Source organism: Streptomyces sp. Act143, from assembly GCF_003143935.1.
Taxonomy (GTDB): Bacteria; Actinomycetota; Actinomycetes; order Streptomycetales; family Streptomycetaceae; genus Streptomyces.
Genome location: NZ_QFRX01000001.1, coordinates 162,210 through 219,880 on the forward strand (window position 1 = coordinate 162,210; position 57,671 = coordinate 219,880).

45 protein-coding genes and 3 pseudogenes (1 of these 48 only partly in view) are annotated in these 57,671 nt (G+C 69.1%); 18 read left to right on the plus strand and 30 right to left on the minus strand.

The features are described from left to right. From DI272_RS00745 to DI272_RS00760, 4 genes are all read left to right on the plus strand, one after another. A partial coding sequence (locus DI272_RS00745; protein WP_309221646.1) for a glycoside hydrolase family 48 protein occupies nucleotides 1–958 on the plus strand: 958 nt, incomplete at its 5' end. A gap of 283 nt (nucleotides 959–1,241) precedes the next feature. Continuing rightward, nucleotides 1,242–2,378: a cellulose binding domain-containing protein gene (locus tag DI272_RS00750; protein ID WP_109493203.1), complete on the plus strand. Its 1,137-nt coding sequence runs from the start codon at nucleotides 1,242–1,244 to the stop codon at nucleotides 2,376–2,378. 230 nt (nucleotides 2,379–2,608) lie between these two features. Further along, nucleotides 2,609–3,631 carry a LacI family DNA-binding transcriptional regulator gene (locus DI272_RS00755; protein ID WP_109493204.1) on the plus strand — a complete coding sequence of 341 codons (1,023 nt, stop codon included), beginning with the start codon at nucleotides 2,609–2,611 and terminating at the stop codon, nucleotides 3,629–3,631. Nucleotides 3,632–3,811: 180 nt separating this feature from the next. Beyond that, entirely contained in the window at nucleotides 3,812–4,774 is a 963-nt protein-coding gene (locus DI272_RS00760) for an expansin EXLX1 family cellulose-binding protein (protein ID WP_109493205.1), read from the plus strand. A 186-nt stretch (nucleotides 4,775–4,960) separates the two neighbouring features. On the opposite strand, the gene DI272_RS00765 is transcribed toward DI272_RS00760, so the two are convergent. From DI272_RS00765 to DI272_RS00780, 4 genes are all read right to left on the minus strand, one after another. After that, nucleotides 4,961–5,116, minus strand: coding sequence for an RICIN domain-containing protein (locus tag DI272_RS00765; RefSeq protein ID WP_109500602.1), 156 nt, complete (start codon nucleotides 5,114–5,116; stop codon nucleotides 4,961–4,963). Continuing rightward, a complete protein-coding gene (locus DI272_RS00770) occupies nucleotides 5,113–5,481 on the minus strand; it encodes a DUF4267 domain-containing protein (RefSeq protein WP_109493206.1) in 369 nt (122 codons plus the stop codon). Before DI272_RS00770 ends, DI272_RS00765 begins: the two co-directional genes overlap by 4 nt. Before the next feature lie 6 nt (nucleotides 5,482–5,487). Further along, nucleotides 5,488–5,949, minus strand: a complete 462-nt coding sequence (locus tag DI272_RS00775) for a DUF2871 domain-containing protein (protein ID WP_109493207.1) — start codon at nucleotides 5,947–5,949, stop codon at nucleotides 5,488–5,490. A 517-nt stretch (nucleotides 5,950–6,466) separates the two neighbouring features. Further along, complete coding sequence (locus DI272_RS00780) at nucleotides 6,467–7,471, minus strand: helix-turn-helix domain-containing protein (RefSeq protein ID WP_109493208.1); 1,005 nt, start codon at nucleotides 7,469–7,471, stop codon at nucleotides 6,467–6,469. Nucleotides 7,472–7,958: 487 nt separating this feature from the next. Here DI272_RS00780 and DI272_RS00785 point away from each other — a divergent pair, with 487 nt between their 5' ends. Next, complete coding sequence (locus DI272_RS00785) at nucleotides 7,959–8,699, plus strand: helix-turn-helix domain-containing protein (RefSeq protein ID WP_258314405.1); 741 nt, start codon at nucleotides 7,959–7,961, stop codon at nucleotides 8,697–8,699. Nucleotides 8,700–8,749: 50 nt separating this feature from the next. Beyond that, on the plus strand, nucleotides 8,750–9,304 hold the full coding sequence (locus DI272_RS00790) for a dihydrofolate reductase family protein (RefSeq protein WP_109493209.1): 555 nt from the start codon (nucleotides 8,750–8,752) through the stop codon (nucleotides 9,302–9,304). A gap of 454 nt (nucleotides 9,305–9,758) precedes the next feature. Here the strand turns inward: DI272_RS00790 and DI272_RS00795 are convergent, their stop codons facing one another. From DI272_RS00795 to DI272_RS00845, 11 genes and pseudogenes are all read right to left on the minus strand, one after another. Further along, nucleotides 9,759–11,078 (minus strand): ricin-type beta-trefoil lectin domain protein, encoded by a 1,320-nt coding sequence (locus tag DI272_RS00795; RefSeq protein WP_109500604.1) that lies wholly within the window; start codon nucleotides 11,076–11,078, stop codon nucleotides 9,759–9,761. Between the two features lie 71 nt (nucleotides 11,079–11,149). Further along, nucleotides 11,150–13,132 (minus strand): alpha-L-fucosidase, encoded by a 1,983-nt coding sequence (locus DI272_RS00800; RefSeq protein ID WP_109493210.1) that lies wholly within the window; start codon nucleotides 13,130–13,132, stop codon nucleotides 11,150–11,152. 57 nt (nucleotides 13,133–13,189) lie between these two features. Beyond that, complete coding sequence (locus DI272_RS00805; RefSeq protein ID WP_109493211.1) at nucleotides 13,190–15,598, minus strand: ricin-type beta-trefoil lectin domain protein; 2,409 nt, start codon at nucleotides 15,596–15,598, stop codon at nucleotides 13,190–13,192. Between the two features lie 56 nt (nucleotides 15,599–15,654). Next, the gene (locus DI272_RS00810) at nucleotides 15,655–17,487 is read right to left on the minus strand and encodes an RICIN domain-containing protein (protein WP_109493212.1); all 1,833 of its coding nucleotides are present in this window, start codon (nucleotides 17,485–17,487) and stop codon (nucleotides 15,655–15,657) included. A gap of 29 nt (nucleotides 17,488–17,516) precedes the next feature. Next, entirely contained in the window at nucleotides 17,517–19,046 is a 1,530-nt protein-coding gene (locus DI272_RS00815) for an arabinofuranosidase catalytic domain-containing protein (protein ID WP_109493213.1), read from the minus strand. A gap of 29 nt (nucleotides 19,047–19,075) precedes the next feature. Next, a complete protein-coding gene (locus tag DI272_RS00820; protein WP_219933880.1) occupies nucleotides 19,076–20,719 on the minus strand; it encodes a glycoside hydrolase family 27 protein in 1,644 nt (547 codons plus the stop codon). 59 nt (nucleotides 20,720–20,778) lie between these two features. Continuing rightward, nucleotides 20,779–22,221, minus strand: a complete 1,443-nt coding sequence (locus DI272_RS00825) for an arabinofuranosidase catalytic domain-containing protein (protein ID WP_109493214.1) — start codon at nucleotides 22,219–22,221, stop codon at nucleotides 20,779–20,781. 456 nt (nucleotides 22,222–22,677) lie between these two features. After that, nucleotides 22,678–24,147, minus strand: a pseudogene (locus DI272_RS00830) (endo-1,4-beta-xylanase); the annotation flags it as partial. Nucleotides 24,148–24,233: 86 nt separating this feature from the next. Further along, nucleotides 24,234–25,367 (minus strand): SGNH/GDSL hydrolase family protein, encoded by a 1,134-nt coding sequence (locus DI272_RS00835; protein ID WP_109493216.1) that lies wholly within the window; start codon nucleotides 25,365–25,367, stop codon nucleotides 24,234–24,236. A gap of 82 nt (nucleotides 25,368–25,449) precedes the next feature. Further along, nucleotides 25,450–25,713 (minus strand): RICIN domain-containing protein, encoded by a 264-nt coding sequence (locus tag DI272_RS00840; RefSeq protein WP_181387039.1) that lies wholly within the window; start codon nucleotides 25,711–25,713, stop codon nucleotides 25,450–25,452. Between the two features lie 57 nt (nucleotides 25,714–25,770). Continuing rightward, nucleotides 25,771–27,361: pseudogene (locus DI272_RS00845) on the minus strand (arabinofuranosidase catalytic domain-containing protein). 624 nt (nucleotides 27,362–27,985) lie between these two features. Between DI272_RS00845 and DI272_RS44340 the strand changes: the two are divergent. Both DI272_RS44340 and DI272_RS00855 read left to right on the plus strand, forming a co-directional pair. Further along, nucleotides 27,986–28,501, plus strand: a complete 516-nt coding sequence (locus DI272_RS44340) for a hypothetical protein (protein ID WP_181387040.1) — start codon at nucleotides 27,986–27,988, stop codon at nucleotides 28,499–28,501. A 519-nt stretch (nucleotides 28,502–29,020) separates the two neighbouring features. After that, on the plus strand, nucleotides 29,021–29,959 hold the full coding sequence (locus DI272_RS00855; protein WP_109493218.1) for an Ig-like domain-containing protein: 939 nt from the start codon (nucleotides 29,021–29,023) through the stop codon (nucleotides 29,957–29,959). A gap of 242 nt (nucleotides 29,960–30,201) precedes the next feature. Here the strand turns inward: DI272_RS00855 and DI272_RS00860 are convergent, their stop codons facing one another. From DI272_RS00860 to DI272_RS00875, 5 genes are all read right to left on the minus strand, one after another. Next, the gene (locus tag DI272_RS00860) at nucleotides 30,202–30,711 is read right to left on the minus strand and encodes a hypothetical protein (RefSeq protein ID WP_146238295.1); all 510 of its coding nucleotides are present in this window, start codon (nucleotides 30,709–30,711) and stop codon (nucleotides 30,202–30,204) included. Between the two features lie 340 nt (nucleotides 30,712–31,051). Further along, nucleotides 31,052–31,240, minus strand: a complete 189-nt coding sequence (locus tag DI272_RS44090) for a hypothetical protein (RefSeq protein WP_146238296.1) — start codon at nucleotides 31,238–31,240, stop codon at nucleotides 31,052–31,054. Nucleotides 31,241–31,264: 24 nt separating this feature from the next. Then, nucleotides 31,265–33,025: a S8 family serine peptidase gene (locus DI272_RS00865; RefSeq protein ID WP_109493220.1), complete on the minus strand. Its 1,761-nt coding sequence runs from the start codon at nucleotides 33,023–33,025 to the stop codon at nucleotides 31,265–31,267. A gap of 433 nt (nucleotides 33,026–33,458) precedes the next feature. Further along, the gene (locus DI272_RS00870) at nucleotides 33,459–33,977 is read right to left on the minus strand and encodes a hypothetical protein (RefSeq protein WP_109493221.1); all 519 of its coding nucleotides are present in this window, start codon (nucleotides 33,975–33,977) and stop codon (nucleotides 33,459–33,461) included. A 205-nt stretch (nucleotides 33,978–34,182) separates the two neighbouring features. Next, complete coding sequence (locus DI272_RS00875) at nucleotides 34,183–35,199, minus strand: LacI family DNA-binding transcriptional regulator (RefSeq protein ID WP_109493222.1); 1,017 nt, start codon at nucleotides 35,197–35,199, stop codon at nucleotides 34,183–34,185. A gap of 284 nt (nucleotides 35,200–35,483) precedes the next feature. Here DI272_RS00875 and DI272_RS00880 point away from each other — a divergent pair, with 284 nt between their 5' ends. The 7 genes and pseudogenes from DI272_RS00880 to DI272_RS00910 all read left to right on the plus strand — a co-directional run bounded on the left by DI272_RS00880 (nucleotide 35,484) and on the right by DI272_RS00910 (nucleotide 44,542). Continuing rightward, nucleotides 35,484–36,794, plus strand: coding sequence for an extracellular solute-binding protein (locus DI272_RS00880; protein ID WP_109493223.1), 1,311 nt, complete (start codon nucleotides 35,484–35,486; stop codon nucleotides 36,792–36,794). Nucleotides 36,795–36,902: 108 nt separating this feature from the next. Then, nucleotides 36,903–37,874, plus strand: coding sequence for a carbohydrate ABC transporter permease (locus DI272_RS00885; RefSeq protein ID WP_109493224.1), 972 nt, complete (start codon nucleotides 36,903–36,905; stop codon nucleotides 37,872–37,874). A 13-nt stretch (nucleotides 37,875–37,887) separates the two neighbouring features. Then, the gene (locus tag DI272_RS00890; RefSeq protein WP_109493225.1) at nucleotides 37,888–38,829 is read left to right on the plus strand and encodes a carbohydrate ABC transporter permease; all 942 of its coding nucleotides are present in this window, start codon (nucleotides 37,888–37,890) and stop codon (nucleotides 38,827–38,829) included. Between the two features lie 90 nt (nucleotides 38,830–38,919). Continuing rightward, complete coding sequence (locus DI272_RS00895) at nucleotides 38,920–40,371, plus strand: GH1 family beta-glucosidase (RefSeq protein ID WP_181387041.1); 1,452 nt, start codon at nucleotides 38,920–38,922, stop codon at nucleotides 40,369–40,371. A gap of 329 nt (nucleotides 40,372–40,700) precedes the next feature. Continuing rightward, nucleotides 40,701–40,799: pseudogene (locus DI272_RS45025) on the plus strand (non-reducing end alpha-L-arabinofuranosidase family hydrolase); the annotation flags it as partial. 153 nt (nucleotides 40,800–40,952) lie between these two features. Next, entirely contained in the window at nucleotides 40,953–43,607 is a 2,655-nt protein-coding gene (locus DI272_RS00905) for an RICIN domain-containing protein (protein ID WP_109493226.1), read from the plus strand. Nucleotides 43,608–43,888: 281 nt separating this feature from the next. Then, complete coding sequence (locus DI272_RS00910; RefSeq protein WP_109500607.1) at nucleotides 43,889–44,542, plus strand: DUF4232 domain-containing protein; 654 nt, start codon at nucleotides 43,889–43,891, stop codon at nucleotides 44,540–44,542. 230 nt (nucleotides 44,543–44,772) lie between these two features. Here the strand turns inward: DI272_RS00910 and DI272_RS00915 are convergent, their stop codons facing one another. From DI272_RS00915 to DI272_RS00930, 4 genes are all read right to left on the minus strand, one after another. Beyond that, the gene (locus DI272_RS00915; RefSeq protein ID WP_109493227.1) at nucleotides 44,773–47,043 is read right to left on the minus strand and encodes an excinuclease ABC subunit UvrA; all 2,271 of its coding nucleotides are present in this window, start codon (nucleotides 47,041–47,043) and stop codon (nucleotides 44,773–44,775) included. Between the two features lie 87 nt (nucleotides 47,044–47,130). After that, a complete protein-coding gene (locus tag DI272_RS00920; protein ID WP_109493228.1) occupies nucleotides 47,131–47,898 on the minus strand; it encodes an ABC transporter permease in 768 nt (255 codons plus the stop codon). Then, a complete protein-coding gene (locus DI272_RS00925) occupies nucleotides 47,888–48,871 on the minus strand; it encodes an ATP-binding cassette domain-containing protein (RefSeq protein WP_109500608.1) in 984 nt (327 codons plus the stop codon). The genes DI272_RS00920 and DI272_RS00925 overlap by 11 nt, the downstream gene beginning before the upstream one ends. A 79-nt stretch (nucleotides 48,872–48,950) precedes the next feature. Next, the gene (locus DI272_RS00930; protein WP_109493229.1) at nucleotides 48,951–49,835 is read right to left on the minus strand and encodes a siderophore-interacting protein; all 885 of its coding nucleotides are present in this window, start codon (nucleotides 49,833–49,835) and stop codon (nucleotides 48,951–48,953) included. A gap of 115 nt (nucleotides 49,836–49,950) precedes the next feature. Between DI272_RS00930 and DI272_RS00935 the strand changes: the two genes are divergently transcribed. The 3 genes from DI272_RS00935 (at nucleotide 49,951) to DI272_RS00945 (ending at nucleotide 51,916) form a co-directional block, all read left to right on the plus strand. Beyond that, nucleotides 49,951–50,805 (plus strand): TetR/AcrR family transcriptional regulator, encoded by an 855-nt coding sequence (locus DI272_RS00935; RefSeq protein WP_109493230.1) that lies wholly within the window; start codon nucleotides 49,951–49,953, stop codon nucleotides 50,803–50,805. A 224-nt stretch (nucleotides 50,806–51,029) separates the two neighbouring features. Then, complete coding sequence (locus tag DI272_RS00940; protein WP_109493231.1) at nucleotides 51,030–51,677, plus strand: LmbU family transcriptional regulator; 648 nt, start codon at nucleotides 51,030–51,032, stop codon at nucleotides 51,675–51,677. Nucleotides 51,678–51,709: 32 nt separating this feature from the next. Beyond that, nucleotides 51,710–51,916 carry a ferredoxin gene (locus DI272_RS00945; protein WP_109493232.1) on the plus strand — a complete coding sequence of 69 codons (207 nt, stop codon included), beginning with the start codon at nucleotides 51,710–51,712 and terminating at the stop codon, nucleotides 51,914–51,916. 76 nt (nucleotides 51,917–51,992) lie between these two features. On the opposite strand, the gene DI272_RS00950 is transcribed toward DI272_RS00945, so the two are convergent. The 6 genes from DI272_RS00950 to DI272_RS00975 form a co-directional block, all read right to left on the minus strand. Continuing rightward, nucleotides 51,993–53,390: a cytochrome P450 gene (locus tag DI272_RS00950; protein WP_258314407.1), complete on the minus strand. Its 1,398-nt coding sequence runs from the start codon at nucleotides 53,388–53,390 to the stop codon at nucleotides 51,993–51,995. Between the two features lie 26 nt (nucleotides 53,391–53,416). Then, nucleotides 53,417–54,457 (minus strand): 3-hydroxy-D-kynurenine methyltransferase AcmL, encoded by a 1,041-nt coding sequence (acmL, locus tag DI272_RS00955; protein ID WP_109493233.1) that lies wholly within the window; start codon nucleotides 54,455–54,457, stop codon nucleotides 53,417–53,419. A 50-nt stretch (nucleotides 54,458–54,507) separates the two neighbouring features. Beyond that, entirely contained in the window at nucleotides 54,508–55,788 is a 1,281-nt protein-coding gene (locus DI272_RS00960; protein WP_109493234.1) for a kynureninase, read from the minus strand. A gap of 72 nt (nucleotides 55,789–55,860) precedes the next feature. Beyond that, on the minus strand, nucleotides 55,861–56,703 hold the full coding sequence (locus DI272_RS00965) for a tryptophan 2,3-dioxygenase (protein ID WP_109493235.1): 843 nt from the start codon (nucleotides 56,701–56,703) through the stop codon (nucleotides 55,861–55,863). Beyond that, a complete protein-coding gene (locus DI272_RS00970) occupies nucleotides 56,700–57,593 on the minus strand; it encodes an alpha/beta hydrolase (RefSeq protein WP_258314408.1) in 894 nt (297 codons plus the stop codon). The genes DI272_RS00965 and DI272_RS00970 overlap by 4 nt, the downstream gene beginning before the upstream one ends. Nucleotides 57,594–57,597: 4 nt before the next feature. Then, nucleotides 57,598–57,671: the 3' portion of a DUF6875 domain-containing protein gene (locus DI272_RS00975; RefSeq protein ID WP_109493236.1), read on the minus strand. 559 nt of this gene lie beyond the right edge of the window; the window shows 74 of its 633 coding nt (coding positions 560–633); the start codon falls outside the window, past its right edge; it ends in the stop codon at nucleotides 57,598–57,600.

Genomic DNA, 57,671 nt, shown 5'->3' on the forward strand with positions numbered 1-57,671 from the left:
GGGCTGGGCCTGGCGCATCGGCTCCAGCCACGCGCACGGCGGCTACCAGAACCCCCTGGCGGCCTATGCACTGAGCTCGTATGCCGACCTGAAGCCGAAATCGGCGACAGGACAGGCGGATTGGGCCAAGTCCCTCGACCGACAGCTGGAGTTCTACCGCTGGCTGCAGTCCGACGAGGGTGCCATCGCGGGTGGTGCGACCAACAGCTGGGCGGGCCGTTACGCGACCCCGCCGGCCGGCAAGTCGACCTTCTACGGCATGTACTACGACGAGCAGCCCGTCTACCACGACCCGCCGTCCAACCAGTGGTTCGGCTTCCAGGCGTGGTCGATGGAGCGAGTGGCGGAGTACTACCAGCAGACGGGGAACGCGCAGGCCAAGGCGGTCCTCGACAAATGGGTCAAGTGGGCGCTGTCCAAGACCACGATCAACCCGGACGGCACCTACCAGATCCCCTCCACCCTGCAGTGGTCGGGCCAGCCCGACACCTGGAACGCCTCCAGCCCCGGCTCCAACAGCGGGCTGCACGTCACCGTCGCCGATTACACCAACGACGTCGGGGTGGCCGCCGCGTACGCCAAGACCCTGAGCTACTACGCCGCCAAGTCTGGCGACACCGCGGCGAAGACGACAGCCAAGGCGCTTCTGGACGGCATGTGGACCAACTACCAGGACAGCCTGGGCATCGCGGCGCCGGAGAACCGGGCGGACTACAACCGCTTCGATGACACGGTGTACATCCCCAGCGGCTGGACCGGGACCATGCCCAACGGTGATGCCATCAACTCCTCGTCCACCTTCGAGTCCATCAGGTCCTTCTACAAGAACGACCCGGCCTGGTCGAAGATCGAGGCCTATCTGAAGGGCGGCGCGGTGCCGTCATTCACATACCACCGGTTCTGGGCCCAGGCGGACATCGCCCTGGCCATGGGCTCGTACGCGGAACTCCTCGAGTAGCCCCCCGCTGAGACCGCGTGCGCGACCCCGTCACCCGGCGACGGGGTCACCAGCCGGGCGGCCCCCGCCCCCTTGGGGGCCGCCCGGTACCAGGATTCACAAGCTGTCAAGACCCGTTCCACCCTCATCACCAGCCGCTTCGGGATTCACCCCAAGACTCCCTGACCGCCCTTCTTGTCAGGAACATGATCCTCTTCTACAGTCCCAGCGAGATCGCTTTTTGGGAGCGCTCCCAATCCCTTGCAGAAGCCCTCGCCCCCCACATCCCTCGCGGAGGAGCCGCATGCAACCCTCACGTCACCAAGTCCGCAGGACGCGCGCCGTCTGCGGTGCGCTGCTGACCACGCTCGCCGCCCTGACCGCGCTGCTCACCGGCGCTTCGGCTTCCCAGGCCGACACCACGATCTGTGAGGCGTTCGGCACCACCACGATCCAGGGCCGCTACGTCGTGCAGAACAACCGCTGGGGCACCAGCGCCACCCAGTGCATCTCCGTCACAGACTCGGGCTTCAGGGTCACCCAGGCCGACGGCTCGGTGCCGACGAACGGCGCTCCGAAGTCGTACCCGTCCATCTACAACGGTTGCCACTACACCAACTGCTCGCCCGGCACCAACCTTCCGGCACGGGTCAGCTCCATCTCGAGCGCGCCCACGGGAATCTCCTACAGCTACGTGACCGGTGCGGCCTACGATGCCGCCTACGACATCTGGCTGGACCCGACGCCGCGCACCGACGGCGTAAACCGCACCGAGATCATGATCTGGTTCAACCGTGTGGGGTCCGTGCAGCCGGTGGGCTCGGCCGTTGGTTCCGCCACAGTGGCAGGACGTCAGTGGCAGGTGTGGTCCGGTAACAACGGCTCCAACGACGTGCTCTCCTTCGTCGCGCCGTCGGCGATCGACAGCTGGAACTTCGACGTGATGGACTTCGTCCGGCAGGCCGTCTCGCGCGGACTCGCGCAGGACAGCTGGTACCTGACGAGCATTCAGGCAGGCTTCGAACCGTGGCAGCACGGCGCGGGCCTGGCCGTGAACTCGTTCTCCTCCACGGTGAACCTCGGTGGCAGCACCCCTGGCGACCCCGGCACCCCCAGCGGTCCCGCCGCGTGCAAGGTGACCTATGGCACGAGTGTCTGGCAGGACGGCTTCACAGCCGACGTCGCCGTGACCAACACGGGTTCCTCCCCGGTCGATGGCTGGAAGGTCGCCTTCACGCTGCCCTCCGGACAGCGGATCACCAACGCCTGGAATGCCACCGTCTCCCCGTCGACAGGGTCCGTGACGGCCACCAACGTCGCACACAACGCATCCATCGCACCGGGCGGACAGGTCTCCTTCGGGTTCCAGGGCACCTACAGCGGCAACTTCGCCAAGCCGGCCACCTTTAGCCTCAACGGAACGTCCTGCACCACCGCGTAAGCCGCGGAAGGCTTCTTCCGCCCGGGGCCCGCCCGACCGGCACATGCCGATCCGGCGGGCCCCTTTCCGCCCCTCCCAGATCTCCGCGCCGAATCCGGCGCAGAACGCAGAGCAGACCCTCCGCAACGACCAGCCCCCAAACCCTCTGACCACGGCGCGAGTTGCACGCAGATGGCGTGTGCCCGGTTCCTTCGGCCCGTAAGATCGGCTATCTCTTGTTGGAGGTGGTCATGGGCACGCGACGCCCCGGCACGCCGACGCTGGAAGAGGTGGCCGCGCACGCCGGGGTGGGGCGGGGCACGGTCTCCCGCGTCATCAACAACGCGGCGGGCGTGAAGGACTCGACGCGCCAAGCCGTGCAGCGGGCCATCGAGGAACTGGGGTACGTCCCCAATCTCGCGGCCCGATCCCTGGCCGGCCAGCGAAGCAACGCCGTCGCCCTCGTGTTGACCGAGCCAGACTGGAGGGTGTTCTCGGAACCCTTCTTCTCCGAGATCGTCCGCTCCCTCGGAGACGCGCTCGCGGACATCGGGATGCAGTTGATGCTGACTCTGGTCCGCTCGGATGCCGACCGGAAGCGCTTCCTCGAGTACGCACGCGGCAGCCGGGTCGACGGAGTCCTGCTGCTGTCCGTGCATGCCGGAGACCGGCTGCCGGACATGCTCGCCGAGGCGCGGTTGCCGACCGTGATGCTGGGGCGCCGCTCAAGTGACGAGTACGTCAGTTATGTGGACGCGGACAACGTGGGGGGCGCTCGCAGTGCCGTCTCCCACCTCGTGTCACGAGGCTGCAGGGTGATCGCCACCATCACCGGGCCACTGGACATGGACGCCGCCCAGGGCCGACTGCGCGGCTATCAGGACGCCCTGGCACTGGCCGGCCTGGACAACGAGAAGTCCCTCGTCGCCGAGGGCGATTTCACGCAGGACAGCGGGCGCCGCGCCATGACCGAACTACTCGAACGGCACCCGGAGATCGACGGCGTCCTCGCCGCGTCGGACACCACGGCCGCGGGGGCTCTACAGGCGTTGCGCGCGGCAGGACGACGCGTGCCGCAGGACGTCGCCGTGATCGGCTTCGACGACTTCCCGCTGGCTCAGCGCACGAGGCCACGGCTCACGACAGTGCGTCAACCGCTGGAGGAGATGGGCCGGGCCATGATCCGACTGCTCCTGGAGGACATGGAGGAGCCGTCCGTGGCCTACCGCCATGTCATTCTCCGTACGGCCCTGGTCGTCCGCGAGTCGGCCTGAGGAGCACTCGCTGCTCAGCACCGGACTTGACCGTGCGGGTTGCGACAGAGCTCCCGGCCTTCAACTCTGCCCGTACGCCTGACGGGTGCTCACACAGGCTACGGAAAGTCGTCGGCAACCTTTTCGCCGTGGGCGGGCACTGACCAGTGCACCATCGGCTCACCCCTGAACGGACAGGTAATGACGACAACGAGGCAGGTCGCGCGGCAACGCAGGCGCAGACGCAGACTCATGCTGGGCGCCACGGTGGCGCTGGCCGCCACAGGCGTTCTCGCCTACGTGATCATGGCGTTGCTCCCCCGCCACCAGGACGACGCAGGGCCCGCCTCGGCAAAAACCCTCGTCACCAACCAGCCAGAAGCCGACGGCACTGCCGGGACAGCGTCACCGATCGCGACGCCCAGCCCGTCGGCGAGCCCGAGTGCGAGCAGCTCCGCCACACCGAAGACCACGGCGCACCCCAAGGCGGCGAAGCCATCGCCCAAAAGCACCCAGCAGTCCACCCGCGGGTCCACCACGCCGCCGTCGGCAGGACGGATCCGGCCCGACACCTCCTATCAGGGCGTCGCCACCGCCTACAAGGCCGGTGTCGGTGACGGCGCCTGTCTGCTCGGTCCCAGCCCGGACCTCATGATCGCGGCGATGAACACCGCCGACTACGAAACCTCCAGGGCCTGCGGCGCGTACGTGCTCGTCCGCGCGGCCAACGGCAAGTCGATCACGGTGCGGATCACCAACGAATGCCCTCTGCCCTGCGCACCCGGGCAGATCGACCTCAGCGAACAGGCCTTCGCCAAGCTCGCCGACCTCAAGGTCGGCCGGCTTCCCATCACCTGGAGCCTGGTGAGCCCCGGATCGGTCGGCACGATGTCCATCAGATACAAGACCGGGTCCAGCGCCTACTGGTGCGGCATCCAGGTCATCGGTCACCGCAACCCGGTCGCGCGGTTGGAGGTCAGCACCGGGGGCGGCTGGCGACAGCTGCCCCGCACCAGCTTCAACTACTTCATCTCCGCCGACGGCACCGGCTGCGGCAAGGCGATCAGAGTCACCGACATCTACGGGGAACAGCTGACCGTCAGCGGACTCGCGGTGCTGCCGAACGTCGTACAGCCGACGCGCGTCCAGTTCTCCCGGCACTGACCTGAGCAGTTCGGAGCCGCAGCGGCGGTCGAAGACCTGCCATTCGTCGCGGAGTTCGGCCAGACGCAGTCGTTGGGGCGGTAGCGGCACTTGCCGGTATCGCCCCAACGAACGGGTGGACTCTGCAGGCGGCGTGTACGTCGCCTTGTTCTGCCCCTGATGTGGAGACCTCAGCTCGCCGAGATCTCAGACGACCATCCACTGCTGGTTGGTGTCACTGGCGACGCAGGTCGACTGGTCCAGGGCAGCGCCGTTGGTGGTCGACGCTCCGGCGACCTCAAGGCACTGGCCACTGTTGACGTTGGAAATGGTGACGTAGCCGCCGACCGCATGCCGGGTCAGAGGGCGAACAGCAGGGCGGCCGCCACCAGCACCAGAACAGCGGTGGCAAGGTGGATGCCGAAGGCGGTCGCCCGGGAGCCGCCGTTGCGCAGCACGATCAAGGTGTCGCCCAGAGGCAGCAGCGCGACGACGAGCATGTACCAGGCTTCGGCGCGGGGTCCGACGAACGCGAGCAGGGCGAGGCCGAGCAGGCCGTAACTGCCATCACGCAGGCCCTTGATCCGCAGGTAGGCGGTTGGGGTGCCTGGTGCGGACACGACTCCGTATCCGCTCGCTGCGGCATGTGGGGAGTAGAGGAACCGTGCACCGACAAACAGGACGAGCAGATCGAGAAGGACCGCGAGGGTGTATGGGGTGATCGTCATGGGGTGTCACCGGTCCTGGAGCGATCCGTGGGGCACGGGGGTCGCGCCCGCAGCGGGTGTCTGCAGCTGGGCCGGCAGGCGCTTGCCGATCGTGATGAACAGCAGGACCAGACCCGCGGTCAGCAGGATGTGGCCGAGGCCGGCGATGCCTGAGATGGCGGCGCCGCTGTCGTGCCCGAGGACGGTCAGGGTGCCGTGCAGTGTCATCATGCCGACGGTGATGACCAGGCCTGCGTTGTAGATCCAGAAGAACCAGCCGAACAGCGCATTGGAGGTCAGGGAGAACAGCTTCTCCAGGGCAAGCACGACCAGGAAGAACAGCATGCCCAGGGCGAGGACATGGGTGTGCACGACACCCAGCTGGGTCTGCCCGGTGAAATGCTCGGCCTTGGTGAGTTCCCGGTAGTACAGGCCGCTGACCACACCGAGGATCATGTAGAGATGGGCGGCGTTGAGTAGTTTCTTCATGCGCGGTTGCTCTCTTCGGATTCTGTGTTCCACGGCTGACGGAGCGGAGCCGAGGGCGAGAGCGCCGACAGCCCAGGGGCCAACGACCCTGCTGCGCACGAACGATCGGCCCGGCTCCGCTCTGCTCTGCTCTGCTACGGCAAATAGAGGCGTCCGAGGCGATCACGACACCATCGAGATGGGGAGCACGGGTGTCGTGGGTGTCCATGATCACAGCAGCGAAGACATACAGGAGACATACATATGCCTCCCCGCCTAAGGGCCAAGGGGCTTGCTCTCAGGTGACTCTGTTGATGTGACGGGAACTGCGGGCTGCCTCTGTCGATCTTGCCGTTCAGATGCTAGGTCGGCACCGCGTGTGGCGATATGCATCGCGTGCAAACCTCACTGGCAACGCGTGCAAGGACTGTTCGAAGTTGCGTCCTGGGAGGTGCTGTACGGGTCCCGCCTGACCTGGGCCCCGTCGAGTGCCGTCCGGCTCACGCGCCCCGGGGAGATGTGCGGCTTGTCCAGCAGGTCATTCCCTTCGACCAGACTCCATTGCCTCGGTGCGGTAGGCATGCGGAGTGGTCCCGTAGCTGGCACGGAATGTCCGATTGAACGTCGCCGCACTGGTGAAACCCCACCGAGCGGCGATGACGTGAACGGCAAGATGGCGCAGCTGCGGGCGGGCCAGGTCGGCCCGGCAGCGCTCCAGCCGACGTCTGCGGATCGCCGCCGCCACGCCCTCGCCCCCGCCCTCCCCATGAAGGGCGTCGTGGCGCTGGAACAGCGTGTACAGGGTGCGCAGCGAGATGTGGTGGTGGTCGGCGATCGCACGGGGCGACAGGCCCGGGTCGCCCAGCCTCTGCTCGATGAAGGTGTCGATCCGGCGCCACATGGCCTGCGCCCGGGCGTCGGCCGGCGCGTGCACTTCCGCGCCCAGGTGCTGGCCCAGGCACGAAACGGCCAGCTCCACTGCCATGTTGGCGAGCACACCCAGATCCAGGGGTCTGCAGTCCGGGCCGTTTTCGGCCAGGGAGACCAGGAACTGGGCCAGGATCGCCCCCATGCCCGTGCCACTGGTCATGCGTCGGGCGAGCAGCCGGTCGATCTGCTGCGACGGGAGCGGCATCCGCGCTTTGGGTATCTGCAGGACGAGGGCGTTCACTGTGCTGCCGTCGAGGCCCGAACCGGACTTGTACGGGCGGGAGGTGTCCCACAGCACCATGTCCCCGGCGTGCAGCTGCGCCTCACCCTCGCCCTGCGTGTACCAGGCGGTTCCCGCGGTCACCAGCCCCAGCTGGTACTGCTCCGGATCCCCACGGCGGATCAGCGCCGGCGTGCGCCATGAACGCAGCGGTGAGAACGAGAACCTCGACATCTGGGCCGCACCGAGGTCCAGGAAGGCGCCCTCCGCTTGGAATCCGGCAGCGTCCTGCGGTGTGAACGCCGACGGCATCAACGCGCTGGACACCGTCTGCGCAAACCAGTCGAACCGGTCCGTCACCGGCACGTGTGCCGAATCCGCCCCATGCCACATCGTCAAGCCTCCAGCTTGCTTCTTCCACCCGGCTCGGCCTTCTCGCTCGACCAACGCAACGATCACTCGCGGCGCAATATGCCGAGCGGCTCGACCCGGCCGGAGAAGTAGCGCGCCTCACCTGTACGGGCTGGTCCGTAGCCGCATGCTTGGCCGACGCTCTGACGTCGCCGATCAGGTCACGTTTCTTGCAGCCCGCCCTGGCCGGCGGGTCACCGGCTTCCCGGGGATGCGGTCGGCCACACCAGGCCGGTGCGCGTTGCCGTAGGTGTGGCGAGGTCTGCTGGCGCATCGGCACTGTCCGTCGGCGCACTGGAACACCAGCGGGAAACGCCGCTAAACAGTCCCGCCGACTCGTCTCCCAGTCGGCTCAGGGCGCCAGACAGGGCAAAACACCCCGTCCGACCGATCCGCGCCGGTTCTCCCCGTGCATCTCGCACGCGGCCTGGCCGCCAGGCGGCGTGGCACACTGGCGGCTCAGGGAGCGGTGAACGGGGGGGGGATCCGGTTGGGTCTGGAGATCGAGAGCAGACCGTCGGAGCTGCCGTACATCGAGCGGGTCTGGCGCAGCCGCAGCGACGAAGTGGGCCGGATGACGTCGATCGCGGCATCGCACTGGGAGCTCGTCTTCTGGGAGCACGACGGTCAGACCCAGGCGGCCGTCATGGGCCCGGAACCCACGGCATGTCCGGCCCCGGTCCCCAAGGACGCCACGTTCTTCGGTATCAGCTTTGCGCTGGGTACCTCGATGCCGCACATGCCGATCAGCCGACTCGTGGGCGGGAGCGCGGAGATACCCGATGTGACGCGGCGCTCCGTCTGGCTGAAGGGCTCTGCCTGGCACCCGCCCGATTACGACAACGCGGAGGCGTTCGTACGGCGGATGGTGCGTGAGGGCATCGTGGACTGCGACCCGATCGTGCCCGCCGTCCTCGACGGTGCTACTCCCGAAGTCTCCGAGCGCACCCTCCAGCGCCGCTTTGTCGCGGCGACGGGCCTCACCCGGGGTGCCATCCGGCAGATACAACGCGCCCGGGAGGCGGCGGTACTGATCCAGGAGGGTACGTCGGCTCAGGACGTCGTGCACCGGCTGGGCTACTTCGACCAGCCGCATCTGGCGCGGTCCTTGACCCGGTACATCGGCCGGACCGCCACTGGCCTGAGCCGTCCGGACGGGACCGAGCCTCTGTCGCTTCTGTACAAGCCCTCGACCTCGATGCCCGCATAGGTTTCCTGACGTAACCGGGCAGCCGGCCCGGAACTCATCACGGAGGAATCATGCGCAAGGTCGTTTCGAGCCCGTTCATCTCGCTCGACGGTGTCGTCCAGTCGCCGAACGAGTGGCAGTTCGCCTTCGACGAGGAAATGGGCGCGGCGCTGGGGAAGGCGCTGGAGACGGCGGACACGATCCTGATGGGCCGGGTCACCTTCACCGAGTGGGCCGGGTACTGGCCGACGGTGACCAGCGGCGAGGACGCCGGGTTCGCCCAGTGGATCAACGATTCACCCAAGTACGTCGTCTCCTCCACGCTGGACAGCGTCGAGGACTGGGCCAACAGCACCCTCATCGACGGCGATCTGACGGCCGCGATCGAGAAGCTCAAGGCGGGCAAGGGCAAGGACATCACCGTCGCGGGCAGCCCGACGCTGGTGCGTTCGCTGCTGGAACTGGATCTGCTGGACGAACTGGTGCTGCTGATCCACCCGGTGGTGGCCGGAGAGGGCCGAAAGAAGCTGTTCGTCGACGACACCGCTCTGAAGAAGCTGGAGCTGGTGAGCGCCGAGCCCACCAGCAGCGGCGTGATCATCGCGACCTACCGCCCGCTGCGCTGAGCGCTGGTCCGCCGCGGCAGGCAGACAGGCTGCTACGTCCACGGGCGGCGTCGCAGGACGATAGGACGAGTGGGCGAGCTGCCCGTACTCTTCGGCGCACATCTGTCGCGCGGGTCTGCCCTTGCGAGGTGGCAGGACCTTCCAGGAGTCGGCGGTCATGACGAAGACGCCGGCCTCGGTACCACTGCAGCGGGCCGGGCGGGAGCGCGTGAGGGGGGGCGAGGGCACCTTCTCAGCCGATGAAGCGGCTGTGCACCATGCTGGGCATCGCCCGCTTCAGTTGATCGTGGCGGAGTACCGGATCACCGGGCTGTCGCCCGTCGTGATCGCTGAACTCAGTGCCTCGATAAGGCCGTTGCGGCATGAAGGGCGTCAGGAACCTCCGCGCTTGACCTGTCTGGATGCCGGGTCGTGGGTGCCAGGCCCGTACCATGTCGGACCTGGCCACGATCCGTCAGTTCTGCAGGCGCCAATGCTGGTTGGCGCCGCCCGAGCAAGTCCACAGCTGGATTTTTGTCCCGTTCGCGGTCCCCTGGCCGTTGGCGTCCAGGCAGAGCCCCGACTGCGCTGCTGTGATGGTGCCGTCGGCGTTGATGTTCCATTGCTGGTCCGGCTGTCCGGTGCAGTCCCAGATCGCCGCCGGGGTGCCGTTGCCCGCGCCCTGGCCCACGCCCAGGCACTTGTTGCCGTAGACGACCAGTTGCTTTCCGGTGGTGTGGGTCCACCGCTGGTTGGAGCCGCCGTTGCAGTCCCACAGCTGTGCCTGCGTGCCGTTGGCCGTGGTCGAGTTGTTGATGTCGAGGCAGCGTCCCGACTGCTGGCCGACGATCTCCTGGTTGACGGTGGGCTGCGGTGTCGGCGGTGTGCTCGAGTCGAACTGGGTGAAGAACTGCCACACGGCCGCCGACGTCCAGGTGCGCCAGCCGTCACCGGTGGAACCGTCGATGGGACCGGGGTCGTGGCCCGCTCCGTCGAACGCGGCCCAGACGACGGGGTATCCGGACCTGCATCCGGAGTAGGCGGTGATGATGTGCGTCAGGCTTCCGTAAGCCGGCTCGGGCGGGTTCTGGCGGGTGCAGCCGTTGTTGCGGACGAAGGTGTCGCGCAGTTCCCGTCCCGATGAGATGGGCAGCACGTTGTCCCTGATGCCGTGCAGACCCATGTAGGCGATGGGCTGAGTGCCGCCGTTGCAGCCGCTGAGGTTCGCGCCGGAGTAGACCGCGACCGCACGGAAGACCGTCGCCCGGGAGCAGGCGAGGGCGTACGACATCGCGCCCCCGTAGCTGAAGCCGGCAGCGAACAACTGGGTGGTGTCCACGCACAGGCCTGATTCGATCTGGTTGACCATGGCGTCCACGAAGGCCACGTCCTGGCCGCCGGGGTTGGCCCAGCCGTTGCCGTTGCCCTGGGGGGCGACGAAGATCGTGCTGTTGTTGGCGTTGTCCGCCAGGCGCCGCAGGCCGTAGTAGGACCAGTTGTATCCGTCCGTGCCGCCCGAGTCGACGTCGTTCGCCGTGCCGCCCCGCCAGTGGAAGCCGAAGACGAGCCGGTAGGGGTGGTTGCTGTCGTAGCCGGCCGGGACCCGCAGGATGTAAGTGCGGTTCTGACCGCCGCTCTGAATCGTGTGGTTGCCGCTGGTGAGCGTCGGGGCCTTGCCGCAGCCGGCGCTCGCCGCGGCGGCGGACCTCGTGGCCGGCGCGGGTGCGCCGAGGGCGCTGCTGAACGAGGTGCCCGCGGTGGTCAGGATGAGAAGCAGTGCGGCCACGATGGACATCAAGAGCGGTTTGCGTCCCATGCTCGCCTTCTTCCGTCGTCGAGTTCTTCTGTCCTACGGGGAGCGCCCGTTCACACGGCGGTGATGGTCCACGCGTTGTTGGTGCTGGAGTTCGGCGTCCACAGCACCGTGGTGGAGCCCGCCGTGGTGCTGCCGCTGCCGTCGAGGGCGGTGCCGGTGCCCCGGTTGACGATCTGGAAGCGGTTGTCACCGAGGCTGTTGAGTGACCACTGCTGGTTGTTGCCGCCGTTCCAGGCTTCCTGGCGGGCGGGAGCGCCGTTGGCGGCGTTGCCCCAGCTGTCGGCGGCCATGCCGTTGGTTCGGTTCATGATCCGGTAGTAGCCGTTGCCGAGGTCGATCAGCTGCCACTGCAGGTTGGTGCTGCCGTCGTAGTTCCACTGCTTGAGGTTGGAGCCGGCGGCCACGTTGCCCCCGCTGTCGAGCACCAGTCCGCTGGTCACGTTGGCGATCCTGACCCAGGTCGTGGAGCCGCCCGGCGCGCCCAGGACGGGGATCTCACCGGAGAAGGTGAGCTTGACCGTGTACGCCAGCGCGCTGAAGGGCGCGTTGGAGGAGGGCATCGTCAGGTGCAGCCCGCCCGCGTCCTGGATCGGTGCGGGCAGGTCGATGTAGGTGCCCGCGGTGTTGCCGAGCAGTTGGGCCCCGGTCAGGCTGCTGAGGTTGATCCGGTTCGAGTTCAGCGTCGTGACGGTCATGGTGCCGCCCTGCCAGCCCAGGGCCGTGGCGTAGAGCACCTTGTTGTCCCGGCTGCGGGTGAAACGGACGTCCTGCGGTTTGCCGGCCACCGGTCCGCTGAAGGAGCCTCCGCCCATCTTGGTGGGGCCCTCGCCGTAACTGGTCCAGGAGCGGGTGGCGTAGACGGCCTCTCCGAAGCGGCCCAGCCAGTCGCCCATGGCGAGCAGGATGGACTGCTGTGCTGAGGGGATGGTGCCGTCGGCCATCGGGGCGATGTTGAGCAGCATGTTGCCGCCCTTGCTGACCCGGTCGATCAGCGAGTGGAGCATGGCCTGGGTCGAGTAGTAGCCGATGCCCACCGTGTAGCACCAGCTGGAGGAGGAGATGCTGTCGTCGGTGAGCCAGTAGGGGGTGAGCAGATCCGCCGGGCCGCCGCGCTCGAAGTCGAAGACCTCGCCCTTGTTGTTGAGGCCGTCCTTGTAGGTGGCGACCACGTCCTTGTTCCACGCGACGGCCTGGTTGTAGTAGTGCGCGAGGAACTGGAGCCGGTAGGACTCCTGCACCAGGTGGAGGTCGAAGTCCTGCCAGACCAGATCCGGTTGGTAGCCGTCGATGACCTCGACCAGCTTGTCGTACCAGAGTTTGTTCTCCGCGGCCGAGCCCTGCTGGCCGTAGAGGATGCGCAGCGTCGGGTCCGACTGGTTCGGCACGTGGTCGTAGAAGCCGTTGAAGTGGTAGGCGTGGTGCAGCGAGGCCATGAACTTCAGCCCCTGCCCGCGGATGGCCTGCGCGTGCAGTCCCACCAGGTCGAGCTTGGGGCCGTGCTGGACCGAGTTCCACGGGTTGGAGCGGCTGTTCCACATGGAGAAGCCGTCGTGATGCTCGGCGACCGGGCCGGCGAACCGGGCGCCCGCGGCCTTGAACAGCCGGGCCCAGGCGTCCGGGTCCCACTTGCCCCCCTGGGAGACCGGTTTGGGGGCGAACTGGACGAAGTTGCCCGCCTTGTCGCGGGCGCCGTCGATGAAGTTGTGGTACGGCCATACCGAGGGGTCGCCGTAGGTGGCTTTGTGGTGGTTGTTCTCGGCCGAGCCGCCGACGTACATGTTGCGCGGATACCACTCGTTGCCGAAGGCGGGGACGCTGAAGGCGCCCCAGTGGTAGTAGATGCCGAACTTGGCGTCCTGGAACCAGGCCGGGGCCGGGGGGTGCTGGTCCACGGAGGCCCAGCTCGCGGTGTAGCTGCCGGGGCCGTCGGTCGCGGCGGCCTCGGGGGCGAACCGCAGCAGGCCGACGGCTGCCGAAGCGCCGACCGCCGCCAGCAGTCGGCGCCGGCTGAGCGGCAGGGAGGAGGAGGTCATGTGGTGCCTTTCAGAGGGATCGGGGAGGCTCAGGAAGTCCGCCCACCGGTCACGGGATCAGTCGTGCGTCCACTTCTGGTTGCCGCCGCCGTTGCAGGTCCACAGCTGCAGCAGGGTGCCGTTGGCCGTTCCGGCCCCGGTGGCGTCCAGGCACAGGCCGGACTGGTCGCCGGTGATCGTGCCGTCGGCGTGGAGCGTCCACTTCTGGTTGCCGCCGCCGCTGCAGTCCCAGATGTCCACCTTGGTGCCGGGGCTGGTGCCCTGGCCCGCGGCGTCGAGGCAGTCGCTGCCGTAGACCCGCAGCTCACCGGCGGAGGTGGTCGTCCACTGCTGGTTGCTGCCGCCGTTGCAGTCCCACAGCGCCACCTGGGTGCCGGCCGTGTGCGACTGGTTCGGCACGTCCACGCACCGGCCGGAGCCGACCCCGACGATCGCGCCGGTCGTACCGCCGTCGTTCCCGCCGCTGCCGGGCGTGATGGACAGGTTGTCGAACTGCGCCGTCTCGCCCTGGCTGGTGCCGTAGCCGATCTGTCCCGCGGCCCAGGTACGGTCGTCCACCGAGCCGACCGTGGCACTGTCGATGACGGCGCTGATCGTGGTGCCGGAGAAGGTGAGCGCGAGGCTGTGCCACCGGTTGGTGCCGAGCGCCGCGGTCGTGCCGCGGGCCAGGGTGGAGACGGTGCCGTCGGTGTTGGAGTTCAGGATCGACCAGGCCCCGGTGTCGCTCACCCGCAGGCGGTAGGCGTTCTGCCCTCCGGTGCGGTCGTAGTCGTGCGCGCCCGCACGGCCGATCAGTTCGACGTATCCGGGCTGTTCGAGCAGCACGTCCGACGAGACCGTGTAGTTGCCCCAGCTCACGTCACCGAGCAGGGCGTGCGGATCGGTCAGCGTGTCCCAGGTGATCGGCTTCTGCGGGCTCATCTGGCGCACGCACTTTCCGCTGCGGCCGCCGCCGCAGGCCACCGCCTCGAAGGCGCCCTGCCAGTCCATGAGGTACTTCGCCTCGTTGCCGGTGGCGTAGCCGTCGAAGGAGTCGCTGTACGGCAGCTTCAACGTGCTCCGGGCGGGGCCGGTGGCGGTGCCCTTGCCCTGTCCGGTGGTGGTGGTCAGGGTGTACAGGTGGCCGGGCTGGACGGTGAGGCTGAAACCGCCGCCGGACGGGGTGATGTCCGCGGCGTGCACGAAGTGGTCGGCCGGGTCGGCGGACCTGACGTCCGTGGACCAGACGTGGATGGTGCCGGTGGACAGTCCCCCGGTGACGTTGAAGTTCAGCGTCTGCGCGCCGGCGGCGTCCATGGTCTCGATGACCGTGGAGTAGTCGGAGGTGTTCGGGGACTTCAGGGAGACGTAGCTTCCGTTGGCCCGGTTGCCGCCGATGTAGCCGCTGGAGGCGTCGAGGTAGCGCCATCCCGGGCTGGTGAACTGGCTGGTGTGCGCCATCACCCAGGTGTTCTTGCCGATCGAGTAGGAGCCGGACCACGGCTGCGCGGCCAGGGCCATGCCCATGGTGGGGTACGGCAGGTTGGGGGTGAGCGCGGCGACCACGGGCCAGTTGAGGTACGCGGTCATGCGTCCGTCGATGTACCCGCGGTTGATGCCGCGGGCCATGGCCTGCGCTCCCCCGTTGTAGTCGTCCGAGCCGTTCTCGCTCGCCCACAGCGGCTTGCCGGAGGACAGGGCGGCCGACGGCACCGTGCAGGTGGACTGGGAGGACCGGTAGCCGCAGGGATAGTGCGTGCCGATGGCGTTCACTGCGGAGGCGAACGCCGGGTTGGAGTTGACGTCGTTGGCCACGGACCAGTCCGAGTCGGCCGCGACGATCTTGACGTTGCCGTAGCCGTTGCTGGTGAGCGCGCTGCGCAGCTGCTGGTACCAGGAGACGTTGTAGCCTCGCTCGTTCCATCCGCCGAGGTAGTCGATGCTCAGCCCGTGCTGCTTGGCGCAACCCAGCCAGGAGACCAGGTAGTTGACCATGTCGGTGGACCAGAAGTTCCCGTTGCCGATCCAGCCCGGGGCGCCCCAGGCGAGCCCGTACAGCTTGGTGTTCGGGTTGCGGGCCTTGGCCTGCTCCATCAGCCACCATTCGTAGCCCCGGTCGCAGTTGAGGTCGGATCGGGTGTGCTGGTGGCTGGGTTCGGCTCCCGAGGTGGAGTTGGTGTCCCCGCCGATCTCGGCCTTGAGCATCTGCAGGGAGGCGCCGTAGCCGGGCCGGAAGAGGTAGTCGAGGACCTGGCCGCGCTGGGGTTCGGGGTAGTCGATCAGGAGTCTGCTGTTGCCGCCTCCCCCGCTGATCGCGCCGACGCCGTCGAAGGTCCGTCCGCCGGAGGTGCCGTTGAGGGTGATGGAGGTGGCGGCCCGGGCCGGGGCGGCGGCTGTGCCCACGACGCCGGCGGCGGCCAGGACGAGGCCCGCGAGTACGGCCGTCGGGACGCGCAGGCGCCGTAACAGCCGTCCGAGTGCTGACACGGTGGGTTCCTTTCGCAGGTGTGAGGGGTCTACGGCCGGTGCGGTGGGCGGACGGGTCAGCGGACGAAGAAGTCCTGGTTGGTGCCCGGTGCGTTCTTGCACGGCCACTGGTCCAACTGCTGGCCCTGGGTGCTGCCGGCGCCGTAGACGTCCAGGCACAGACCGCTGTTGCGGTTCTGGAAGGCGTAGGAGCCGTCGGACTGGCGCACGGGCAGCCAGAGGCCGTTGGCCGCTGTGCCAGGGGGTTGCTGCACGATGTCCGGGGTGCCTGCCGTCGTAGAGCTGCCCGCGACCGCCACGTCCTGGCCGGAGTTCTGGGCGCGCAGTTCGCCGTAGCCGCCCGAGGCCGGCGCGAACTGGAACTGCTGGTTGCTCTGCCCGTTGCAGGTCCACTGGTCGATCGCGGCGCCCGCGCTGCCCGAGTTGCCGTAGACGTCCAGGCACAAGTTGTCGTGGGCGACGACGAGTTGGTGGTAGCCGGCCGGGAAGCCCTCGCCGCCGGCGGAGGCGGGGGTGAGATAGACGGCGAACGCGTCGTGCGCGGCCTGGAACGTCAACGGCACGGTGATCGAGCCGCCCGAGGCGCTCACGTTCTGGTCGTAGACGGTCAGGGGCGCGGCGAGCGGTGCCTGGTCCGGGATGCGGTGCACGGTGACGTGCACACTGCCGGCGTTCGTCAGCCAGGGCACGGACGACAGCCCGTTGAAGGTCACGGACGCGGTACCGGAGTTGCCGTTGGCGTCGCCGATGATCGCCACCGCGCGCTTGTCGGTGGCGTCCTCGGAGGCCGCGATGGCGGTCGAGCCGACCTGGCCGGAGGTGTCGACGAGGGTGCCGGTCAGGTCGGCGTAGTCGCGCAGCGCCCACCAGTTGCCCGTGGGCTGCCAGCTGCCTCCGCTCTGGGTGAGGACTCCCGTCAGGTTGGGGGTGACGCAGCAGACCCAGTTGCCGCGCATCGCGTTGGTGTACCCGGACTGTGCGAACCGCGCCAGGTACCAGGCCGTCACCCCGGCGGTCTGCCGGTCGGCGGGCTGGTACTCGTTCGCGGACAGCGGCCGGGGGCCGATGCCGGCCGTGGTCAGGGCGCTGTTGAGGGACTGGGAGACGGTGACCGGGTCGTCGACATCGCCTTCGTCGTGGTTGGTGATCATGTCCGGGACCGTCCCGGCCGCCTTCACGTGTGCGAGCCAGGTGCGCCATTCCCCCGGGTTGCGCTGCGGGGTGAAGGCGAGCGACGGCCCGACGATCTGCGCCGAGGGTGCGATGCGCCGGATCTCCCGGTAGGCGGTGTCCCACATCTGGAAGTACTGGGCGCTGTTGACACCCCGGGTCCAGAAGACGGAGATGTCCGGCTCGTTCCAGATGTCGTAGGCGAACGGCAGTCCGGTGGCCTGGAGCGCGCCCACCGTGGAGTCGATGAAGGCGATCCAGTTGGAACAGTCGCCGTTGTCGCACGGATACCTCGTGTCGGACGGCTGCCCGCCGTTGGCGCCGTAGATGTCACTGACCAGTACCTGGTACTGCGCGTGATACGGCGGCTGGGTGAGCCGTTTCGCCTGCGCGACGATGGAGTCGAGGTCGGCCCGAGTGGCCGATCCGTACTGGTAGTTGTCCTTGATCCAACCGCCGGAGAACCATCCGCCGCCGCGGAACGCGTTGATCCCCAGCGGCTTGATGAACTGGTCGGCCGGCTGGCTGCCGTCCTGCGTGAAGCCGTAGAGGAACCCCTCCCCCACTCCGGTCGACGGGCCGCGCGTCGAGGCGAGGTTGACGCTCAGCGCCTCGCCCGAGACGGCCCGGCTCTCGGCCGTCGCCGACAGCTGCAGCACGAACGCCAAGACGATGCCGACGGCCAGTACCAGACGGCCGGGTCTCGCTCTCGTCCTCATGCGGTCCTCCTGCGTCACGCGTCACGGGGTCAGCTCAGTGACCACTGCTGGTTGGATCCGCCGTTGCAGGTCCACAGTTCGACGGGGGTGCCGTTGGCGGTGGCGGCGCCGGTCACGTCCAGGCACAGGCCGGACTGGGCGCTGGTGATCGTGCCGTTGGCGTTGACGTTCCACTGCTGGTTGGCCTGGCCGTTGCAGGTCCAGGTGATGACCTTGGTGCCGGGGCTGGTGCCCTGGTTGGAGGCGTCCAGGCACAGCCGGCTGCTGCCGGAGTACACGGTGAGCTCGCGGGAGTCGGTCCGGGACCAGGTCTGGTTGGCCGTCCCGGCGCAGTCGCGGATCTGCGTCTGCGTGCCCGGGGTCGTGGACGCGCCCGGCACCTCCAGGCACTTGCCCGCGCCCACGGCGTGCAGCGCGGTCGACGTACCGCCACCGCCCCCGGCGCCGTAGCCGGCCGCGGTGATGCTTGCCTGAACGGCGTTCTCGGTGGCGTCGGAGGGGTAGCCCGCCGTCATCGCGCCCTCGAAGAACTCGCCCACGCCGTTGGGGCTGTTGTCTCCCCCGGTGCCGAGCAGGACCGAGCTGTCGACCTTCATCGGTGAATAGCCGTTCGGCAAGGGGCCGGAGAAGGTGGTGGTCAGGCCGCCGCTCGCGCCGTTGCCGTATTTGAGAGTGAAGTTGCTGGTGCCGTTGTTCTTCAGCCACGCGCTGACGAACGGGTAGTGCACACCGGGGTTGTTCGGGTCCTTGTTGGAGCCGGTGTTGGTGTGGAACATGCCGTTCTCCAGGTCGGCCTCGACCCACGGGCCGCTGCCGGTGCAGCCGCCGAACCAGCAGGCGTTGCCCCAGTAGATGGCGTTCATGGTGGCGTTGCCGGTGTCGGTGTGGGAGTTCTCACCGCTGCCGTAGTCGAAGCAGCACCACTGGTTCGTGTAGTTCGACGAGGTCACCATGTAGATGCCTACGGGCTGGGCCCCGGTGGGCACGCCCTTCGCGTGGTCGAGCCGGTAGCCGACACCGGGGGTGACCTTGACGCCGAAGACCTGGTGGCCGGCGGCGGTCACCGGCAGGGCCATGGCGTCCGCGCCGACATCGGATCCGTTGGGTCCCGGCCCCTTCCAGTAGCCGCCCCAGGAGATCGGCATGTCGTTGTGCTGGGCGGTCTGGTCGTAGATCTTCGTGATCGTGCACGATGTGCCGGAGCAGAACGACACCTGGGACGCGCCGTCCGCGTACCCGCCCGTGCTGAGCAGCCCGATGTCGCGGTAGCTGTGATCGGAGGCCCGCTGGATCTGGTACAGCGGGCCGTTGTACGACGCGAAGAGCGCCCTGGTCGTGGAGTGCGCCGTCACGCACGGCGTGCCGCCCGCGGAGTAGAGGTCGCACGGAAGCGACACGTCCGCCACGCGCTGGACCGCCGGACGGACGGCGGCCGCCGTTCCGGAGCGCGGTGACGTGGCGAACGCCGGGGCGCCGAACGCGGCCACGACCATCGCCAGGGCGACAAGGAGCACGGCTTTCCCCCGCCCGCGTGGGCGATCACCGGCTGGTCCGAGCATGGAGACCTCCTCCAGGTTTGTATGCGGAGTCATCCCAACGTCCACCGCTGGCTGCTGCCGCCGTTGCAGGTCCGCAGCTCGGCGAGGGTGCCGTCGGCGGTGGCCCCTCCGGCGACGTCCAGGCACAGGCCCGACTGGACGCCGGTGATCGTGCCGTCGGAGTTCAGCGTCCACTGCTGATTGCTCTGGCCGTTGCACGACCAGATCTCGACCTTGGTCCCTGGCGTGGTCTGGTTGTTGTAGGCGTCCAGGCACCTCTGGCTGCTGCCGGAGTAGACGGTGAACTGGTGGGACGCGGTGTGTGTCCAGGTCTGGTTGGCGCCGCCGTTGCAGCTCCAGATCTCCACCTGGGTACCGGCGGTCGTGGTCGAGCCGGGTACGTCCAGGCACTTGCCCGCACCCACGGCGTGCACCGCACCGGTCACGCTGGTGCCGCCGCCGCTGGTGCCGCCCGCGACCCGGTACATCACCGTGCCGTGCGCCGGTACCGAGGCACTGATCGTGCCCGAGGTGGTGGAGGACGCGCCCGACCACAGGTCGGTCAGGGTGTAGGCGGACGCCCCGGTCTTGCCGATCGCGGCCGCGGTGGTCGAGATGGTCGCCGTCGAGCCCGTCTCGTTGAACAGGGCCACGGACACATCCCCGTTGGCCAAGGGCTTGGCCAGCACGTCCCGGCCGCCCGAGGAGGAGACCAGGGTGCCCTGCTTGCCGAGGGGGTCCTGGTCGACCGCGATCACCCGGGGGTTGGTCAGGGTGGACAGGGTCTCCGCACTGGCCGAGGGGATGTCGGTGCCCGCGATCAGCGGCGCGGCCATCTCCGCCCACAGGCTGAACTCGCTGCGGCTCTCGGTGGCCGTCATCGAGCCGTTGCCGACCTCCAGCATGTCCGGGTCGTTCCAGTGGCCGGGCCCCGCGTAGGAGGCCAGTCCCACGTTGCTGTGGAAGATCGACAGCATGCTGGCGAAGTTGGCGCTGATGTCCCCGGTGGTGCGCCAGCTGTTGCCCACGCCGGCGCCCCAGGTCCACACGTTGTCCTGGCCCCAGTTGCACAGGCTGTACAGGATCGGCCGGCCGGTGGCCGCCAGGGCGTCCCGCATCGCGGTGTACCGGCTCTGCGCGGACACACCGTTGTTGTTGCAGTTGTCGTACTTCAGGTAGTCCACGCCCCACGACGCGAACGACTGGGCGTCCGTGGTCTCGTGGCCCAGGCTGCCCGGATACCCGGCGCAGGTGGCGGTGCCCGCGTCCTCGTAGATCCCCAGCTTCAGTCCCAGCGAGTGCACATAGTCGGCGGTCCCCTTGATGCCGTCCGGGAACTTGGCCGGGTCCGGCACCAGGTGCCCGCCGGAATCGCGGTTGTGGGTCATCCAGCAGTCGTCGATGTTCACGTAGGAGTAGCCCGCCGCCTGCATGCCATTGGTGTGCATCGCCTGCGCGGTGGACTTGATCAGCGACTCGGAGACGTTGCAGCCGTACGCGTTCCAGTCGTTGAAGCCCATCTGCGGGGTCAGTGCCAGCCCGTTGCCCAGCGCGGCGGCGGGCCGCGCCGTACCGAGGGAGATGAGGGGAATGCCCACGCAGAGCAGCGCTATGGAGAAGGCGGACGCCAACGTCCTGCGCAGGGACGCTCGCGGAAACCGCGGCAGGAGGTGTGCGACCCTCCTGATTATCATGCGCATGTCATTCACTCCTGGGCTGGGTTGCGGCAGAAGACGCCGTGGGACAGAAGGACTCAGCGGTATCCGGCCGCGATGACGTTGGCCTGGACCGCGTTGTCGGTCGCGTCGGAGGGGTAGCCGGCGACGATGGCGCCCTCGTAGAAGGTGCCGGCGCTCAGGTTGGCCCCGCCACCGGGCTTGCAGCAGTCACCGCCGCTGCCCAGAACGATGGCGCCCTGCTTCTTCATCGGGCTGTACCCGCCCGGCAGCGCACCGTCCCACAGAGTGGTCAGGCTGCCGGACTGCGCGTTGCCGCCCTTGAGGGCGAACCGCGACGTCCCGTTGTTCTTCAGCATCGCGGTGACGAACTTGACGGGGAAGGCGCGCTGGTTGCTGTTCCAGGACTGGCTGCCTCCGGAGTAGAGGCCCCATTCCAGGTCGGCCTGGACCCAGGGACCGCTTCCCGAGCAGCCGCCGAACCAGCACTGGGTGCCGAAATTGATGGCGTCCATGGCTCCGGCCGCGTCGGCCTTCCGCGTCGTCTCGCTGTTGCCGTAGTCGAAGCAGCAGCCGTTGTTGACGTGGGTGCCGCTGGTCACCATGTACGCCCCCTCGGGCGCGCTGCCGGTCGGCACTCCCGTCAGATGACCGTCCCGCCAGTAGCTGTTCCCGGGATTGATGTACAGCGAGTACGCCTTGGTGCCCCCGGCGGTCAGCGACTCGGAGGTCGCCTTGGCGGGACTGCTCTGACTCGATCCCGGAACCTGGGCGGACCCCTGGTACCACAGGTCGTTGCCGCGTCCGGACTGGTCGTAGACGACCGTGATCACACAGGAGGTGCCCCCGCAGAACGAGTCCTGGGCCGCCGCGTCGGCGAAGCCTCCGGCCGCCCGCACCCCGATGTTCCTGGTCGCGTTGTCCGAGGCCCGCCTGACCTGGTAGAGGCTGCCGCTGTACGAGCCGTAGAGCGCCCGTACGGTGCTGTGCGCGGCCACGCAGGGAGTGCCGCCCGTGGAGTAGAGGTCGCACGGGCCCTGTCCGCCGGGCGCGGGTGGAGGTGTCGGCGTGGTCCACTTCTGGTTGCTCTGACCGTTGCAGGTCCACAGGATGACCGCGGTGCCGTTGGCCGTGCCCGCCCCGTTGACGTCCAGGCACAGGCCGGACTGGACACCGGTGACGGACCCGTCGGCGTTCTGCCGCCACGCCTGGTTCGACTGGCCGTTGCACGACCAGATGATCACGGGGGTTCCCGGCGCGGTCCGGTTGCCGTAGGCGTCCACGCACCGGGTGCCGCTCATCGTCCTCAGCTCGCCTGCCGAGGTGAACTCGAACGCCTGGTTCGGCCGGCTGTCACAGTCCTGGATGTCCAGCGCCGTTCCCGGCGTGTCGACGTTGCCCTTGACGTCCAGACACCGGCCCGACGCCGAACTCACCAGGGGCTCCGGCGTCGATGCCGGAGCGGGTGCGGGCGCGGACCATGCCTGCGAAGTCGCCGGCATCATGGCCAGCAGTGCCATCACGCCTGTGACGGCGAACGCCGGTAAGCGGCGTCTGCGAGCCGTGGAACTCCGACGGGAAAGGGGTGAAGGCCGCATTCTGTTCCTCGCGGATGTGGGGGAAGGGGACAGAGAGTGCTGTGCCTGGCCGAACAGGTTGTTCTGGAACGCCGCCGCCACCGGCATGGCTGCGGGATCCCGGCGCTTCGTGGCGGTCGAGGACGCTCAAGAGCATCCACAGAAACCACTCAGACATCCCATGTCTTAGTGATTCCACAGGTCCATCATCGAGTCAATACGCTCAACACCCCCAATCGAACTCTTAACCATCCCATGTATTGCGCCTGGTCAGAACGTTCTGCAGGCACGCCGGAGCCCGCGTCCGGCGACGGCCGCCGTGCCAGACGCGGGTGTACGTTCCGGTCACTCCGAACCGATCCGGGGGAAGGAACGCGCGCAGCGCACCGGGTCACCTCATCTGAAGCTCCAGTGCTGGTTGGCGCCGCCGTTGGAGTCCCAGATCTGCACCGGGGCCCCGTTGCCGTTCTGCCCGCTGGGGATCTCCAGCGCCCGGCCCGAAGCGACGTTGATCAGGGTGTACGAACCGTCGCCGTTCTGACTCGCCCGCCAGTGCTGGTTCGCACCGCCGTTGCCGTCCCAGATCTCCATCCGGGTGCCGTTGCCCGTCCGGCCGCCGGGCTCGTCCAGGACCCGGCCGCTGGCGATGTTCGTCAACGTGTAGGAGCCGTCGCCGTTCTGACTCGCCCGCCACTGCTGATTCGCACCGCCGTTGGCGTCCCAGACCTGCAGGAGCGTGCCGTTCGCCGTCTGGCCCCCCGGCACGTCCAGCACCCGGCCCGCTGCGACGTCTGTCAGCGAGTACACCTGTCCCGAGACGATGCCTCCGCCCGGATTCCCCGTACCTCCGCCGAGCGCCGCGAGCGACGCGTCGTAGGCCGGCTTCTTGTTGCCGTTGCTGTCGAACAGCAGCGGATTCTCCCCCGTCCGCCACGAATCGCTGTCCCTGATCCCCCACACCGTGATGCCGGTGCAGCGCGCGACGTTCATGCAGGCCCGCACCGTGTTGCCGTACGCGGTGGCCGACGCCTGGGCGATGTCGAGTTCGGTGATCTGGACGTCGACACCGAGGGCGGCGAAGCTGGACAGCGTGGTCTGGAAGCTCGACGGCGGGCCGCCGGATCCGAAGTGGCTCTGGAGGCCGACACAGTCGATGGGCACGCCTCGCGCCTTGAAGTCCTTGACCATGTTGTAGACGCCCTGCGTCTTGGCGTCGCTCCAGTTCTCGATGTTGTAGTCGTTGTAGCAGAGCTTGGCGGACGGGTCGGCGGCCCGGGCGGTGCGGAACGCCTCTTCGATGAAGCCGTTGCCGAGCACGTTCTGGAAGACCGAGCTGCGGTGCTGACCGCTGCCGCCGTCGGCGAACGCCTCGTTGACCACGTCCCAGGCGTAGACCTTGCCCTTGAAGTGGTTCATCTCGGTGGTGATGTGGTTGTTCATCACACTGCGCAGCGTGCCTGCGTCACCGATGGAGCTGACCCAGCCGGGCAGCTGCCCGTGCCACACCAGGGTGTGACCGCGCATCCGCTGCCCGTGTGCGGTGGCGTGGCTGACGATCCGGTCGGCCGGGCCGAAGTTGAAGCTGCCGCGGGACGGTTCGGTGGTGTCCCACTTCATCTCGTTCTCCGGAGTGATCATGTTGAATTCCCGGTCGAGAATCGTGGCGTACGTCGAGTCGCCGAGCTTTCCGGCGGCCACGGCCGCACCGAAATAGCGGCCGCTGTCGGCCGCGGCTGCGCCCAGCGTGCCGGAAGCCGCGTGCGCGGCCGGGTTCGCCGGGCCGGCCAGGGCCAGTGCCGTGCCGGCCAGCAGGCCGGTGGCCGAGGCCAGGGCCCTGCGGAGCAGGGGGTCCTTGTCGATCCAGGGCATCCGGGATCAACCTCCTTGTACGGGGGGGAAGAGAGGGGTGGGCGCCGGCCACGGGACCGGGGCCTCGGTGGAGCGCACTCACGTGCTCAGGAGACCGGCAGAGCGGTCCACTGCTGGTTCGTTCCGCCGTTGCAGTCCCACAGGACCAGCTGCGTACCGTCGGCGGTGGACGCGTTGGGGTCGTCGAGGCAGCGCCCGGAGACCGGGTTGCGGTAGCCGCCGTTGTACGCCTGCCATTGCTGGTTGGTGCCGCCGTTGCAGTCCCAGATCACGATCTTGGTGCCGTTGGCGGTACCGCGGCCGGTGGCATCGAGGCACTTCCCGAGCGCCCGCAGGGTGCCGTCGGTACGCGCCGACCACGTCTGCGCGACGGAGCCGTCACAGGACCGGATCTCCGCGGCGGTCCCGTTGGCGCTGTTGCCGCCGCTCACCCCCAGGCACTTGCCCGCGATCCCGGAACGCACCTGCCCGACCGCGGAATCCGGCGGCTTGATCCAGCCCGCCGCGTCCGCCGCCTGGATGCCCGCGTTGAAGGCGTCCGCCATCTTGCTGAAGCCGTTGTCGTTGGGGTGCAGGGCGTCGGACAGGTCCGCGGCGGTCAGGGCGCTCATGTCCACCAGGCGTACGTGCTTGCCGGCCGCCTGCTCGGCCTGGACGATCCCGGGCAACTTGGCGTTGAACGCGGGCCTGTTGGCCTCCTCCGTGCCGCTGGTGGAGATGATCACGGTGCCGACGAGAACGGTCGCGTCGGGGACGGCCCTGGTGATCTGGTCGATGAGCGCGTGGAGCCGGTCGGCGGCGGTCGGGATCTGGTAGTTGCCGTTCAGGTCGTTGGTGCCGATCTCCAGGGTGACCACGTTCGGCCGGTACCGTGCCAGCACGGAGTCCGCGATGCCGGCGATCTGGTCGATCCGCCAGCCGGAGTGGCCTTCGTTGTCGGGGTCGGACATGGTGCCGTTGCGCCCTGAGCCGACGAAGTCGAGGGTGTGTCCCGCGGCGGTCAGCTTGTTCCCGAGGAAGCTGCGGTAGCTGTTCCCGGACGGGCTGCCGACGCCCCAGGTGATCGAGTCGCCCAACGGCATCAGCCGCAAGGGCGTGGGCGCTGCGACCTGTGGTGCGGAGGGGGGTGCCTCGGCGGCGGTGGCCGCGGCGGGCCACGCGGCGCCCATGCCGAGGGTGGCCGCCAGTGCCGCGGCCAAGGGTGCCCAGTACTTCCTCATCTGCGTTCCTCACGGGTGCGGGACAGTGGGTGGGGGTGAACGAATCGCCGGTCCATGCAGGCGTACTGGGGGCGCGAGCAGGTCAGCGGGGGGTGAAGTCCTGGTTGGTGTCGGTGCCGGGTGTGTTCTTGCACGGCCACTGGTCCGGTCGCCGACCCGGGGCGCTGCTGCCGCCGTGCAGGTCGAGACACAGTGGGCCGTTGTGGTTCTCGAAGGCATACGAGCCGTCGGACAGCTGCACCAGCAGCCACAGTGCGGTGGCTGCTCCGTTGGCGGACTGCTGCACGATGTTCGGCGTACCGGCGGTCGTGAAACCACCCCGTAGCCCCGGGAATTGGTGTTCCACGCCGGCTGCTGCACGGTGAGGGTTCCGGAGACCGGCCACGGGCTGGAGCCGCTTTCCTCAGCCGAGGCTCCATCGCTGGTTGGAGCCGCCGTTGCAGGTCCACAGTTCGGCCAGGGCTCCGTTCGCCGTGGAGGCGCCGGTGACGTCGAGGCAGAGTCCGGACTGGGTGCCGGTGATCGTGCCGTCGGAGTTCAGCCGCCACTGCTGGTTGGCGCCGCCGTTGCAGGGCCAGGTCACCACCTTGGCCCCGGCGGTGGTCTGGTTGTTGTACGCGTCCAGACACAGCTGGCTGCTGCCGCTGTACACGGTCAACTGGTCGGAGGACGTGCGGGTCCAGCTCTGGTTGGCGCCGCCGTTGCAGTCCCAGATCTGCAGCTGCGTGCCGGCCGTGGTGGACGAGTTCGGCACGTCCAGGCACTTGCCCGCGCCCACCGCGTGCAGCGCGCCGGTGTCCGTCCCGCCGGTCGTGTTGCTGTAGCCGGCCGCGGTGATGTTGGCCTGCACCGCGTTCTCGGTGGCGTCCGACGGGTAGCCGGAGGTCATCACGCCCTCGTAGAAGGTGCCTTGTGCGCCCTTGCTGTTGTCACCGCCGATGCCCAGGATGATGGCGCCCTGCTTACGCATCGGGTTGTAGCCCGCGACGTTGGGGCGCACGCCGTCGTAGAACGTGGACAGGCCGCCCGACTGCGCGTTGCCGCCACGGATCGCCCAGTGGTTCGGGCCCGCCTTTGACGATGGCGGTCGTGTACCGGTAGTTGATGGTCGGGTCGTTCGCGTTGTAGTGCTGGTTCACCCCGGAGAACAGGCCGTTCTCCAGATCGGCCATGATCCAGGGGCCGTTGCCCGAGCCGTAGCCCCAGACCTTGATGTTGCCGAAGTAGATGGCCTCCATGGTGCCGTTGCCGTCGTCGTTGTTGTCCGTCTCGGCATTGCCGTAGTCGAAGCAGCAGCCGCCGTTGTAGTGCGTGCCGTCGAAGATCGCGTACATGCCCTCGGGGTTGTCCCCGGTCGCGATGCCGTTGGTGTGGTTGTTGCGGTAGCCCGTTCCGGGTGCCACGAAGACGCCGTAGGCCTTGTGACCGCCGACCATGGTGGGCGCGGCCGTCGCGTTCGCGAGGTTGTCGGGACCACCCGCGGCACCGCCGCCGGGCGCCTGGGTGAGGTGGTTGGCGCGACCTGACTGGTCATAGATGATCGAGATCAGGCAGGTCGTCCCCGCGCAGAACGAGTCCTGCGCGGCGGCGTCGGCGTAGCCGCCCGCGCTCAGGACTCCGACGTCGCGGGTGGCGTTGTCCGAGGCACGCCGGACCTGGTAGAGCGGCCCGTTGTACGAGGCGTACAACGCCCGCGTCGTGCTGTGGGCGGCCACACAGGGCGTCCCTCCTGCCGCGTAGAGATCGCATGGTCCGGACGTGGCGGCCCGGGCCGTCCCGGTCGTGGCGCCGGCCAGTGCGCCGACGGCGAGCACGACTGCGGCCCCCGCCCCGGCGATTGTTTTCGGCCAAGGACTGCGGGAGCGCTCCCACGATTGCACAGATGCCTGGTCCAACTCATCTCCCGGCCTTCCGCGGCGCCGTATCGCAGCAAGCAGCCCTTGGATGCCACCGCGCCCGAACAGCGCGTGGCGGCTCGTACCTGTCGTTCCCATCCGATCTCCCTACCGTGCCGGCGGAACCCAGTCGGGTTCTGTGCTGGTGGCGCTGACGACTGCGCAAGCGCTTGGAGGTGCCGAACTTTCAGGGGGATTGCAGAGAGGTTTCGGGGGGAGACGGTGCTCTCGATTCCGCAGTGCTGTCAAGGGTCCTGACTCCCCCGTCCGCCCCGGACAACGAATCGGTTCGATCGCCGATCTCCCCGGATCCCCGTCGAACGGCCCGCTCGAGCAGATCCCGCGTGACAGTGGACGAGCTGCGCGGCAGGCCCGCACGCCGACTCTGCTCGGCGAGTCGCGCGGGTCGGACCGGCGGCGGGCCGCAATCGCTCGGACATCCCCTGCAACGCCACTGACCTGGTACGTGGCCGCCGAACAGCGGTTGACGAGGGGACAGTGCGCACGGCACCGGCCAGCGAGACGGCCCCCGACCCGTCCCCGGGCGCCCTCTTCGGCGTGCGGGACGCCATTGCCCCCACCCCTCGCCGGTCGTACCATCTCGTCGAAGCGCTTGCGCGGAACCGATTCGATTCCCGCCTTCCCGCAATAGGTGAGACGCGGAACGTGTGACGGGCCCGGCAGCCCGGTGCCGCTCCCGCGTGCCTGTGGGGCTCGGGTGTTGTGATTCTGCGTCACTTTCGTACGGCAGAGCGGCACTTCGGCGCGGCAGTGCGGCACTTCGGCGCGGCAGTGCGGCACTTCGGCGCGGTGGTGCGGCGCTTCGGCGCGGTGGTGCGGCGCTTCAGTGCTGGGACGCACGGATGGGCGCGCCTTTCCCTGGGCCGGCATCCGGAAGCGGTCGCCCTGTGGAACGCTTCCGGCGGAGACGTCGGCCGTGGCGCGGAGGAGGGCGCGGGGTTCGTAGCGGCTGAGGCCGGCAAGGGCGGGCTGATCGAGGCGGATCCGGTGGTTCAAGGGCCAGATCTGGCCGTCGTGGGCGCGACCGCAGAGGTGGAGGTCGATGCCCGCGGCTGCCACCCGGTCGGTGAACTCGGGCTGGAGCGCCAGGAGCAGGACGGGCGGGTGCGGGTCAGCGCCGTCCAGGGCCCGGCGAGTTGGGCGCGGTGGCCCGCCGGCGGCGTTTGCCACCCCCATCGGCACCCAGGTAGCTGCCGACATGGTCGATCGCCAGACTGACCGACCGGTTCGCTCGGGACCGGCCTCGGTCATGAATCTGTCGGTCCGGCGACCACGCCCGTCCACCAGGCCCGCTTTTGCATGACCCGCAGGCCGACGCCGCGCGGGGACCACCGGACACGACGGGTCGCAGCCCCGCATGCCAGGTGGCTCAGCCGACGAGCGCACGGGTACACGGCTTGCCGCCGTCCGCCCCATCCCCGCCGGGCGCCGACCGGCCTGGTAGCGCCCTGGGGTGGCGACGGTGTCCGGTTTCCGCGACGGCGTGGATCGAGTCGACGGCGCGGGTCGAGTCGCCGAAGTCATCGAACGCGGCGTGGAAAACCACGCCACCGCCACCGGCCCCATCCCACGAGGCCGGTGAGTCTTGGGACACGCTTTACGCGACACATGCAACTGCAACCCGCGCCGTCTCTGTCTGACAGGAAGACGGGCCCGTCAGGGCCGAAGAGCGAGAAAACGGGGCAGTTCGTGGGACGGCGCAAGAACAGCATATGGGTCGCATTCGTCACGGGTGTGATGCTGGTGGGCGCGAGCGCCTGCGGCGGGGGCGGCAGTGACAAGGCGAGCGGCGACGACGCAAAGGCGTCGGGAAAGCCGAGTGCGAGCACCTCCCCGTCACCCACGAAACCTGCGGGCCCGCCGATGCTGCTGGAGACCATCACCCCGCAGACGGGAACGACGGTCGGCGTCGCCATGCCCATCTCGGTGATCTTCACGAACCCTGTGGCGGCCAAGGCCCGAGCCACAGTGGAGAAGCACATGAAGGTGAGCGCCTCACAGACGGTGGCCGGCGCCTGGCACTGGATGGGCGACAAGCGTGCCGACTGGCGCCCGAAGACGTACTGGCCCTCCGGCACGACGGTGAGGATCGACGCCGATATGACAGGCGTCAGCAATGGCAACGGACGCTACGGCGTGCACAGTTACACGCACACGTTCAAGGTTGGTGACGATGTGCGTGCGGACGTCTCGGTGACCGGCCACACCATGAAGGTCACCCGCAACGGCGCTCCGGTGCGTACCCTGTCCATCAACGCGGGCAGCGCCGAGTACCCGACGTGGGACGGCACGATGGCCGTCATCGACAAGCAGGAAAAGGTCCACATGACCTCCTGCAGCGTCGGAATCAGCTGTGACAAGGGCAACCCGAACTACTACGACCTGACACTGCCCTGGGACATCCACCTCACCCAGTCCGGCACCTACGTCCACTACTCCACCGGCGACCCCAACCCGGGCAGCGGCAGCGCCCGCGGCTCGCACGGCTGCGTGCACCTGTCCCTGTCGGACGCCAAGTGGTTCTACGAACAGGTCAAGCAGGGCGACCCCGTCACCGTCACCGGCTCACCCCGCGGCAAAGCCCCGGCCGACAACGGCTACGCCGATTTCAACCTGGATTGGGACCAGTGGCTCGCCGGCAGCGCAACCGGCGAGCAGACGACCGCCACCCTTTGAGTGTGTCGGCGACAGCTGTGCGAGCAGGCGGTAGGCATCGTGATGCGGACCAGGAAACCGCCGAGAGTATCGTCCGGTCCCTCGCGCCTGGCACCCGGCGCGAGGGCGCCAGGGCGCCAGGGCCGACGCCTTGATGGTGAAAAGGGGAGCTTCCGCCCAACCGCCTTCACCCGTACACGCTGAAGTGATCTCCGTCTCGCCGTGCTGTCGCGGGCATGCCCGGTTCGCATGCCGTCGGTTGGCTAGACGACCGTCTTGCAGTACACGGCGTGCCCGTGATCACGAGCGCGGCAGGCGAGGGCGCGAAACGCGGCGATGGTGTCCTGGACATCGATGAAGTCGGCGAACGGGGCTTCGGGGATGTCGAACCACTGAAGTGCCAGCAGCGGCAGGTGTTCGTCATGGATCTCGGCGAGCGTTGCGATCCATTCGTCGGGCAGTCGTTGCAGGAGCAGGCCGGTCTCCCAAGGGGAGTCCTGTCCTGGCCTGTCCTCTCCCTGCGGCCACAACCTCTCGTCTGGCCAGACGAGCGCAGGTGCGGTGGCATGGACGTCGAAAGGCACTCCTTTGGCAAAGGCTACGAGCTGCCCCAGCACGACGTTCGGATCGAGGCCCTTGGCGTCGAACCAATCGGCGTCGTGATCGTTGAGACCAGCTCCGGAGTGCTGATCCCAGTTTCCGCCGGGCCCGACGGACCAGTCGACCGCGGCAGAGGCGTCCGGTGCCCGGAAGTAGTCATGGAGTATGCCCATGGCCTGAAGCGTAGCGACCACGTATCACGCGGATTTGGAGACGGGATGGTCAAGGACGCCGGTGGGAGCGGAGGCTGGCCCTGACGGACAGACGGGCCGCGACGTGCGCGCGCCTGGCTTCTGCGCGGCCGGCTCCTACTTCGGCGGGCCGGCGCTCTTTACCGATCGAGCGGCGGCCTGATCGCAATGGCCCCGACCGTGGTGCCGTGCGTCATCCTCGGCCTGCCCTGGTACGCGGGAGCCCTCGGCTTCCTCCTGACCGGTGGGACCCCAACGCCCCTCCCCTGCCGCCCGCCGCACCCCGATCCGGATGCGGCGGGCGGTCCGCGTGTTTCGAACCTCAACCCGAGTTGTGGCCGAGCAGCAGGAGTTCGCGCCCCGCCGAGGCGTGGCCGGCAACAGCTTCCATGGCCCCGCCGCTCTGCAGGTCGGAGGCCACATGCAGTTCGCACCGCTGGCCGAACAGACCGCACCTCGTCTTGTCCGCAGCTGCCGGCGGTGAGCTGTCGCCGGCAGCTGTGCGTGCCACGGGCGGGCGTTGTCGGGCTCTGTGCTAGAAGGTCAGGTTCCAAGCGTCGATCTTGCCCGTGTCGGAGGCTGCGTTGTCGTTGACGCGCAGCTTCCAGGTGCCGTTCGCGACCTCGGCGGAGGCGTTCACGGTGTAGGTCTGTGCGATGTTGTCGGCGCTGCCGCCGGAGTGGTTGTGCAGCGTGTAGACGGTGCCGTCCGGGGCCACCAGGTCGACCTTCAGGTCACCGATGTAGGAGTGCTTGATGTCCACACCCACCTTGAGGGTGGCCGGGGCGTTGCCGGTCACACCCGTGACGGTGATCGGGCTCTCCACGGTCGCGTTGTCGTTGATGGCGAAGTCCGCAAGGTTCTCGAAGTACTTGCCGGGCGGCGGGGTGGTCCCCACGGCCTTGAGCGCGTCGACCTGGCCCTCGCCGAAGAACGAGTTGTTGGCCGTCGTGCCCGTGCAGCGGCTGTCCGAGGGGCAGGCGATGTCGTTGGCCTGGGCGGCCAGCCTGGCGCGCAGGTCCGCCGGGGTGATGCCCGGGTTGGCGCTGGCGATGAGTGCCGCCACGCCCGCCACGTGCGGGGTGGCCATCGAGGTGCCGCTCTTGCTGCCGTAGCCGCCGCCGGGGACGGTGGAGTACACGTTGCTGCCCGGCGCCGCGATGTCGATGACGCCCTGACCGTAGTTGGAGAACGAGGCCTTCGTGACGCCCGTGCCGTTGGCCGCGACCGTGACCACGCCCGGCAGTTCGGTCGGGATGTCGAGGCAGGCGTTGGTGATGGTGCGGGTGACCGGCGTCGAGTCGTTCGGGCTCGCGGAGTCGGTCGTCTTGTGGGCGAGGTCGTAGTTCTCGTTGCCCGCTGCGGCGACCTGGAGGGAGCCCTTGCTCTCGGCGTACTCCTGGGCGCGCTTGACACCTTCGATGATGGCGGCCTGGTCGATGTTGTCCGGGCAGTTGAACTGCCACGGATCGGTGTAGTAGCTGTTGTTGGTGACCTTGAAGCCGTGGTCACCGGCCCACACGAAGCCGCAGATGGTGTTCTCGGCGAAGAAGAAGGAGTTGCCCGGCTCGGCGACCCGGACCGCGGCGATCTTCACCCCGGGAGCCACGCCGACGACGCCCTTGCCGTTCTTGGCCGCGGCGATGGTGCCCGCCACGTGGGTGCCGTGCGTGTCGACGTCCCGCCAGGCGCCGGCACGGGTGTCGGGCTTGCCGTAGGCGCAGGAGACCGAGTCGGCCGCGTCGAAGTTGGGCGCCAGGTCCTGGTGCTGGTCGTCCACACCGGTGTCCAGGACGCCGACCGTGACGGAGGCGGAGCCCGGGTTCACGGCCCAGGCCTGGTCGGCCTTGATCTGGCTCATGTCGGCGCGGACCGGTTCTCCGGCCGGGGTCGAGGCCTGGGCCGGATTGGCCGGGAGTGCCGGGGTGTAGGCGTCGGCCGGGACGTCCGACGTGCGCGTGGCGCCGACCTGCTGCACGCCGGCGACGCTGCGCATGGTGGCGGCGAATGTGCTGGACGTCGAGTGGGCGACGATCACGCCGATGGCGTCGAAGTTCGAGAAGACGGTGCCGCCGTTGGCCGCGATCGCGGAGCGGACCGTCGAATTGTCACCGGGGGCGGTGATCACGAGGTAGGCGCGCGTGCCGGCCACCCAGGCCGCACTCGGGGAAGCGGTCGCGGCGGCCGGGCCGTGGGCCTTGGCGGCCGGCGCGGTGGAGGGGACGACCGGGAGCGTACCCGCGAGGGCGCCCGGGGCGCCGAACGCGAGGGCGGCGCCGAGCGTGGCCGCCAGCACCAACGTGCGTCTCGGTCGGCTGGATATGTGGGGTATCAATGCGTCCTCCGAAGACGGCCCGGCCGCGCTGAAGGCACCGGCCGGGCCGTACGAAACCAGTGGTGGGTGCAAGATGTCAGGTGCATGCCCTTGCGGGGAAGTACCTTTCCGTACAGGGGCGTAGCGGAGGCATGACTGAAAAGCGACGTACTGTGTGCCAGCATGGCGGCGCGGGCGTAGGGGCCCGCCGTAGACGGGATGTCGAGGAGTTCGCCGCGGTGGCGGGCGACGGGAGCGATGGACACGCCATGGTCGCGGCCGACCGGGGCGCGGCGACCGGCTCGTTCAACGTAGGCGTCTCGTCCGGCGACGCGCGTTCGGTCCCGGGTCAGGTTCCGCGCCAGTTCGGGGCGGCTTCGTCGGTCGGTCTGCGGGTCGTGAGTCGTCTTCCGAGTCACCGAACGGGTGGCGGTGGCGCGGCCCGCGTACGGGCGATTGAGGCTGCGTCGTCAGGAGCCTCGGTCAAAGCCCTGGGAGAATACGAGATGGGTTCAACGCGCCGTAGGTGCACTCGCAGGTCGAGGATGTCGAACCGGTTACACGAACCGGACAGGTCGTGGAACTGTTCGGGTTCAAAGACGTCGTCCGGGGCGAACGCACAGTACAGCAGGCTCTCTTCGCGTATGACGGCGCTGATCACGTCCCCGAACGGGTCAAAGACCAGCGGCACTCCCCTCGCACTGTCCTCGGCAACCCGCGCCGCCTCCTCGCCCAGGGTGCTGAGCGCTTGCGCCGACTGCTCGCCGAAGACGGATGGGACGCCCGCATTGAAGACCCTGGCCGCGAAGGAGTGGGCGCCGACGCGGCTGCGGATGGCGTTCTCCAGGCCGCAGTTCTTGCCTGCCGAGTCGGGATCACGGGTTGGCCGTATCGGCGGGTAAGCCGAGGTGTGCACCTGCTCGGCTTCGGTCATTCAGCGGGTAGCGGGCGATTTTTTGTGCAGCGCTCCAGGCGGTCCACCCGTCGGTTGGGACTCAACGCGGAGGGCTCGGACATCGTCCGTAGTAGGGCCTCACGGTGCCGGCAAGCTGCGCTGGATTGACCGCAACCTCCTGATCGGGGCCTCGTCGGTGAATCCCGTGGTCGGGCAGCCGGCTGACCAGCATCCCCGCATGGACTCACGACGATTCGCGTACGACAAGCTCGGTGGGAAGCGTGACGCGCCGACGCGGCTTGTCACGATCGTCGATCTCCTCCAGGAGGATGTGGGCGATCATGCTGCCGATCTCCTCGACGGGCTGGCGCACGGTGCTGAGGGGCGGATTGGTGTGCCGGGCAATGATGGAGTCGTCGAATCCCACCACGGCCACGTCGTCGGGGACCCCCCTCCCCTGCCTGCGCAGCTCTGCCAGCGCCCCCGCCGCCATGACGTCCGAGGCAACGAACAAGGCGTCGAGCTCGGGGACCCGTTCAAGGAGTGAACGCATCGCCGCCGCCCCGCCCTCCTCGGTGAAGTCGGCCGAGGCCACGAGCCGGTCCCCGGCCTCGTGCCCCGCCTTCTCGAGGGCCTCGCGCCAGCCCTGGAGCCTGCTGCGCGCTACGTCCATGTCAAGCGGTCCGCTGATGGTGGCGACGGTGCGCCGCCCCCGCGCGAGGAGGTGGTTGACGGCCGTCGCCGCCCCGCCCGCGTTGTCGGAGTGCACATGGCTGAGCGACTCCTCGGAGGAACGGCGTCCGGCGAGCACCGTGGGCAGTCCCATGTCCTCCAGCAGCCCCGGCAGCGGGTCATGCTCGTGCACCGAAACCAGCAGCACCCCGTCGACACGTCGTTCGGCGACCGATTCGGTGAGCTGGTCCCGTTCGGCCTGGTCGCGGACAAGCACCAGTTGGAGCTGCGTGCGGGTCTCCGCAAGGGCCGTGCTGACACCGCGGATGACTGCCGAGAAGTAGGGCTCCGAGCCCAGCCTGCTCTCCGACTCCGGGATCACCAGGGCCACGGAGTTCGTCCTGCTCGTCTTCAGCCCCCGGGCAACCGAGTTCGGGACGTAATTCAGTTCCGCGATCGCCGCGAGCACCGCGGCCCTCGCCTTCTCACTCACGAGTTCGGACCCGTTGATGACTCGTGAAACCGTGGTGCGTCCGACACCGGCGCGCGCGGCCACGGTGATGATGGTCGGGCGTTGCCTCTCCCCCACGACGCCTCCCTCGCTCGGCGATGCCCAGACGGCTTCCACCTGCGCATTGTGCCAGACCCGCAAAGAGCGCCCTCGGGGTCCGGGGGCGGGCTCGCGACATCTTTCGGCAACGAAGTGGATTCAACTTCTTGACAGGCGCCTTGCGCGGCGACCAGGCTGCGGACTCCCGAGTGGGCACGTTCCCACCCTGGATTGGGAACGTACCCACCGGACAAATCGCGCCTGCGGAGCGAGGCCGTGGGGCCCGAACTCCGGTGCGTCAGCGCCGCCGCTTGGAGGACGAAATGGACAAGTTCCGAAGGAAGTTGCGTACGAGAGCCGTAGCCGCCGTGTCGGTTGCGTCGGCACTCGGTCTGGTCGTGGGCTGCGGAGGCAGTGACGGTGGAACCGGCGGGGGGAAGAAGGACGGCAAGGTCACCATCACCATGGGGCTCTTCGGCGTCATGGGCTTCAAGGAGACCGGCCTGCTCGACAAGTACATGCAGGAACACCCGAACGTCGTCATCAAGGCGGACGTCGCGGGCGACGAGCAGACCTACTACACCGCCCTGCAGACCCACTTGGCCGCCGGCAGCGGGCTCAAGGACATCCAGGGCATAGAAATTGGTCGGGCCAAGGAACTGTCCGACACCCAGAAGGACAAGTTCGTCGATCTGGCAGGCGTGGCCGGCACGGATCACTTCCTTCCGTGGAAACAGAGCCAGGTCACCACCGCGGACAAGAAGGTCATCGGCCTCGGCACCGACATCGGCCCCATGGCGGTCTGCTACCGCAAGGACCTCTTCGAACAGGCCGGCCTGCCCACGGACCGCGACGAGGTCGCCAAGCTGTGGGAGGGCGACTGGTCCAAGTACGTCGACGCGGGCAAGCGGTTCAAGCAGAACTCGAAGGACGACAAGGTCGCCTTCATGGACAGCTCCAGCGGCCTGTTCAACGCCATGATCTACGGCAACTCCCAGCAGTTCTACGACAAGCAGGGCGAGCTGATCTACGCCACCAACCCCGTCGTGAAGGACGCGTGGAAGCTGGCCTCCGAAGCCGCCACGTCCGATCTGACCGCCAAACTCCGCCAGTTCCAGCCCGGTTGGGACCCCGGACTGGCCAACAGCACCTTTGCCAGCACCGTCTGCCCGGCATGGATGCTCGCGCACATCAGCGAGAAGGCGGGACCGAAGAACAAGGGCAAGTGGGACGTCGCCAAGGCGCCCAAGGGCGCCAACTGGGGCGGCTCGTTCCTGGGCGTGATGGAGAAGAGCCCCGTCAAGAAGGAGGCGCAGGAGCTGGTCGCCTGGCTCACCGCACCCGAACAGCAGGCCTACCTCTTTGAGAAGATCGGCAACTTCCCCTCGTCGCAGACCGCGTTGGAGATGCCCGAAGTCGTCGATGCCAAGTCGGACTACTTCAGCGGCGCCCCGATCGGGAAGATCTTCGGAGCCGCGGCCCAGGAGATCCCCGACGAGCAGGTGCTCGGCCGCAAGGACGGCACCATCAAGGACATCTTCTCGCAGGGCCTGACCTTGATCGAGGCACAGAACAAGAGCCCGAACGAGGCGTGGAAGACCACTGACGAGCGCATCAAGAAGGCCGCCGGCTGACCCAGGGCCGTCGCCCGCCTCCCCCGTCGCCCGGCGCCCCACGCGCGGCCCGTGTGGGCCGCCGGGCCCCCGCCCGCCTCACCACCCGTCCAGGAAGGACGCCTTCCGGTGGCCATCTCCACCTCGACACCCCCAGACACCGCGCCCGGCATCGGCGCGGAGCGTCAGCGGCGCCGCACGCTGCTGCACCGCCTCGACGTCCGGGGTGCGCCGTACGCCTTCATCGCCCCGTTCTTCATCGTCTTCGCCGCCTTCAGCTTCTACCCGCTCATCTACACCTCATGGATCTCCCTGCACCGCGTCGAACTGTCGACCCTGAACCTCATGGAGTGGGTCGGCTTCGACAACTACACGGCGCTGTGGGAAGACGACCGGTTCTGGAACGCGCTGCTCAACACCTTCACCATCGGCGTCCTGTCGACCGTGCCCCAGCTGCTGATGGCGCTCGGCCTGGCGCACCTGCTCAACTACCGGCTGCGCGGCTCGACGTTCTTCCGCGTCGCCGCCCTGACGCCGTACGCCACCTCGGTCGGTGCCGCGGCCCTCGTGTTCACGATGCTCTTCGAGCGCGACTTCGGCATGATCAACTGGGGGTTGAGCCTGTTCGGTGTCGACAACATCGACTGGGAGAACAACAAGTGGGCCGCGCAGACGGCGATTTCCTCCATCGTCATCTGGCGCTGGACCGGCTACAACGCCCTGCTCTACCTCGCGGCGATGCAGGCGATCCCCCGCGACCGCTATGAAGCCGCGGCCATCGACGGTGCCTCGCGATGGCAGCAGTTCCTCAAGGTCACCGTCCCCGGCATCCGCTCCACCATCGTGTTCACCATCGTCCTGTCCACGATCGGCGCGACCCAGCTCTTCGGCGAACCCCTGATCTTCGGCCAGGGCCCGAACGGCATCACGGGAGGAGCGGACAACCAGTACCAGACGCTGGGTCTGCTGCTGTACGAGGAGGGCTGGAAGAACTACCAGATGGGCCGGGCCGCCACAGTCGCCTGGGCGATGTTCCTGCTGCTCATCCTCGTGTTCGTCGTCCAACGAATCGTCCAGCGCATCACCACGCGCAGGACCTGACCGGGAGATCTCCATGACCACAGACAGCATCCCGGTCCAGGCGACGGACGTACGCCCCGAGGCCGCGCGCAAGACCCGCAAGGCCACCCCGTCCGGTGCACGACGCCGGCAGCTGTTCCGGCACCCGGGTGCCGGACGTCAGCACCACGCGGGTCCCGTCGCCTACATCCTGCTGGGGCTCGCGGCGCTGCTCTCGCTGTTCCCGCTCTACTGGACGATGGTGGCGGCGTCGACCGACAACACGCGCGTCACCCAGACGCCTCCGCCCTTCCTGCCCGGACCTCACCTCCTGGAGAATCTCGGCAAGGCCTGGCAGGACGCCGCGCTGGGCAAGGCCATGCTCAACAGCCTGATCGTGGCAGGTGCCATCGCCCTGTCCACGGTGCTGTTCGCCACCCTCGCCGGCTTCGCGTTCGCCAAACTCCGCTTCAAGGGCCGCAACATCCTGCTGATGCTCGTGATCGGCACGATGATGGTGCCGCCTCAACTCGGCGTCGTACCGCTGTTCATGATGATGACGGAACTGGGCTGGGGCCAGAAGCTCCCCGCCGTCATCTTCCCCACCCTCGTCAGCGCCGTCGGCGTCTTCTTCATGCGGCAGTACCTGTCCGAAGCACTGCCCGACGAACTCGTCGAGGCCGGACGGGTGGACGGTGCGCACTCCCTGCGCATCTTCTGGAGCATCGTGCTGCCGATCGCGCGGCCCCCCATGGCCGTGCTGTTCATGATCACGTTCGTGCACGCCTGGAACGACTTCTTCTGGCCCTTCATCGTGCTCGACATGACCAATCCGACCGTGCCCGTCGCCCTCACCCAGCTCAGCGCGGGATATGTGCGCGACCAGTCGCTGATCATGGCGGGCGCTCTGCTCGGCACGCTGCCTCTGCTCGCTCTCTTCGTCGTCTTCGGCCGTCAGATCGTCGGCGGAATCATGCAGGGAGCCGTCAAGGGATGAACGCCCTGCCGACCTCCAGCTGCCATGGTCCTTCGCCGCCGCCACGCTGCCGTACCTCTCCCACCCTGCCCCGCATCTGAAAGGACCCCTGTGACCACCGCCATCCGACGCGTCGCGCCCGCCCCGTACAACAGCGCCGTCCGCAGATTCCCGCAGGGATTCACCTGGGGCACCGCCACCGCCGCGTACCAGATCGAGGGTGCCGCCGCCACAGACGGACGCACGCCTTCGATCTGGGACACCTACTCGCACACGCCCGGCAGGGTGCGCAACGGTGACACCGGGGACGTGGCCACCGACCACTACCACCGCTGGCGCGAGGACGTCGAGATCATGGCCGACCTCGGAGTGAGCGCCTACCGGTTCTCCCTGTCGTGGCCACGCGTACAGCCGACCGGCCGCGGCCCGGCCGTCGAGAAGGGACTCGACTTCTACCGCGCTCTGACCGACGCACTGCTGGAAAAGGGCATCGAACCGGTGGTCACGCTGTACCACTGGGACCTGCCGCAGGAGTTGGAGGACGCCGGCGGCTGGCCGGAGCGCGCCACCGCTGACCGGTTCGCCGACTACGCGGCTCTTGCGGCGCATGCGCTGGGAGACCGGGTGAAGACCTGGATCACCCTCAACGAGCCCTGGTGCAGCGCCTTCCTCGGATACGGCTCGGGCGTCCACGCGCCCGGGCGCACCGACCCGGTCGCGGCCCTGCGCGCGGCGCACCACCTCAACCTCGCCCACGGCAAGGCCGTCCAGGCGCTGCGCGCCGAACTCCCCGCCCACGCACAGGCGTCCGTCACACTCAATATCCATCACGTCCGCGCACTGACCGAGACAGCGGAGGACGTCGACGCGGCCCGGCGGATCGACGCACTGGCCAACCGCGTCTTCACCGGCCCTCTCCTGGAGGGCCAGTACCCCCAGGATCTGCTCCACGACACAGCGCGCCTGACCGACTGGTCGTTCGTACGGGACGGCGACACCGCCGCGATCCACCAGCCGCTGGACTTCCTTGGCGTCAACTACTACACGCCCACCCTCGTCTCCGCCGCTCGGGGCGAGGCCGGCCATGGCTCCGACGGCCACGGGATGAGCGACCACAGCCCCTGGCCGGGCGCCGACGACGTCGCCTTCCACCGACCGCCGGGCAACACCACCGCGATGGGCTGGGCGGTCGACCCAAGTGGTCTGTACGACCTGCTGACACGGCTCGCTGCGGACTTCCCCGCGATGCCTCTGGTGATCACCGAGAACGGGGCCGCGTTCGACGATTACGTGAATCCGGAAGGCGAGGTGGCCGACCCCGATCGCATCGCCTATCTCCAGGGCCACCTGGCCGCCGTGCACCGGGCGATCGTGGCCGGCGTCGATGTCCGGGGCTACTTCCTGTGGTCCCTGCTGGACAACTTCGAGTGGGGTTACGGCTACAGCAAGCGCTTCGGCGCCGTCTACGTCGACTATCCGACCGGCACCCGCATCCCCAAGTCCAGCGCGCGGTGGTACGCCGACGTGATCCGCGCCAACGCCCTGCCCACCCTGCCGGAGTAGAGCCACGGGAGCCGGTGAGCACGGGAAGAGCCGCACCGCCGACGAGACGGCGAGGGCCTCATCACCGGCCCCGTGGTGACGGCTCCGCGATCGGCACGGAAAAGGCGACATGCTGGGTGCCCGGAGTGACAGGGGAGGCTGGCCGGTCAGCGCTTCGGCGGCCGGCCAGGCCCGCAGCCTCAACCGGCGGCAGCAGTGGCCGCGGCCGGAGGCTCCACAGGCCGCGGCCGTCATAGCCGTCATGGCCGTCGAGCGCCCGGCTACGGCTCCTTCGTACACGACCGTCATGAGCGACACGGTGAAGAACCTGTTCGAGGTGCCGGAGGGGCCCCTTCGCGGGCAAGGCCAACAGCGGCGCCACCTGAACCAACGACATCAGCCACGGTGACCTGGTCCGCAGCAACCCCGACCAGACCATGACCATCGACGTCGGCCGGGGTTCCTGCCTTTCTCAAAGAAGTTTCCGGCTCTCGGCAACCCTGTGCGGGGCCTGTGACCACAGGGAGTCGGAGATCCAGCCGTTCCGGAGCCTGGATCCGCCTCACCTCTGGTGAGAGGCATGCAAGGAGAGCGAACCCCCCATGAACAACCCCACGAACGGCGGGCGCCGCGGGCGTCATCGCCGTCGCTGGACTGCCACCGCTGTACTGCTCGGCGTGCCCGCCGCCGTGGTGCCGTATCTGCTGTTCACGCAGGAGGACTCGCAGGCCGCGACGGTCGACGGCGATGCCTACTACCGGCTGGTCTCCGTGCGCAGCGGCAAGGTGCTGGACGTCAACGGCTTCTCCACCGCCGACGGCACCCGCATCCAGCAGTGGACCGACCAGAGCACCGCCAACCAGCAGTGGAGGCTGAAGCCCGCCGGGGGCGGCTACTACGAGCTGGTGAACCGCAACAGCGGCAAGGTGCTCGGTATAGCAGGCGATTCGACCGCGAAGGGAGCCGTCGCCGAGCAGCAGACCGACAGCTCCGCCACGTCCCAGGAGTGGCGGATCGAGAAGGTGAGCGGTTCCGACGCCGTCACTCTCACCTCGCGCAAGAGCGGCCAGGTCCTGGACGTCTCCGGAGGCTCCACGGCCGAGGGCGCGGCGGTCGTCCAGTATCCCGGCCACGGGGGCGTCAACCAGCAGTGGAAGCTGGTGAAGACGGGCTCGGCGCAGACGGCCGGGGCCGACGGGGCGCGGACCACGGCCGCGGCCGGACCGTATGTGTGGAAGAACGCCCAGGTGGTGGGCGGTGGTTATGTCACCGGGCTGGTGTTCAACCCGCGCCAGAAGGGTCTGCTGTACGCGCGCACCGACATGGGTGGCGCCTACCGCTGGGACACCGGGGCCGAGCAGTGGATCCCGCTGACCGACTGGATCGGCGAGAAGGACTGGAACCTGCTGGGCATCGACTCGGTGGCCACCGACCCCGTCGACCCCAAGCGGCTCTACCTCATGGCAGGCACCTACACCAACGACTGGGCGGGCAACGGCGCGATCCTGCGCTCCACCGACCAGGGCCGCACCTTCAAGCGCACCGACCTGCCGTTCAAGGTGGGCGGCAACGAGGACGGCCGCGGCGCGGGCGAGCGGCTCGTGATCGACCCCGCGGACAACCGCAACCTGCTGCTGGGCAGCCGCAAGAACGGCCTGTGGCGCAGCACCGACCACGGCGTGACATGGAGTCAGGTCTCCTCGTTCCCTGTCAAGGACGGCGCGGGCAGCGGCGCGGGCATCTCCTTCGTGACCTACGGCAAGGCCGGCAGCAAGACGATCTACGTCGGCGTCGGCGACAGGTCCACCTCCCTGTACCGCTCCACCGACGGCGGCAGCACCTGGCAGGCCGTCTCCGGGCAGCCCACCGGCCAGATGCCGCAGCACGGCGTGCTCTCCGGTGACGGCTCGCTGTACCTGACGTACACCAACAACCTCGGACCCAACGGCGTGACGGGGGGCTCGGTGTGGAAGTACACGCCGGCCTCCGGGACGTGGAAGAACGTCTCCCCGTCCCAGGGCGACTACGGGTTCTCCGGTCTGGCCGTCGACCCGCGCAAGCCCGCCACGGTGATGGTCACCACCCTCGGCCGTTGGTGGCCCGAGGACGAGATCTACCGGACCACCGACAGCGGCAGGACCTGGAAGGCCCTGGCCGACAAGTCGAAGCGCAGCGCCGCCGCCGCCCCGTACGTCGGCACCCACACCGGGCACTGGATGACCGCTCTGGCCATCGATCCCTTCAACTCCGGGCACGTGTTGTACGGCACCGGCAACGGCATCCTGCGCAGCACGGACGCCGACGCCTCCGACACAGGCGGTACCAGCCACTGGAGCATAGGTGCACGGGGCCTGGAGGAGACCGCGCTGATCGACGCGATCGCCCCGCCCGGCGGCGCCACCGTCGTCACCGCCATGGGCGACCAGGGCGGCTTCCGGCACGACGACCTGACCAAGGTGCCGGCCGGCCGGCTGAGCAACCCGATGATGACCAACAGCACCGACATCGACTTCGCCCAGTCCAAGCCCTCGATGATGGTCCGCGTCGGCCGGGGCGGCGCGCAGGACGGCGCCTACTCCACCGACGGCGGCCGCACCTGGGACGGTTTCACGTCAGAGCCGGTGCCCAGCGCCCAGGACGGCCACATCGCGCTCGCGGCGGACGGCTCCAGCATCGTCTGGACCGAGGCCGGCCAGGCCCCGTACCGCTCGACCGACAACGGGGCGACCTGGTCGCGGGTCGGCGGCCTGGGCAATGACGCCGTGGTCGTCGCCGACCGCTCCTCGGCCAGGACCTTCTACTCGCTGTCCGGTGGCACGCTGTACGCCGGCACCGACGGCGGCGCGACCTTCACCGCCCGCGCCGGCAACCTGCCCTCCGGCAAGCTCACGGCCGCCCCCGGCATCGCCGGTGACCTGTGGATCGCCGGCCAGGGCAAGGGGCTGCTGCACTCCACCGACGGTGGCCGGACCTTCACGACGCTCAACTCGGTGCAGTCCGCCTCCGCCCTCGGCTTCGGCAAGGCCAAGCCGGGCACCGGCTACCAGGCGCTGTATCTGATCGGCACCGTCAAGAACGTCAACGGTGTCTTCCGCTCCACCGACAAGGGCGCCACCTGGGTCCGCGTCAACGACAAGGCCCACCAGTGGGGCGCCATCGGCAGCGTCGGCGTCATCACCGGCGACCCGGACGCCTACGGCCGCGTCTACGTCGGCACCAACGGACGCGGCCTGCAGTACGGCACCCCGTCGTCCTGACGCACTGCCCCCTCCGGGGGCGCAACAGCCGAAGGCCCACCCCGGCCGCACGCCCTCACACAGCGTCGCGGTCGGGGGTCGTTGATGGAGCGGCCTCGGTCGGCAGGGCGTCGATGCTGGAAACGCCCTGGCTGATCCACCAGAACCCACGCCTGTTCGGGGAATTCGTCACCGGTGCGTCACAGGTCGGCGTGCGAGAGAACTGCCGGCCCCACGGTTCTGTCTGGATCGACGGGGCGGCTGGGAGCCGCACTCCGGACAACTGGGACTTGGGGGACGGCATGCGGTATGTGAACGCGATGCGCCATGCGGCGGTAGCGGTCGTCGTGGCTTCGGCGACTCTGGCGGTGACGGGGTGTCAGCCCGGTGAGGACGATGCGGGCACCGCAGGAGGCGGCGTCGCCCCGTCCGGGGCCGTCAGCACAGCGACGCCGTCCGTCTCCCAGCCCGCGCCCACCGCCTCCGCACCTTCGGCATCCGCTCCCGGTTCGGCAGCTACGTGCGCCGCGGGCAGTCTGAAAGTGACCGCCCGTCAGGCCACCGATCGGCCGGCCGGTACGGGTACCGGGGCAGCCGTCGTCGAGTTCACCAATGTGTCCGCACGGACATGCATCCTCAAAGGCCACCCCGCCGTGGCCGGCGCCGGGAACGGCTCTCCCGAGATGAACGTGCCGCTCACCGTCAAACCGACCGGAGCCGCGGCAGTGGTGAAGGTGCTGCCCGGCGGCAAGGCGTGGGTGAAACTGACGTTCGTACAGGTGCAGGGAGAGGCCGACGGATACTGCGTATCCGGTTCGGCACCCGTGGTGTATCCCACGATGGTGGTCCGGCTGCCGGGGTCCGGAGCGCACCAGGTGGCCCTGGACGACGGACAGTTCGCCGAGTGCGACGACACCGTGACCGTCACCGCCGTATCAGCTGTCGAGCCTTCCTGACCGATTCCAGGCGCAACAGGCGTAGCCGGCACGGGGAGATGGTCGGCACTGCGTGACCGCCTGGCTGACGAGGCACCCCTGGGAATGAGGTGCGGGCGACGACTTCGTGCTGGATAGAGGAATGCCGCCCTTGGCTCTTCACCGCCCGCAGCGGCGCCTCGCGCGCCGAGTGGTCGTCCAGGCCGGACAGGTTGGCAGCCCTGCCCGGCCTCTGCAGCCCCAGGAGAGCATCAGACGCGTGTCGCCTGCGCGAGGTCCTGCCGCAGGTGCGTGGCGGTGTGGGAGTCGGTGGTCTTCAGGAGATCGGCCGGCGTTCCCTCGAACAGGATGCGTCCGCCGCCGCTGCCCCCTTCGGGGCCGAGGTCGATGATCCAGTCGGCGCTCTTGACGACGTCGAGGTTGTGCTCGATGACGATGACGGTGTTGCCCTGGTCCACGAGGCGCTCGATGATGCCGAGCAGGCGGTGGACATCCGACATGTGCAGGCCCGTGGTGGGTTCGTCCATGACGTAGACGCTTCCGACGCGGTGCAGGTCGGCCGCGAGTTTGAGGCGCTGGCACTCGCCGCCGGACAGGGTGCTGAGCGGCTGGCCGAGCCGCAGGTAGTCCAGCCCCACCTCGTTCAGGGCGTGCAGGACCGGGCGGAGCCTGGGCTCCGTGAAGAAGTCCGCCGCCTCGGCCGTCGTCATCTCCAGGACGTCGCTGATGGACCTGCCCCGCAGGCGGTGGCCGAGGACGTCCTCGGAGAAGCGGCGGCCTCGGCAGACCTCGCACACCGATTTCAGCGTGTCCAGGAACGCCAGGTCGGTGTAGAGGACGCCGAGCCCCTGGCAGTTGGGGCAGGCGCCCTTGGAGTTGGCGCTGAACAGGGAGGCACTGACGTTGTTGGCGTTGGCGAACAGTTTGCGGATCGGGTCCATCAGGCCGCTGTAGGTGGCGGTGTTGGAGCGCCGACTGGTGGTCACCGCCGACTGGTCGATGACGATGGCGTCGGGGTGCCGACTGAGGAACTCGTCGTTGACCAGCGTGCTCTTGCCCGATCCGGCCACTCCGGTGACCACGGTCAGGACGCCGGTGGGGAAGGCGACCGTCACGTTCTTGAGGTTGTGACTCCTCGCGTCGGTGACGGTGAGCGTTCCGGTGACGCGCCGGGTCTCGGTCTTGAGAGGCAGTCGGTGCCTCAGGTGGCGGCCGGTGAGGGTGTCGGCGCGGGTGAGTGCGTCGAAGCCGCCCTCGAAGACCACTTCGCCGCCGAGTGTCCCGGCTTTCGGGCCCATGTCGACCACGTGGTCCGCGATGGCCATGATGTCGGGGTCGTGCTCGACCACGAGCACGGTGTTGCCCTTGTCCCGCAATGCGACGAGGAGTTCCTTGAGCCGGTGCACGTCCCGGGGGTGCAGGCCGATGCTCGGCTCGTCGAACACGTACAGCATCTCGGTGAGACTGCTGGACAGGTGTCGGACCATCTTGATCCGCTGGGACTCGCCGCCCGAGAGCGTGCGGGTCTCCCGGTCCAGGCTCAGGTAGCCGAGTCCGATGTCGACCAGGTGGTGCAGGCGGGTGGTCAGGTCGTCGAGGACCGGTTTCACCCGCGGCAGGTCGAGCTCCGCCAGGACGGATGCGAGGTGTTGGGCCTCCATCGCGGTGAGGTCGGCGATGTGGTGACCGCCGATCCGGGTGGCCAGCGCGGCGGGCGCGAGGCGGGTGCCGTCGCAGTCGGGGCAGGAGGCGGTGCGGGCGAACCGCTGGAACACCCGGCGGCCGCGCTCGGACATGTCCTCCTTCTTGACGTAGAGCCGGGTGAACTTGTCGACGAGGCCCTCGTAGCGGACGTTGAGAGTGTTGCCCTGCCAGAGCAGGCGGATCTTGCCCGGCAGTTCGCCGTGCAGCAGCAGTTGCCATTCCCGCTCGGTGAAGGCGGCCAGCGGCTTGTCGTTGTCGAACAGGCCGGACTCCACATAGCTCAGCCAGTACCAGCTGTCGGTGGAGAAGTCCGGGTGCAGCAGCGCGCCCTGGTTCAGGGACCTGGTGCGGTCGAGGAACGCGTCGAGGTCGAGGCGGACGGTGGTGCCGAGGCCCTCGCAGGTGGGGCACATGCCCTGGGGGTCGTTGAAGGAGAACGCGCTCGGTGGCAGGCCGGCGGGATCGCCGGCCCGGGAGAACAGCAGACGCAGCAGCGGGTTGATGTCCGTGACCGTGCCGACGGTGGAGCGGGGGTTGCCGCCCAGGCGTTTCTGGTCGATGACGACGGCCGCGGAGATGTTCTCGACGGCGTCCATGTCCGGCCGCCCGTGGTCGGTCAGGAAGGTCCGGACGAACGCGCTGAAGGTCTCGTTGAGCTGCCGCTGGGCCTCGGCCGCGAGGGTGTCGAACACCAGGGACGACTTGCCCGAGCCGGAGACACCGGTGAAGACGGTCAGTTGCTGTCTCGGGATCTGCAGCGAGACGTTCTTGAGGTTGTTCTCCCTGGCACCGGTCACCTTGATGGCGTCGGTCCTCACGCGTGCTCCTCGGTGGTGCGGGTGGGCTCCCCCCTGCGGGGGATGTAAGGGGGAGCCCGGTCTCGGGTGGGCCTGCGGGCGGTGCCGTCAGGCGTTCTCCTTGCGGAAGGTCCGCGTGCCCCACAGCAGGGCGAGGGCGGCCATGACCAGCAGCACGAGCGAGCCGGTCAGCAGTCCCGTGGCGCTCAAGTCGCCCCGGAACGCTGCGCGTTCGGCGTCGACCACGTGGGTCAGGGGGTTGATCCGGGCCAGGTTGTACAGCCAGCCGGGGGCCAGTTGCTCGGAGACCGGCAGCAGCACCCCGGACAGCAGCAGGAGCGGCAGGAGCACGGCGTTCATCAGCGCGGGGAACGCCGCCTCGCTCTTGAGGACCATCGCCAGTGCGTAGGATCCCGAGGACAGTGTGATGGCCAGGACCGCGGCGATCGCCAGGCTGAGCAGCAGCCCGGTCGGTGAGACGTCGAGGTCGAAGACGAGCAGCGTCACCAGCACGATCAGTACGGACTGCGCGGTGGCCTGCACGGCCTGGGCCAGGACCTTGCCGAACAGCAGGGCGGCCCTGCTCGCGGGCGTGCCGCGGAAACGGTCGACGACGCCGACCCGGTACTCGGTGAGCAGCCCCACCCCGGCGAACGAGCCGCTGAACAGTGCCGTCTGCACGATGAGGGCCGGGGTGAGGACCGCCCAGGCGCTGCCGGGCGGGAAGCCGGGGGTGTGGTCGACCACGGACACCATCAGGGGGCCGAAGAGGAACAGGTACAGCAGCGGCTGCATGATCCCGATGAGCAGCCAGGTCGGGCTGCGCAGCGCGAGCTTCATGTCCCGCACGAAGATCAGTTGGGTGTCACGCAGCATGGGCGGCCTCCCTGGCCTCGGGCCTGGTTTCGCCGTCCCGCAGGGAGCGCCCGGTGAGGCTGAGGAACACGTCGTCGAGGGTGGGCCGGTTGACCTTGACGGAGGCCATGGTGATCCCCCGGCCGTCGAAGGCGCGCAGCAGCTCCGGCAGGGCGGAGTCGCCGCGGGGCACCCGGAAGCGGACCGTGTCGCCGTCGACGCTCACCTCGCTCGCGCCGGTCAGCCGCCCGGCGACGTCGGCCGCCTCCGCGACCCGGTCGGTCACCTCGATGGTGATCGCGTCGCCGGCGACGCGGGCCTTGAGTGCGTCGGGGGTCCCCTCGGCGACGATCGTGCCGTGGTCGGTGACGAGGATCCGGTCGCACAGCGCGTCGGCCTCGTCGAGGTAGTGGGTGGTGAGGAAGACGGTCGTGCCCTGCTCGGAGCGCAGGCGGTGGACGTGGTCCCAGAGGTTTGCCCGGCTCTGCGGGTCGAGCCCGGTGGTGGGCTCGTCGAGGAAGACGAGCGTCGGTTCGTGGACCAGTCCGAGCGCGATGTCGAGCCGGCGGCGCTGGCCGCCGGAGAGCGTCTTGACGGGGCGCTGGTCCAGGCCGGCGAGGTCGAGCCGCTCGGCGAGCAGGGCCCCGCGCCGTTTGGCCTCGGTGCGGGACAGACCGTAGAGCCGGGCCTGGAGTTCGATCTCCTCGGCGACCCTGGACTCGGGCCAGGTGGCGCCGCCCTGGTGTACGCAGCCGATCCTGCGCCGCACGCCCTGGGGGTCCGTCAGCAGGTCGCAGCCGGCCACGGTGCCGGTTCCGCCGGTGGGGCTCAGCAGGGTCGTGAGCATCCGTAAGGTCGTGGTCTTGCCCGCTCCGTTGGGGCCGAGGAATCCGACCACCTCCCCGGGCGCCACGTCGAAGTCGATGCCTTTGACCGCTTCGACATCTTGGCCGCGGACGGTGAACCGGCGGGCGAGTCCTCGTACTGTGATCATGAAATCCTTCTCTCGGCCCGGCAGTGGGCCGGCCGACTCGCGGCGCCCGGCCGGGATGCCGGCTTCGGCGCGCGGCTCGTCAGGACTGGCCATCGGCCGCCGCCTGGTACTCGGCGAGGCGCTCCTGTGCCTCGGCCATGTCCTCGGCGGTCGGGGCGTCGTCCTGGGTGAGCTTGACGCGCCAGTAGCCGCTGAAGTCGATCGCGCGCTTGTCGATACCTCGGTCGTTGACCAGGTGGCGGCGCAGGGTCCGGACGACGCCCGCCTCGCCGGCCAGCCAGGCGAAGGGGCTCCCGGGCGGGAACTCGGCGCCGCGGACGGCGTCGACCAGGGCCTCGCTGCGGCCGGCCTGGATGCCGTCGCGGTGCAGCCAGTGCAGGGTGACGTCGCCCGACGTCTGGAAGGTCTGCTGCTCGGTGCGGTCGGCGACCTCGATGTAGACCTGGGCGCGGGCCTGCTCGGGCAGGGCTTCCAGCAGGGTGCCGATGGCGGGCAGTGCTGTCTCGTCGCCGGCGATCAGCAGCCAGTCGGCGGCGGCGATCGAGTCCGTCAGGGCGACCGGTCCGGTGTAGAGCGCGGAGGGGCCGACCATGCCGAGCCGGTCGCCGGGGCGGGCGGAACCGGCCCAGGCGCTGGCGGGACCGTTGTCGCCGTGCAGGACGAAGTCGACCTCGACGGTGTTCGTCCCGGGCATCCGCCGGCGGAGGGTGAAGCTGCGCATCCAGGGCCGCTCGTCCTCCGGAATGGCCAGAAATGCCTGGTACCAGCCCGTCGCGTCGTCGCTCTGCTCCGGCATGACGGGCCGCTCCTGGCCGGGCCGGGGGAAGCAGAGCTTGAGCTGCTGGTCCGGGGTCAGGCCGACGGAGTCTTCGAGGTGGTCGGCCTCGAACGTCACGCGGGCCATCCGCGGTGTGATGCGTGTGATGTCGGTGACCTGGATGAACGTGACGGGGAGCTCTGCCATCGGAAACCTTCCACGAACGTGCGGGCATACCGGGGCGGCTGGCCGCCCAGCTGGTATCCTTACAGCGTAAAGAGTTATGCCGGTGAGGTTACTTTATGCAGTAAGGAGTTGCAAGGTGGTTGTTTTCGCCGGACAGGGTGATGCCCGCCGGTCCATGTCCCTGCTCTGGCGATCGGCCCAATCCCGGAGGCCCGCTCTCAAACCCGGCTCCAAACCCGGACCCAAACCCGGACTCGACGTGGACACGATCGTGGCCGCGGGTGTCGCGGTGGCGGACGAACAGGGCATGGCGGCCCTGTCCATGCGGGCGGTCGGCACCCGGCTCGGGCGGACCGCCATGGCGCTCTACACGTACGTGCCGAGCAAGAGCGAACTGGTCGACCTCATGCACGACCGGGTACTGGCCGAACTGCCCACGGACTACGACACGCACGCGGGGTGGCGCCCGGCGCTCACCGACTGGGCCGAGGACGCCTGGGCGTTCTATCTGCGCCACCCCTGGGTGCTCCAGGTCTCGCAGGCCCGACCCGTACTCGGGCCGAACGAGTACGCGCGCCTGGAGACGGTGGTCCGGATCCTGGGCGGAATCGGTCTGGAACCCCTGCACGTCAGACGGGTCATCGCGGTGTTGTTCCAGTTCGTGCGGGGGATGGCCCTGGTCGCGACGGAACACCGGCAGGCGGCGCCGGAGACCGGGGTGCCCGATGAGGAGTGGTGGGCGCAGCGGTCCGCGCTGCTCGCGGAGTTCGCGCCCGACTTCACCGAACGCTTCCCCGCCCTCGCGGCCCTGGAATCGACCGCGAGCCTCGCCGCCATGACCGAGTCGGAAGCGGGCGACGCCGCGTCACACATGGAGCAGGAGGCGAGGGAGGCGTTCCGGGTGGGCCTGGGGCTGATCCTCGACGGCGTGGAGGCGGCGGTGCGGACCGACTCCGACGGCACGGTCCACGCCTCGGCCGGCACCCCCTGAGAGGGTCGTGCGGGCCCGGGCGGGTCCGCACGATGCCGCAGTTGCCGCACCCCGAAGCGGTCGGCATCGAAGCCGATTGGACCCCAATCGGCCATCTCCGGCCGGAAATATTCATTGACGGTATCTCGAACGGTGACTACCGTTTTTCGAGCCTGCGCCCTTAATGACTCGAGGGCGCGATGAATGGTGGAGATGCATCATGCCCCGATTTCAGGAGAAAGCCGGTGCAGCACATCGCAAAGTACGACCGGAGTGACCGTCAATTACCAGTCGGCCGCCGAGCGGCGGAGGCGGCCCGCCCTCGCAGACCCGGCGAGCAGGAACGAATCTTCACCACGCGGGTCGGCCTCAAGATACCGACCAGCCTCACGTACGACCGATGGGAGAAGGCCGGGCAGCACATCTTCCAGATCGCCGACTCCTCCGCCTGGTGCCTGGGCGACTGGCTCGTCTACGGTCAGGACCGCTACGCAGACCGGTACCAGACCGGAGTCCAGGCCGCGGGCCTCGACTACCAGACACTGCGCAACTACGCCTGGGTGGCACGGCACTTCGAGCTCTGGCGTCGGCGCGAGACACTGAGCTTCGGCCATCACGCCGAGGTCGCCTCGCTGCCGCCGGCGGAGGCCGACACCTGGCTCGACCAGGCGGAGCAGCACGGCTGGTCACGCAACCAGCTCCGACTGCGGCTGCGGGAGAGCCGCAGAGGAAACCGGCCGGCCACGCCCGCGCGGCCCAGCCAGCTCCGGATCAACGCCCCCTCCGACCGTGTCCAGCGGTGGCGGGAGGCCGCATCGAGGGGAGACCGCGACTTCGAGGAGTGGGTCCTGCTGACGCTCGACCGTGCCACCGCGCACGAGCTCGGCCCATGACGCCCCCGTCCGACCACCGGAGGCCACCCCGGATGGAGATCCGCATCGACCATCGCACCTGCATCGGGTCCGGGCAGTGCACCCTGACGGCACCCGCCGTCTTCACCCAGGACGACGACGGGTACGCCACGCTCGTGCCCGGCGGAGCGCGGACGACTGCCCCGCGGCAGGTCACCCAGGCCGCGCTGTCCTGTCCCGTCCAGGCCATCACCGTGGGGAACGACCCACCTGAGGCCTGACGACGCAACTCCCGCCACCCCCCAGGGCTGAGGGCTCCATGGTGCAGACCATGGAGCCCTCAGTGCTGCGTCCACCTCATGGGCCGAAGGGGACTGTGCTCCCTTCAGCTGCGCCCCCTTCAACTGCGCCCCCTTCAGCTGCGCCCCCTTCCGCTGTACGCATTTCAGCTGTGCGCGCTGCAGGGCCGAGCCGCAGGCGCAACGCGTTCAACCGCCAGCTGCCGGGCAGCCGGGCGCGTTCCCGCTCCGGATCGCCGTCCGCGAGCGCGAGGTCCGGGTAGCGGGCCAGCAGCCGGGCGAGCGCCACCTCACCCTCCTGCCGGGCCAGCGTCGCACCCAGGCAGTAGTGGATGCCGTGGCCGAAGCCCACGTGGTTCTCGGCCTGTCCATCCGGCTGACGGATCAGGTGAAGCCGGTCAGGGTCGGTGTAGTGCCGCGGGTCGAAGTTGGCGGAGACCAGTACCGGTTGGACCGCGTCACCGCGGGCGACGCGTGTGCCGGCGAGCTCCAGGTCCTCCACGGCGTAGCGCAGTCGGGCCACCTGCACCGAGCCGCACCAGCGCATCAGCTCGTGCACCGCTCTCGGGAACAGCGCCGGGTTCGCCTTGAGCCGTGCCAGCTGGTCGGGACGGGTGAGCAGGGCCGCGGTGCCGTTGCCGATCAGATGCGTGCTCGTCTCGTGGCCGGCCAGCACCAGGGTGAGCACCATGGTGGCCACCTCCGTGTCGCTGAGCCGTCCGCCGTCGTCGTCCTGCGCCCGGATCAGCTCGCTCAGCAGATCGTCCCTGAGCGCGGCGCGACGCTGTTCGATCAGCTGATGGCAGTAGTCGATCATCACGGGGAAGGAGTGCCGGAGGCGTTCGGGCCGCATCGACACGAGGTCCCCGCCCCATTCCCGCCAACGCTCCAGGTCGACCTCGGGGATCCCGACGAGCCGGCAGATCACCGTGATCGACAGGGGGTAGGCGTAGTGCTCCAGCAGGTCCACCGTCCCGTCCCGCGCCGCGCGGTGGGGCAGTTCGGCGAGCAGCCGGTCGGCGATCTGTTCGATGGCAGGACGCAGATCGAGGATACGGCGGGCCGTGAACGCCCGGGTCACCAGACGGCGCAGCCGCGAATGGTCCGGCGGATCGCTGTCCAGGATGGACCCGAGCAGGTAGACCCGTAAGTGCTCCGGGACGTTGAGCAGTTCCATCATCCCCTCACGCGGATCGGCGCCCTGTGCGCCGGGCACGTGGGAGGGGGTGTTGACGAACCGCGGGTCGCGCAGCACGGCGCGGACGTCGTCGTAGCGGGTCACGAACCACACCGGCGTGCCGTCGACGAACCGGCCGCGGACGACCGGGCCCTGTTCGCGCAGCCGGCCGTAACCGCCGAAGGGGTCCGCGAGCAGATCGGGGTCCATCATGTGCGGGCCGGCGGGGCACGCCGCTCCCCCGCCGGCCGACGGGACGTCCTGGAACGTGGGAGACATGGTCGGCTCCGGTACTCGCCGGGACGTCACTTGACCGCGCTGATCACGCCGTGCGGCGTCCACCGGTCACCGGGCAGCCGCTCGGGTTTGACGAACCCGGCCGCGGCGAACCACTCCTCGTACTGGCCCCACCGGTAGATCGTGCTGGCGGCAGCCGGCAGCGTCGCGAAGTACACGTTGTCCAGGGCCGCGTACAGCGGGCCGTCCCCGCTGTCGTCGGACATGGCGTTGAACACCAGGACCCGGCCGCCGTCCGGCAGCGCCGCGTGTGCCTTGCGCAGCAGCCGTATGTTCTCCTGCGGTGACCAGATCACGAGCTGATTGGCGAAGAGCACACAGTCGTGGCCTGTCGGGTAGGTGTCGGCGAAGATGTCCGCGGCCCGCACGGAGATCCGTTCGGACAGCCCGTGTTCGGCGATCTTCTTGCGGGCGATCTCCACCGTGCCGGGCAGGTCCAGGACGGTGAATTCGACGCCGGGGTTGGCCTGGGCGAGGGCGATGGCGTTGACGCCGTCGCCGCCGCCCACATCGAGCACGCGGCGCACTCCGGCGAGGTCGGCCTTCTCGACCAGGACGGGGTTGGACAGCCGGGACCAGGACCGCATGCAGCGGTAGAACAGCTGCTCCAGCTCAGGGTCCGCGGACAGCCGGTGATAGAGATCGTCCCCCGTGCCCTTGATCCGTCGCAGGCCGACGTTGGTGTTCTCGCGCAGCGACGCGATGAAATCCACCTCGGCGGGCCGGACGATCCGTTCCTCGTACTCGACGAGATCTTCGATGATCTCCCACGTGCCGTCCGTGAGGAAGCCGTTCAGCACGTCGGCGTTCCCGTAACCGTCGCCCTGACGCACTGTCAGTCCGAGGGCGGTGGTGCCGAGCAGCAGGATCTGTACCGGCCGCTCCTCCAGGCCGAGTTCCCGGCCGATCTCCGGCGGGGTCAGGCCCGGTCGCCGGTGCAGCAGGGTGAACAGGCCAAGTTCGCTGCCCGCGCGGAGCATCTGGAAGGCGGAGGAACCGAACAGGATCTGGACCAGTCCGTCGGTGGTGAGCGGGGATGCGTGAGCCATGGGCACTCCGAATCGGCTGAGGTGGAGAGGGAGGTGTGCGGGGGCGGAGGTCAGGTCACCCGGGCGAGGTCTGCGGGCCGGGAGGAGTAGGCGCCGTCGGCCACGACGTCGCGGATACGGGCCAACGCGTCCCAGACGTCGGTGAACCGGGTGACCAGGGGGGACAGACCGATACGCAGCCGGTCCGGGACCCGGTAGTCGCAGATCACCTTCGCGTCCGCGGCCAGCGCCTGGCAGATCCGCCAGGCGTCGGGGTGGTACAGGGACAGATGCGAACCGCGCCGCTCCGGCGGGCGGGGCGAGGCGGGCCGGAAGCCCAGCGGGGTGAGCCAGGCGTCCGCCAGATCGTCGGCCAGCCGGCCCAGCCGCAGCCCCTTGGCCCGGATCCGCGCCGGCCCGGCCTCCTCGATCAGGGCCAGGGCGGGATCGATCGCCGCCAGCGACACCAGCGGCGGGGTGCTCACCAGGAACCGCTCGATGCCCGGCACCGGGTCGTAGTCGGGCCCCATCTCGAACTGCCCGCGCTGTCCGTACCAGCCCCACACCGGCTGCCGCAGCCGGGACTGCAGATCGCGGCGCACATAGAGGAAGGCGGGTGAACCCGGCCCGCCGTTGAGGTACTTGTAGGTGCAGCCGACGGCGAGTTCCGCGCCGGTGCCGGCCAGGTCCACGGGGACGGCTCCGGCGGCGTGCGACACGTCCCACAGCACCCGCGCGCCGACCGCCTGCGCCAGGTCGTTCACCTGCGCCATGTCCAGCAGCGCGCCGCTTCGGTAGGACACCAGGGACAGCACCACCAGAGCGACATCACCGTCCAGCGCCGAGCGCAGGGCGTCGAGGTCGAGGCCGCCGTCGAGGTCGAGGCCGCCGTCGAGGTCGGACGGCAGCCGCACCAGCCGAAGCCCGCGCTGTTCGGCGAGCCCCTGGACGATGTACCGGTTGGTCGGGAAGTCCTCGGCGTCCATCAGGACGGTGCCGCGCCCCGGCGCCGCGTCCAGAGCGGCGGCGGCCAGCTTGTAGAGGTTGACCGACGTGGAGTCGGAGATCACCACCTCGCCGGGCGCGGCACCGAGCACATGCTCGGCGAGGCGGTCGCCGAGCCGGGCGCCCCAGTCGATCCAGCCCTGCCAGGACCGCACCAGTCCGCCGCCCCAGCCGTCCTCGACCACCTCCCGCAGCACCTCGGGCGTGGCGGCGGGCAGCGGGCCCAGCGAGTTGCCGTCCAGGTAGATCAGTTCCGGATCGGTGATGACGAACCGCTCGCGGAACGCGGCGAGCGGATCGGCCGCGTCCAGTTCCTCGGCCACCGTGCGCGGGATCCCGCTCACCATCGGCCCTCCTTCTCTCTCGTGTCGTCCGTGTCCGCGTATCCCACCGTCCTGGGGAGGCCGTGGGCGGCCTGGTCAGAGCGTGGAGCGCACCGACCACAGTTCCGGGAAGAAGCGGTGCTCACTGATCCGGGCGAGCCAGGCCACGCCCTCGGTGCCGCCGGTCCCGGGCTTGGCGCCCAGCATCCGCTGCACGGTGACCAGATGGGTGTAGCGCCAGCGGGCGAACTGGTCGGCGGCGTCCATCAGCGCCTCGGCGAGCAGATGAAGGTCGCGATGGCGGACGGGGTCCCGGTAGACCGCCCGCCAGGCCTCCTCGACCTCCGCGCCACCGCGGTACGGTCGGGTGAGGTCCGGGTCCGTGGCGTCGTCCGGCGTGAGCAGGCCGCGGCGCGCCAGCAGCGCTAGCGCGGCGTCGTACAGGCTCGGCTCGTGCAGTTGGCCGACCACCGCGTCGTAGCCCGCCGTGTTCCGGTGCGGCGCGGCCATCGCGGGGTTCTTGTTCCCGAGCAGGAACTCAAGTCGCCGGTAGCCGGCCGACTGGAAGCCGGAGGCCGACCCCAGGACGTCGCGGAACTCGGCGAACTCCACCGGGGACAGCACGGAGAACGTCTCCCACGACACCAGCAGCACCTGCTGCACCCGCGCGGCGCGGCGCAGCGTCCACAGCGCGTCGTCGAGCAGGTCGTCGGCCAACTGGTCGCGCGCTGTGCTGAATTCGGTGTGGAGCAGCTTGAACAGCAGCTCCTTGACCTGGCTCATGATGATGAACCCCGGCTCGGTGCGGGCCGAACTGAGCGGATGCTGCAAGCCCAGCAGTTCGTCCATCCGCGCGTAGTGGGCGTACGGGGTCGTGTCCGACGGGGAGTCGGCGGCCAGCGGGCACGCGGGGCTCCGGGTGGGCTGCTCGGTGGTCATGCGGTCGTCCCTTCCAGTCCCATCTGCGCCAGGACCGCGTCGCCCAGGCCGGTGCCCGGCACGCCCAGGTCGTAGGGGAGGTCGAAGTGGTCGCGCCGATCGGCGACGATCTCCGTCACCGCCGCCCGGGGGCGCAGCGCCCTCACCATCCGGTCGTGCTGGCGGACGTATTCCTCGGTCTCGTTCCCGCCGCGGGCGACCACCGTCGGGGGCAGCCGCGCCGGCAGCCGAAGGATCGGGCTGTTGCGCAGGGCCGCGGCCTCGTCCAGCCGCAGCGCGTCGTTGACGTAGGACAGGCGCACCGGCTCCAGGTCGTACATGCCGCTGAGCAGCACCGCCCCGGCGATCCGGCCGGACACGTCCGGGCCGGCCGACGCATCCGGCAGCAGGGCCATGGCGGCCAGGTGCGCGCCGGCCGACGTGCCGCACAGATGGAGGCGGTCCGGGGCGAACCCGAGCCCGTCCGCGTGCCGCAGCAGCCAGTCCACGGCCCGGCGCACCATGCCCGCCATGGCGTCGAGGCCGACGTCCGGCGCCAGCCCGTACTCGATCACCGCGACCGCCGCGCCGGCGGCCAGCAGCGGCGGCACCGGGAACGCCGATTCGGCGCGGCCGAGTGCCTGCCAGTTCCCGCCGTGCACGAACACCAGCAGCGGAATGCGCCCGGCCGCCGGTCCGGGGAAGTAGTCGAGTCTCTCCGCCGGGTGCGGGCCGTAGGCGAGAGAGGTCCGCACCGTATGGTCCCGGCGGGCGGCTTCGCTGAGCCGTTCGTACTCGCGCAGGTAGGCGTCCAGGCTCGCCACGCGCGAACTCGGCGAGTACTGCCGGTCCAGCGTGGCCTGGTCCATGCCCCGGTACACGGCACCTCCGGCCGGCGGTGCGTCGCGCACGCGCTCAGCTCCCCGGCGTGTGGGCGGCACGGGCCCGCTCGTACACCTCGGTCAGCAGTGGGTCGATGCCATGCGAAC

Coding starts and splice junctions, on each gene's coding strand:
- DI272_RS00755 (WP_109493204.1), top strand. CDS start 2,609: ATGGGCACGCGACGCCCCGGCACGCCGACGCTGGAAGAGGTGGCCGCG.
- DI272_RS00905 (WP_109493226.1), top strand. CDS start 40,953: ATGAACAACCCCACGAACGGCGGGCGCCGCGGGCGTCATCGCCGTCGC.
- DI272_RS00950 (WP_258314407.1), bottom strand. CDS start 53,390: ATGTCTCCCACGTTCCAGGACGTCCCGTCGGCCGGCGGGGGAGCGGCG.
- DI272_RS00965 (WP_109493235.1), bottom strand. CDS start 56,703: ATGACCACCGAGCAGCCCACCCGGAGCCCCGCGTGCCCGCTGGCCGCC.
- DI272_RS00780 (WP_109493208.1), bottom strand. CDS start 7,471: ATGTGGCATGGGGCGGATTCGGCACACGTGCCGGTGACGGACCGGTTC.
- DI272_RS00910 (WP_109500607.1), top strand. CDS start 43,889: ATGCGGTATGTGAACGCGATGCGCCATGCGGCGGTAGCGGTCGTCGTG.
- DI272_RS00770 (WP_109493206.1), bottom strand. CDS start 5,481: ATGACGATCACCCCATACACCCTCGCGGTCCTTCTCGATCTGCTCGTC.
- DI272_RS00815 (WP_109493213.1), bottom strand. CDS start 19,046: ATGCTCGGACCAGCCGGTGATCGCCCACGCGGGCGGGGGAAAGCCGTG.
- DI272_RS00790 (WP_109493209.1), top strand. CDS start 8,750: ATGCGCAAGGTCGTTTCGAGCCCGTTCATCTCGCTCGACGGTGTCGTC.
- DI272_RS00800 (WP_109493210.1), bottom strand. CDS start 13,132: ATGACCTCCTCCTCCCTGCCGCTCAGCCGGCGCCGACTGCTGGCGGCG.
- DI272_RS00760 (WP_109493205.1), top strand. CDS start 3,812: ATGACGACAACGAGGCAGGTCGCGCGGCAACGCAGGCGCAGACGCAGA.
- DI272_RS00930 (WP_109493229.1), bottom strand. CDS start 49,835: ATGGCAGAGCTCCCCGTCACGTTCATCCAGGTCACCGACATCACACGC.
- DI272_RS00750 (WP_109493203.1), top strand. CDS start 1,242: ATGCAACCCTCACGTCACCAAGTCCGCAGGACGCGCGCCGTCTGCGGT.
- DI272_RS00825 (WP_109493214.1), bottom strand. CDS start 22,221: ATGGCACTGCTGGCCATGATGCCGGCGACTTCGCAGGCATGGTCCGCG.
- DI272_RS00860 (WP_146238295.1), bottom strand. CDS start 30,711: ATGGGCATACTCCATGACTACTTCCGGGCACCGGACGCCTCTGCCGCG.
- acmL (WP_109493233.1), bottom strand. CDS start 54,457: ATGGCTCACGCATCCCCGCTCACCACCGACGGACTGGTCCAGATCCTG.
- DI272_RS00890 (WP_109493225.1), top strand. CDS start 37,888: ATGACCACAGACAGCATCCCGGTCCAGGCGACGGACGTACGCCCCGAG.
- DI272_RS00810 (WP_109493212.1), bottom strand. CDS start 17,487: ATGAGGACGAGAGCGAGACCCGGCCGTCTGGTACTGGCCGTCGGCATC.
- DI272_RS00945 (WP_109493232.1), top strand. CDS start 51,710: ATGGAGATCCGCATCGACCATCGCACCTGCATCGGGTCCGGGCAGTGC.
- DI272_RS00925 (WP_109500608.1), bottom strand. CDS start 48,871: ATGATCACAGTACGAGGACTCGCCCGCCGGTTCACCGTCCGCGGCCAA.
- DI272_RS00820 (WP_219933880.1), bottom strand. CDS start 20,719: ATGATAATCAGGAGGGTCGCACACCTCCTGCCGCGGTTTCCGCGAGCG.
- DI272_RS00855 (WP_109493218.1), top strand. CDS start 29,021: ATGCTGGTGGGCGCGAGCGCCTGCGGCGGGGGCGGCAGTGACAAGGCG.
- DI272_RS00960 (WP_109493234.1), bottom strand. CDS start 55,788: ATGGTGAGCGGGATCCCGCGCACGGTGGCCGAGGAACTGGACGCGGCC.
- DI272_RS00835 (WP_109493216.1), bottom strand. CDS start 25,367: ATGAGGAAGTACTGGGCACCCTTGGCCGCGGCACTGGCGGCCACCCTC.
- DI272_RS00870 (WP_109493221.1), bottom strand. CDS start 33,977: ATGACCGAAGCCGAGCAGGTGCACACCTCGGCTTACCCGCCGATACGG.
- DI272_RS00775 (WP_109493207.1), bottom strand. CDS start 5,949: ATGAAGAAACTACTCAACGCCGCCCATCTCTACATGATCCTCGGTGTG.
- DI272_RS00920 (WP_109493228.1), bottom strand. CDS start 47,898: ATGCTGCGTGACACCCAACTGATCTTCGTGCGGGACATGAAGCTCGCG.
- DI272_RS00880 (WP_109493223.1), top strand. CDS start 35,484: ATGGACAAGTTCCGAAGGAAGTTGCGTACGAGAGCCGTAGCCGCCGTG.
- DI272_RS00795 (WP_109500604.1), bottom strand. CDS start 11,078: ATGTCCATCGTGGCCGCACTGCTTCTCATCCTGACCACCGCGGGCACC.